The following is a 51481-nucleotide window of genomic DNA, read 5'->3' on the forward strand; positions in this document are numbered from 1 at the left end:
TTGCTGGGTACACGCCAGACCGGTGAAATTGAGCTGCGTATTGCCAGTCTGCAGCGTGATGCAGATTTATTGGAAGGCCTGCGCCCGTTGGCGGAACAGCTCTTGTTTCAAGAGCCGGATAAAGCCCGTCGCCTGCTGCAGCGCTGGCGTGGTGAAAGTGTACGTTTTGCACAGGTTTGATGCGGGTTTGCTGTGAGCGTCAGATCGGTGTTTTTTAGGCTGTCAGGGTCGACTTTTCAAGTGTCAGCGCTTACCCTATAAAGCATATATCTACACGATTTAACCAGAAATTTCTTTCTTCAGGCAGCATGGCCGATTGCATCGTTAGTCTTGAAAACAGCACTTGTTCAGGTCGGCTGTTTTCAGTCTAGAGAGTAGTCAGTTTAGGAGCAGCCAATGAGCCAGGGCGCAATGCTGAAAAAACCTCTTTATTCCCTCACTGACCTGCAGAGTGATGCACTCTTGCAGCGACGTGTGCCCCGTTCCATGGCTACTCCGGGACAGCTACTGCGTAGCACCCTGTTGCAGGCGGTGGATGGTTTTAATCTGCAGGCTGTTTATCCTGCTCATTGTTTGCTGGATCTGCAAAAGCTTAATGCCGGTGGTACGGACTGGCGTGCCCGTTCACCCGATTACCGCGAAAATCTGCTGCGAGACCTGAAAATCAAATCCCTCCCGGCATTACCGGGCATGTTACCGATGCCGCTGTGTGTTGACCTGCGTTATCTGGAAGGAGATTGGGTTTTTGTAGAATCCAGCGACCCGGAAAAACTGCTGCGTTTCACCCGTGATGAATACGTCCAGCTGATTGCAGCCAGTCAGGCGGAAGAAGACGAGTTTTCAGTACCGTTAACTGAAGCACGGCCTAACCTGGATCATCCACACCGGGATGAAAAGGAAATTCGTTTTGCGGTGGAAGCCATCACGCAGCAACGAGTGCGCGCCCGCCTGAGTGAATCGATTGAGATTGCTCCCCTGCCACTGAGCTCACAGCGTTTGTTGGCACTCAAATCCAAGGAGGATGTCAGTGGCACTGAGCTGGCGCAGGTGATTGAAATGGATCCTAGCCTGGCATCCCAGGTGATCAGTTGGGCCAATTCCCCCTATTATGGCGCGCCGGGCAGTATCCGTTCGATTCAGGATGCAGTGATTCGGGTGCTGGGTTTTGATCTGACCATGAACCTGGCGCTGGGTCTGGCCTTGTCGCGCCAGATCCGTCTGCCCAAGGATGGTGTGCACGGGCATCGTCACTTCTGGCGTGATGCCCTGTTGCGTGCGTTGCTGGTGGAAAAGCTGGTCAAGAAGATGCCGCCATTGTCACGTCCTTACACCGGGCTGGCCTATCTCGGCGGACTGCTGCACAACTTCGGTTATCTGGTGCTGGCCGAGGTTTTTCCGCCCTATTTTTCGCTTTATTGCCGCAATCAGGAAGCCAATCCTCACGTGCCACCCATGTATCTGGAACGCTTCCTGTTTGGTATCACCCGGGAGCAGATTGCCAGTTACCTGTTCACCACCTGGGGTTTGCCGGATGAAATGTGCATAGCGGTACGCCAACAGCATAACCCGCACTACACGGGTCCACATTTCAAGTATGCCAACCTGCTGTATCTGGCGGATCAGTACTTGCAGCCTCAGTGGGAGCAAGGTTTAAGCCGCATTCCATCAGCAGTGTATGATCGCCTGCAGATTGCCCCGGAAGATGCGCTGAGTGTGCGCAAAGAACTGGAAGATCTGCCGGGCGAGCAGATGGAGGAGCTGGTGCGGTTGCTGGAGCACAGCGGCAAACGCTGATCAGAGCTGAGGCATGTTGCAGTCGGTCTGGAAGTTTTCCACTGCCTGCTCTGCCTCTTCGATGGCTTCAAAACGGGCCACATGAAACAGCGCCTCACCCTGATTGGCCAGTGGCAGGTTGCTCATGCCGATCACTATGCCATCACTGGTTGCCCGCACTTCCTGCTCAACCCTGCCAAAAGGATCAGCCACCCAGCCCAGGGTTTGTCCCTTCACCACTCTGGCACCCAGGTGCACCTTGGGGCGGTGAATGCCATCAATGGAAGCCCTGGCCCAACTGGAACCATGTGCCACCTCCGCTGCCGGAGTCTTGCGCCCTTTTTTCTGGCTGACCAGCATGCCCAAATGGCGCATCACACGCAGCACACCCCGTACTCCAGCAGCAATGGCCCACTCATCAAATCTCAGTGCCTCACCGGCTTCGTAGGTGATAACCGGTATGTGGCGACTCTGTGCATAAGCCCGCAGGCTGCCTTCGCGTAACTCAGCATTCAGAATCACCGGTGCACCAAAGGCTTCAGCCATGGCATCGGTCTGAGGGTTTTTATGCAGTTCAGCACGAATCTGTGGCAGGTTGGTGCGATGGATGGCACCGGTGTGCAGGTCAATGATGTGGGTGGCCTGATCCACCAGGCTGGTACGGAACAGGGCGGCAATACGAGAGCCGAGGGAGCCGTTTTCATTACCGGGAAAACAGCGGTTGAGGTCGCGTCGATCGGGCAGGTAACGGCTTTGCTGCACAAAACCAAACACATTCACGATGGGTACTGCCAGCAGGGTGCCCCGCAGGTGTTTTAAGGTGGGAGAGCGCAGCAGGCGGCGAACAATTTCCACCGCATTGATTTCATCACCGTGAATGGCACCACAGACCAGCAATACCGGCCCGGCCTGACGGCCATGCAGCACTTCAACCGGAATATGCAAGGGCGCGTGGGTGTAGAGTTTGGCAACCGGCAAATCGATCTGAATGCGCTGACCGGGTTGAACAGCCTGACCAGCCAGTAAAAAAGGGGCACGCGCCATAAGGGGTTCCTGCAACAGTGGGGCTGTGGGCTAGTATGCCAGATGCTTTCTGTTTTACCATGAGGTTGAATCCCTTCATAAGGCTTTTCTTGTCATGCCCGTGATCTCCCCCTCGCGATTATTAAAGCTGCTGGTTGTCGGCATGTTGGGTGGAGTATTACTGATGACATTGGGGTTGCTGACTTATGAAACCCTGCAAACCCATCAGCGAGTGCTGGTGCAACAAACCCAGACACAACAAGAGCAGCTGGATGACCTGCGTCAGCAACTGGATCAGGAAGTCACTGGTCTGCATGATTACCTGCGTTACCACCAATCCCAGGCTGAATCCCTACTGCGTGATATGGCAAGGGAGCAGGTGGATGTGGCCTGGGAAACTGCCATGGGGATTTATCGCACTGCCAAAGGCCGTTTGCCTGATGCCCGAATACAAGAGTTGATTGTAGAAAGCTTGCGTGAGGTGCGCTTTTTTCAGGGGCGAGGCTATCTGTTCATCGACACCCTGGACGGTGACTGCATCCTGCTGCCAACGGCTCCCCACCTGGAAGGCAGCTCACTGTGGGATAACCGGGATGACACAGGTTTTTATATCATGCGTGGTCTGGTGGATGCCGTCAGCAATCCACAGGGGCGAGGGTTCATCCGTTATCGTTGGTATCGCCCCGATCAGCCGCAGGTGATGGCAGACAAGCTGGCTTTTGCCCGGCTTTTTGAGCCTTATGACTGGCTGATCGGCACGGGTGATTACCTCTATCAGATTGAAACGGACCTGAAGCAGACGGCACTGGAGCGCATTGAAGGCTTGCGGCTGCCAGCGGAAGGTTACATTGCCGTGCTGGATGAAGCTGGACGCCTGTTGACCAGTACCTCCTCACCACAGGATGTTGGTCGCTTGCCGGAGGAGCTGGACGATCTGGATCAACAGCAACTGGTGTTGTCTTTTATTGATAAAGCCCGGAACGGGGGCGGTTTTATCGAATACAACTGGTATCGACCAGATCATGAGGGGCGTCATGCCAAACTGGCCAGAGTACAGTGGGTTCCGGAAACCGGCTGGATTTTAGTGGCAGGTGCTTATCTGGATGCACTGGAGCCCGTCAGCACCTCTCCTGTTGGCTGGTGGCAGGCGCTGCGCCAGGAGCTTCCACGCCTGATGTTACCCCTGGTGGTGGTGGGGTTGATCACGCTACTGGTGGCACTCCTGTATGCCCGTTGGTTGGGGCGCTTGTTGGCTGGTTATCAGCAGCATATTCAGCAGCAACAATCACGACTTCAGCAACTGGCGGAACTGGATAACCTGACCCACCTGGCCAATCGCTGGTTATTGGGGCAGAAACTGATGGCCGCCATGGATCGGGCGATGGCCAATGAAATGCGTCTGGGCTTGCTGGTGATTGATGTTGATCGCTTCAAAAACATCAACGACTCACTGGGCCATACTCTGGGTGATCGTGTTTTGCAGATTCTGGCGTTGCGCCTGAACAGCTTGCTGGAAGAAAACCAGCTGTTGGCACGCATGGGTGGTGATGAGTTTGTGCTGCTGGTTGAGGGTGTGCAGGACAACGCGCAATTACTGGAGCTGGCTCAGCGGGTGCTGGAAACCATCCATCAGCCCGTACAGATCGAATACCACCAACTGGTTGTCACCGCCAGCATCGGTATTGCCCTGTATCCTGATCATGGTTTGAATCAGGAAACCCTGTTTCGCCATGCCGATACCGCCATGTATCAGGCCAAGTCAGAGGGTCGTAATCGTTTTTGCCTCTATGTGCGTAGCCTGGGGCAGCGCGTGGTGGATCGCCTGCAACTGGAAAACGACCTGCGTCAGGCATTAAGGCTGGAGCAGCAGTTGTTTCTGGTTTACCAGCCGCAATGGGATCTGCATTCCGGCCAACTGATTGGCTGCGAAGTGTTGCTGCGCTGGCAGCATCCACGCCGTGGCCTGATTTCTCCTGCAGAGTTTATTCCCCTGGCTGAGGAAACAGGACTGATTCTGCCGCTGGGCAGTTGGGTATTGCGTACCGCACTGGCGCAGGCCAGGGCGTGGCGGGAACAGGGTTTGCCGAGTTTTACACTGGCCGTCAACCTGTCCACTGCCCAGTTAACCGCAGATTTGCCACGCCAGATCAGCGCACTGCTGCGCGGTTATGAATTGCCTGCCAGCCTGCTGGAGCTGGAGGTGACGGAAACCTTGCTGATGACTGCACCGGAGGAGGCCACGCAATTATTGGGTGAACTGAAAAAAACCGGTGTACGCATTGCGCTGGATGACTTCGGCACGGGTTACTCCAGTCTGGCCTACCTCAGTCGGCTGCCGCTGGATGTATTAAAAATCGACAAGTCCTTTGTGGATGGCCTGCCAGACCGCCAGGATGATGTGGTGATCACTCGCCTGATCATTCGTATGGCTGCTCAGTTGGGAATCACCACTTTGGCTGAAGGTGTCGAAACCGAAGCCCAACAGCAATTCCTGAAAGCTGCCGGATGTCATCTGATGCAGGGTTATCTGAAAGCTAAACCTTTACAGCAACAAGAAATGGCCGCCTTGTTGTTGGCACTGAAATCTGACCTGTCGTGAGAGATCGACACTGGGGGAATCCTTGCCTTTTGCTCAAACTAATAAGCTCCCTGAGAAACCTCTGAAGCAAATGGGCAGGATAAGATATTGATGTACATGATTTCAAAGACTTCCAAATGCTTGCCAGTGATCGGGTTGTTGATTGCGCAGTCCTTGTCAGCCGATGAACAGCTGCACTGGCGTGCTGAAGCTCAGTTGGGAATTCTGGACAGCAAGGGTGAAAAGCACGACCGCACCATGAATGGCCGTTTGCGCCTGCAGTCGGAAAATGATCTCTGGCGTAATGATACCCGCGCCCAGTTTCTGCAAACGCGTACCGATGGTGAGCTGACCAAGGAAAACTATAGCCTGAGCCATCAGGTGGACTACCGCTGGACCGAGCGTTTTTATTCACTGGCCTTTGCACGCTATGAACGCAACCCCTTTGCAACCTTCGGTAAGGAATATGACCTGCTGGGTGGTGTTGGTTATCGGGTGATCAAGGAAGCAGCCACTGAGTGGGATCTGGAAGCCGGTTTGGGTACCAAGATCACCGAACGCTCGGCTCCTCCTCAGGAAAAAGAAAACAGCCTGTTAAGGCGTGCAGCCAGCAAAGTGTCGCATGACCTGACAGAAAATCTGAGGCTGCGTCAGGAAATCATTTATGACGAAACCCGTGATGCCAATGAGTGGCGCCTGTTGCACAGTTTTGCGGTACGGGCCAATGAGTTCTTTTCGCTGAGTATCAGCCATGAGTGGAAGCGAGTGGATGATACTGTAACCAATGTGCAGGAAGTTGACAGAATCACCACGCTCAACCTGGTGTTCGACTGGGATGGTAGGCGATAAATGGTCTTTTCCAACAGACTTGTGCCATTGGACAACTGGCACAGGAGCTGGATAATCTGATCAGGCGTTTTAAATACTGATCAGAACAGGATGACTTGCATATGTTGGGACCGGGATTACTGTTGAAGCAACGTTTTGGTCCCTTTTTCATGACCCAGGCACTGGGCGCGTTCAACGACAACGTGTTCCGTTTTGCGCTGATGTTCACCCTCACCTTCACGGCAGCGGATCGCCTGACACTGGATATCAATATCCTGATGAATCTGGCGGCAGGGCTGTTTATTCTGCCGTTTTTCCTGTTTTCCGGCATTGCCGGGCAACTGGCCGACAAGTACGAAAAATCCCTGATCATTCGCCGCATTAAACTGCTGGAACTGCTGATCATGCTGGTGGCGCTGGCGGCTTTTACCTTGCAGGTCTGGTGGTTGTTGCTGGCGCTGGTATTTCTGATGGGCGCGCAGTCGGCATTGTTCGGTCCGGTCAAATATGCCCTGTTGCCCCAGCATCTGGCTGAAGATGAGCTGGTCAGCGGTAATGCACTGGTCAGCATGGGCACCTTTGTGGCCATTCTGCTGGGCACCCTGTTGGGTGGGCTGCTGGCCGGCTGGGCTGGTGAAGCCACCTGGATCATCGGTGTTGCAGTGCTGGTGTTTGCTCTGCTGGGGGTGCTGACCAGTCTGGGCGTGCCCAGGGCACCGGCCGGTGATCCGGAGCTGGTGCTGAACTGGAACATCTACAGCCAGACCCGCCGGGTTTTGCTTTATGCTCGTTCCAGCCGCAGTGTTTATCTGGCCATTCTGGCGATCAGCTGGTTCTGGTTCATGGGTTCCGGTTACCTGACCCAGTTTCCCAATTTCACTCGCAGTGTGCTGCATGCCGATGAAAGTGTGGCCACCCTGTTGCTGACGTTGTTTTCACTGGGTGTGGGTGGTGGTGCCCTGTTGTGTGGTTTCTGGTCACGTGGTCGCATCGAGCTGGGTATGGTGCCGCTGGGTGCGCTGGGTATGGCGGTATTCTCCTGGGATCTGTATCGTCAGGCCATGGCTTTCCCCTTGCCGGAAAGTGGCGAAGTGTTGCGTGATCTGTCGACCTTTCTGCAGGTCGGTGGTGTCCGGCTGGCGATGGACCTGATGCTGGCAGGGGTGAGCGGTGGTCTGTTCATCGTGCCCCTGTACAGCCTGATTCAGAAAAAAACGCCGGTGCAATACCGCGCCCAGGTGATTGCTGCGTTGAATGTGCTGAATTCACTGGCCATGGTGCTGAGTGCCGTGATCGGTATTCTGTTGCTGGGTGTGGTGGGCATCAGCTTGCCGCTGTTTTTTGCCTGTTATGGCCTGACGGCCTTGATGGTGGCGCTGCTGGGCATGAGGCTGGCGCGTGATCCGTTGCTGCGCTTTCTGATTTATCTGTTGTCACACAGCTTTTACCGTGTGCGTCATCGCGGGCTGGAGCACATTCCGGAAAGTGGCGGTGCACTGGTGGTGGCCAATCACGTCAGTTATGTTGATGCCCTGTTACTGGCCGGTGCCTGCCACCGACCGCTGCGTTTTGTGATCGACAAGGACATTCATGATCTGCCGGTGCTGAAGCGCTTTTTGCAGCTGGCGGGTACCGTGCCGATCAGTTCCGAGCGTATTGATCGACAAAACCTGCAGCAGGCTTTTGCAGCCATTGGTGATGCCTTGCAGCGGGGTGAACTGGTATTCATTTTTCCGGAAGGTCGCCTGACCACTGATGGTGAAATGCATGATTTTAAAAAAGGGGTGGAACGGATTCTGGCACAGTATCCGGTGCCGGTGATTCCGATGGCCTTGCGGGGGTTGTGGGGTTCCTGGTTCTCCAGAGCCAATGGTCGCGCCTTTCGTAAATGGCCCAGACGCTTCTGGTCACGGGTTGAGGTGGTGGCTGGTCCGGCCCTGCCCGCCGAACAGGCCACGGCTGAACGCCTGCAACAGGTGGTGGCTGAATTACGTGGCGACTGGCGATAACTGATTGAAGCGCCGATAATGACGCTTCAGCTAGGAGATTTGTAATGAACAAAGAACATCTGGTGATTTTTGATACCACCCTGCGTGACGGCGAGCAGAGCCCTGGTGCGTCCATGACCCGGGAAGAAAAGGTGCGCATTGCGCTGATGCTGGAAAAGATGCGGGTGGATGTCATCGAGGCGGGTTTTGCCATTGCCAGTGAAGGTGATTTTGAAGCGGTGAAAGCCGTGGCAGCAGCCGTGAAAGACTCCACCGTCTGCTCCTTGTCCCGTGCCATGGAAGCCGATATCCGTCGGGCGGCAGAAGCCCTGCAACCGGCCGCTTCCGGTCGGATTCATACGTTTATTGCCACCAGCCCGATCCACATGAAGTACAAGCTGCAGATGCAGCCGGATCAGGTGGTGGAGCAGGCGGTCAAGGCGGTCAGGCTGGCGCGCAACCTGATGGATGACGTGGAGTTTTCCTGTGAAGATGCTGGTCGCTCCGAGATCGACTTCCTGTGTCGGATAGTGGAGGCCGCCATTGCTGCCGGTGCCCGTACCATCAACATCCCCGATACCGTGGGTTATGCCATTCCCGAGCTGTATGCCGAGCAGATTCGTCAGCTGATTGAGCGAGTCCCCAACAGTGATCAGGCCATCTTTTCAGTGCATTGCCACAATGATTTAGGTCTGGCGGTGGCCAACTCGCTGGCGGCGGTGCAAGCCGGTGCACGTCAGGTGGAATGCACCATCAATGGCCTGGGTGAGCGCGCCGGTAATGCGGCGCTGGAAGAAATTGTGATGGCGGTGCGCACCCGCCCGGATGTGTTCAGTGTGGAAACCCGCATTGAACCGGTACACATCGTGCCAACCTCCCGACTGGTCTCCACCGTGACGGGTTTCCCGGTGCAGCCGAACAAGGCGATTGTCGGCAAAAATGCCTTTGCCCATGAGTCCGGCATCCACCAGGACGGTGTACTGAAACACCGTGAAACCTATGAAATCATGAAAGCTCAGGATGTCGGCTGGCACACCAACGCCATTGTGCTGGGCAAACACTCCGGCCGGAATGCCTTCCGTACCCGGTTGCAGGAACTGGGCATCAGTTTTGCCACCGAGCAGGAGCTGAACAACGCTTTTATCCTGTTCAAGCAACTGGCTGATAAAAAACACGAAATTTATGATGAAGACCTGCAGGCGCTGGTGACCGACACCCGTGCGGCGGCGGCTGCCGAGCATGTACAGCTGGTGGCGATGGAAGTGCAGTCCAAAACCGGTGAAACACCCCTGGCCCAGGTGGTGCTGAATGTGGAAGGTCAGGAACAGAATGCCCAGGCAGAAGGTTCCGGACCGGTGGATGCGGTCTACAAGGCGATTGAAAGTGTCATCAGCAGTGGTGCCTCACTGGAGCTTTATTCGGTCAATGCCATCACCTCCGGCACCGACTCTCAGGGCGAGGTGACCGTACGCCTGGCACGTGGTGGCCGTATTGTTAACGGACTGGGTGCCGATACCGACATCGTGATCGCTTCTGCCAAGGCCTACATCAACGCCTTGAATGCCCTGCAGACCAGTGTTGAGCGGACTCATCCACAGGGTACCGGAATCTGAATGTCCACTCTCAGCGCTCAGCAGCGTTATGCCACCCTGCAGGTGATGGGCACCCGTTTATGGGTGCCGCGCGTTCGCCTGCCAGGTGCTGCAGTCAGTGTGGCCTGTGACTGGCCGACACCTGCTCCGGTGCTCAGCGGTCGTGAGCGTCTGCAACAGCAGATGGTCGATTTGCGCCTGGACACTGCGCCCCATACTGAAAACACGGTGGCACCGTTATCGCCACCGCCATCCCCACCGGTATCTCCCATCTTGTCAACTGCAGATCAGCCCCAGGCAGAGGCGGCGGTGGTAGAGCAGGTTGCAGCCCTTGCCCGGCAGGCAAGCCGCCAGGTGGTTCAACCTGTGCAACCCCTGCAGGTGGATATCTGGCTGCTGGCCAATGGCTGGCAACTGGTACTGGAGGCAGCTCAGCCCGCAACCGGTTTGAATGAGGCGGAATTACGCCTGTTGCAGCAGTTGTTGCTGGCTTTTTATCCCGGTGGTCTGGGCATTGCTTCACAAGAAAGATTTGTCTGGCCGTTGCCTGGCGTGCCTGTGCTGCCATCCGATGAGGGTGAGCTGAGCATGGCTTTGCAGGCTTTTCTGGGCGGTGCACGTTATCGTTCTGTACAACTGGGCGGTGTGTTGTGTTTTGGTGAGCGTAGTGCTGCACAGTTGCAAGCCGGTTCACAGCGTCACAGGCTGTTAAAGCGGGATGTCTATCAGGCACCAGCCTTGCATCAGCTGTTGCAGCAACCGGTTTTAAAGCAGTCTTTCTGGCAGGAGGCTGGTGAGTCGGGTCTGCGTGCGGCATTTGCTGCTTCCAGTGTGGTGGTGTAATGGCCGCTGCCAGTTTGTATGAACTGGAGTTGCTGGATGCAGCAGCATTGGATGAGGTTTGTCATCTTGCCGCCCGCTCTGATCCTCATGCCTGGCGGCAGGAGTCCTGGCGTAGCAGTTTGATGCATGACTGGGTGCTGGGTGCGCGACTGGATGGCGTGTTGCTGGCGGTGCTGGTGCTGCGCATGGGCTATCTGGAAACGGAGCTGTTATACCTGTTGGTGGCACCGGAAAAGCGTCGCCAGGGGTTGGCAGCCATGTTGCTGGACCAGGCAGTGATCAAAAGCCGGGAATTGCATAGTGAGCGCATGTTGCTGGAAGTGCGGGCATCCAATGAGTCTGCAATAGCACTCTATCAGTCGCGAGGGTTTGTGGAGGATGGGCGGCGCAGGGGCTATTACCCGGTGCTGGATGCGGATGACAGCTTTGAAGACGCCCTGCTGATGAGTCTGCAACTGGATCATCAGCAGGGTTAAAACGGGTCTGCAGGGCTAAAGCGGGAGCTTACCAGTTGGCAGTGCTGGTAGCAGGCTGCTCTGGGCTGGTGGTGCTGTCATCAGCAAGATTTTCCAGTTCGGAGAACTTGTCCAACAACTGCCCCAGTTTATTTTCCCAGGCCTGTTTTTCTTCCTTCAGCGCAGCGTTTTCCTGCTTCAGCTCATCCATTTCCAGACGCAGCATCTCCAGCGATTCCAGAGTGGTCTGAACTTTGTTCTCAAGCTGGTTCAGCAGTTCCAGGCTCATAAATTACTCCCGTTGATCAATGAAAAGGCTCAGGTGCAGGGCTTCCTGGTATGTAGCCTTGTGTAACCGGGATATTTAACGGCATTCCCACGCCTTTTGGCAACTGTAATCTTTCCCTGACGCCAGCAATCCAGCCACTGTTTACAACATATCGTCAAAGGGATTTTTCAGCTTCAGATTAACCGGTTGTGGGTAACCTGGAATGCTCAGGCTGTCAGAACTGATGCTCAGTTCTTCACCCTCCAGCACCTTCTCACCGAACTGGTAGTTGAGCTCAAACTGACCGGCACTGAATGCCTGTTCATGTGCCTGGCTGCTGACCCGTGTCTGCTCCAGTTTGCGGCGGTAGTCCGCCATGCTTTGTTGCCCATAACGGCGGGTTAACATCTGTTCAGTGATGTGTGGTGCCAGCAGCAGTGCACTGGCATTGTTGCCACCAAAACCCTTGGCATTCAGCAGCGCCATGTCCATACCTTGCTGGCCCACTTCCCGGTGTTGATTGCTCAGCAACAGGTTGGAAGCATGGATGTCCGAGGCAAAGTTTTCCACGGTGGTGATGCCCGGCAGCCAGCCTTCGGACCAAGTGCCCAGTGCGCTCATGAACTGGTCGCCACCTGCAGTGCCTTGTGAGTGACCAACAAAGGCTTTGATGGCAGCCACTGGCCAGGACTCAATGCCCATGGCCTTGGCAACTTCGTTGATGACATGGGATTCAGTGACACGGTTTTTGGGTGTGCTGGTGCCATGGGCATGGATAAAACTGCGTTCACGCAGGGCTTTTTCACCCAGCAGACTGCGGCCCAGTGCAGCGGCCTTGGCCAGCGTCAGATAGTTGCCGATGCCCGGTGCCGAAATGGAGCGTTTAAAACCATCAGCATTGGCAAATACCTCGGGTACTGAGCCGAGGATCTGTGCGCCGGTTTCAATCGCCAGGTCGTCGGCAACCAGCAGGGTGAACTGGGCGGATTCAGCAATGGTGAAGCCGCAGTTATCTGCAAAGGGGCGGCAGGCACGACGGTAATGGCTGTCTTCCAGCTGTTCAACACCATCCAGCGTGCGCAGGCTGATGTTGTCTGCCAGTGCACCCATGGCACGGAAACCTTCAATGATTTCCGGTGTGACCGGTGCATCGGAGGTGCCTACTAAAGCGATTTTCAGACGGCCGGAACGTATGGCGTTGGTGGCTGCCTGCAGGTTGTACAGGAAGGTGGCGCAGGCACCCAGCAGGCCGCTGGATTGACCGATGTTGCCCAGCATGTAGGCATTGATGAAGTCGGCGGTCATCTGGGCATAACCCAGCGGCATCTGTTTGGAAGTGGTGCGTTTGCCGGTTACGGGACTCTGCAGCAGTCCGCCCCAGCCTTCCTGATCCAGTTGACCAATTGAATTGCTGGCAAAGACCCCGATCTGATCCGGGCGTACCCGGCTGCTCAGTACTTGCCATTCAATGCCCGTCTGACCCAGCAGGTCAGACGCACCAAACACCGCCATCTGCAAGGCGCGGGGGTGGTTGGCGCTGCGGTAGTGGGCACCCGGATCAAAACCGGTCGGCAGCAGGCCAGCGGCCTGTACCAGGGCTTCCCGCGGGTCATCGATCAGCATGTCCTGGGCGGCAGTTACCAATACTTCCACTTCCGTGGCGGACACATCGCGCAATTGCCAGTGGACCGGGATGCGCTCTGGCAATTGACGACGACGCAGGCGGAAGCAGATGGGATCTTCACCCGGTTGCAGCGTGATGGCACGGCTGCCGGGATGGGCATGCACATCAAACCAGTCTGGATGAATGCGGCGGATCAGGGTGTTGTCCAGCAACTGCTGGCGATAAAGGGCCGTGACAGCGGCGCTGTTCAGTTGTTGGCCATCATGGGTCAACCACTGGTCAGCTGCTGACTGCTTTCGAGCCAGTCCTGTCAGACTGATCAGAGACAGCAGGCTGGCCTGTTGTTCCTGTGCGGGTAGTTGATCAAGCAGCATGCGCCGAAAGGCGTGGTGACCGGATGTGCGTCCTGCAGGGCTGACGCCGCCCATACCGATGATGACAGGAAGATGTGACAAAAGACGACCCTCGAAATCAGTGACTGGCGCTATCTTAACATTGCTGTTTAAAACGGGCTATGAAGATGAGCCGGTCATAACAGTCGCAGTTCACGGGCTCTTGAAACAGCCTGAGTGCGGGAGCGTACATCCAGCTTGTGCAGGATATGGCGCAAGTGGGTTTTGACCGTGTGCAGGGAAATGAATAAACGCTCGGCTATCTCTTTGTTCTGCAGGCCTTCCGCAACCAGCAACAGCACTTTTTCTTCGCGGCTGGATAAGGCTTCCACGGGGCGAGTGGGGTCGGCAGGTGTGCTGCGGCGCTGGTGAATCTGATCCAGCAGGCGCTGAGCAAAGGCTTGCAGGTCAGAACCGGTGGTGAGCTGTTCTCGCAACTGCTGCAACAATTCCTGCAGGCTGGCATCGGCCCCCATGAATGGCATGCAAAAGTCTTCTTGCATGGCCAGTTGCAAGGCTTCTCGCAGGCAGCTGAGTGCTTCACTGGTCTGGCGGTTGTGTTTCAGTGCCTGGGCCTTGTGGGTCAGGATAAACAGCCCGGCAGCAGGATACTCCGTGGCTTGCTGCTGCAGTGTTGTCAGTTGCTCCAGTGCCTGAGGGTAACGGCGATGAGCCAGCAAGGCACGGGCATGCAGCAGTTGCAGCAGCTGTTGTTGCAAGGGCAGCTGCAGCAGTGGCTGGGGTTGCGGCTGGTTGACCAGCTGTTGCAGCCAGGTTAAAGCCAGCTCACTTTTACCCTGATCCAGCCACAGGCTGGCCTTGAGTGCCGTGATCATGGGCTGCCAGGCGGATGATGCCGGATGCTGCAAGTGAAGCGTGCGTTCTGCTTCATTGATCCAGTCAAACGCAGCTTCATGCAGGCCCTGGGCGCGGGCATTCAGTGACAGCACCAGCTGGCAACTGATCAGGTGCAAGTCATTGGCGGGTTGCAGCAGCGACAGGCTTTGTTGCAGATGGGTTGCAGCAAGGTCGCACTTGCCTTGCAGCCAGTAGACATAACCTTGCAGTAACAGCAGATAACCCTGTGGTATGGGTTGCTGGCAAGGTTGGCGGCGTGCTTGTTGTAACAGGTGGTCAGCCAGTTGCAGATGGCCCTTGCTGATTTCAATGCAGGCATGGTCAGCAACCAGTAAATACTCCAGCTCCGGGCTTCTGGCGCGATGAGCCAGCATCATGGCTTCACGATTGAAACCGCGTGCAGCTTTTAGCTGGCCTTTAATAAGCTTCAGGCGAGTGATCAGATGCAGTGCCTGTACACGAATTTCCGGCAGGCTTTGCTGCAGCTGCGGATACAAGGCCAGCAGATGGTTTTGTGTCTGATTCAATGCGTCGGTGGTTTGTCCGGGCAGTGCTTGTTGCCAGCAGTGCAGCAGGTTGCGTTCGGTGCTCAGCCTGTCCGGCAGGGTGTTTAGTAGCGACTCCAGCCCTTCAAACTGTCCATTCAATAGTTGAGCCCAGCAGCAAGCGAGGGTCAACTGGGGCGATTGCTGTAACTGCTCGGGGCCAAGCAGGGTTTTCCACTGCAGGTATTCATGGGCTGAACGGCCTTGCAGCAGCCAGCAGGCCAGCTGTTCCATCAGCTTGGCAAGCAGTTGCGGTTCCCCGGCCAGAAATGCCTGCTGGGTGGCGGCATAAAACCAGCCGTGGCGCTCCAGCGCATGGGCAGCCCGTTGATGAAACTGACTGTTGATACTCTGGTGTGGCAGGTACTGCACAAGGGAACGGCATTTCAGCAGCAAGGGATGCAGGGTATAACGAGGTGCCTGATCGGCATCCTGCAAACAAAGCAGCAAACCACTGTGATGCAGGTTTTCCAGTTGATCGGGCTGAGCGTCTGTCACCAACTCTTTCAGTAAATCGGCGGAAACCGGTGGTAATACTGATAACCAGGCCAGTAAATGCTGTTGTTCAGGTGGCAAGTGCAGGAGCACCTCTTGCTGTAACCAGTGATCCAGCAGTGAGAAATCCCCGGTTTGGGACACTAGGCGAATGGCGGCTGGCCAGCCCCGGGTTTGTTGATACAGGTCGTTGATATCGGGTAACTGCAACCGCTTGTTGAGCTGGCTGAATAACTGGTTGATTTCATCAGCGCTGAAAGCCAGTTGCTGGTGGCTGATGCAGCAGACCTGCTCTTGCAACTGATGGTGATGGATCGAAAACGGCAGGGGTTGCCGACTGGCCAGCACCAGACTGATACCGGATGGCAAGCCTTCAATCAGCAGCTGCAGCAGGGGTGTACTGGATGCATCAAGCTGCTCGACACCATCCAGAATCAGATGGCAGGACTCAGGTAACCAGGGGGTCAGTTCGGGCAATAGCTGGCTGAGCAGGGTTTCAGCAGAAAAAGACGCTGCTGACTGCACAGGCATCAACTGGATTTGATCCAGCAAGGCTTGCCCTAAGCGTTCGGGAGCATCTGGCAATTGCCGCAAACCCAGTACCAATCCCGTCAGTAGCTGTTCAGGCCTTACCGGTGCCGGTTGCAGGCTGAACCAGCAGCAGGGTACGCGCTTGCTGTGCATCCACTGGCTCAGCAGCAGTGTTTTGCCACCGCCGGCAGGTGCCAATAACAGGATCAGGCGTTTGTTGGCTTGTTGCTCCAGCAGCGAAAGCAGGTGCTCACGCACCAGGGTATGAGCTGGCATCAGCGGCGGTTCAAATCGGAAAGGAAGCAGGGCAAGGGATGCAGGATCCTTGCCCTGAGCGTCAGTCACTGATGACATGCAGGCCCTTTGTTCTGTCAGCGGCTGCCACTAACGGCTGCCGCCGGGAGTTCCGTGATGGATTGCCTATACCCTAAGCGACCCGCATCACGGAAACAAGGGCCAGCTGATCAGCGTCCGCCGGCGCGGCTTAATGCCGCCGGAGTGAAGTTGCTGCGTTGTGCGTTGTAATCCCAGTTGTAGCCACGGGTATCGTTGATCAGGCCGGAGACGATGTAGCGTCCGTTGACCAGATCATAGATGGTTTCAGCGGCATACCAGGGCACCTGAACGTCCCAGAACTGCACCATGTGGCCTTCAGCAACACGCCAGAGGTTGCCACGACCGTCGTAGTGGTCAACATGGGCCAGCTGATAGGTGTCCTCATCAAAAAACATGGTGCGTTTGGCGTAGATATGGCGCTGACCATCACGCAGAGTCCCTTCCACTACCCACACCCGGTGCAGCTCATAACGGGTATGGTCGGGGTTGATGTGACCGGCACGGATGATGTCATTCACGCTCAGGTTGGTATCCAGCAGTTTGTAGGAGTTGTAGGGGATGTACATTTCCTTTTTGCCAACCAGACGCCACTCATAACGATCCGGTGCGCCGTTAAAGACATCCAGACCATCGGAGGTACGCTGACCATCCGCTGCAGTGCCGGGTCCGTCATAAGCCACCTGTGGAGCACGACGTACACGACGCTGACCGGCGTTGTAGATCCAGGCGCGGCGAGGCTCTTTCACCTGGTTCATGGTTTCCTGCACCAGCAGTACGGTACCGGACAAGCGTGCCGGAGCCGTGACCGACTGCAGGAAGTAGAACAGGCTGTTTTCTTCCGGGTCAGCGATGAACATGAACTCTTCGTTCAGGGTCACCGGGGTGAAGTTGCCGTTGGTCTGTGGTGTCACCAGCGTTACTTCACGTTCAGCACCGGGGCCGCGGTAACGGGTTGAGTGGTTCCAGACCAGCTCTACACCGGTTTTCGGAATCGGAAAGGGAGTGACCTGGCTGAAGCCCTCTACACCATTGCCATCATCCACCAGTCGAGCGCTGCCGGCATTCTGTTTGACCTGATCATAAACCGCCTGGGGGTAACCGGCGGTGCGGTGTGTCGGGTAAACCGGAATGCGGAAGGTATCGGGATACTTTTTCAGCATTTCGATCTGGCCGGGAGCCAGGCGAGCTTGGTGCTGTTGCCAGTTCTGGGCAGTGATCACATACAGGGGTTGTTCACCGGCAAAGGGATTGCCATAACCCTGACGCCAGTTGCCCGGGCCTTCTTTCAGGCCGCCGTTCCAGGCGGGGATACGGCCGTTGGCACCAGCGGTGCGCTCGGCACCCATGGGTGTCAGCTGGTTGCCGCCGAGGCGCTCGGCAGCCTGCAGACTGCTTGTAGCGGTAGTAGCCAGCAGTCCAGCGGTGAGGAGGGCTGCTGCCAGCCCACTCAGATTCAGATTGCGTGTTTTTGTTTTCATGATGCTGTCCTTCAATTCTGTGCGTGGAATCAGTAGTTCATGCCAACACTGAGGCTGATGAAATTGCGGTCATCCAGATCCCAGTAATCGGTGTCGAAATAGTGGGTGTAGCTCAGGCTGCCGAAGTAGGTGTTCATGTACTCGGCGCTCAGGGCTGTGCCCAGAATCTTGCGGCCTTCGTAGAACTGGCTGCCCGGCTCCGGACCATAACCACTCACGTCATGACTCCAGGTGACTGTTGGTTTCAGCGTCAGACCACCCACAAGAGCATTGGTGTATTCCAGCTGAGCGGCAATGCGGTAGCCCCAGGAGAACTCAGTGACATAGCCGTTGTCGGCAAATACCACGTCAGGATCCAAGCTGTCAGCAGAATCCTCCTTGCCCCAGGAACCATAAACGGAAGAGCGCCCAAAGCGGATTTCATCGGTGCTGGGCAGATCGTTGACATAGGTGAAACCCACTTCACCGATCAGGCGCAGGTTGTCTGCAGCCAGTACCCGGTTGAAGTCATGCAGGAAGGTGGTCTGGAACTGGAAAACATCAAACTCACGGTAACCCTTCTGTTCACCGGCTTCCAGCTCACGGATTTCGGAAGGAAGGCGCTGTAGTAAGGATCCGTAGATGGGAGTGGTATTGCTATTGTGTACTGCAGGGTCGTAGCCGAGGTTGCCCAGTAAGCCACGAACCAGCACGTCATTGGCATTGATCTGAATTGGGGCATCAGGACGGTAGGTGAACTCACCGGACCAAGCTGTACCTGAAGGCAGCAGGGTGGCAAATGAAATACCGAAAACCTTCTGGTCTTCCGGGAACTCGATGAAGTAGCGTGTTGGATCATCGCCGCCCGTGGCCCCGAGTGCACCACCAGTTGCTGCATTAGCGGCGACTGCACCATCAGAGCCGGAGCTTACAATGCCGCCAGCATAGGGTAGGCGGCTATGAATATTCTGGAAATAAAAGCCGAACTCTGTGCCGTTAAGTTGTTCAGCATACCATTTCAGTGCAATACCGAATTGGCCAGAGTTGCTTGCTTCACGATCTGATGCCCGCTCAGCAATGGTTGCGTCGCGACTGTCGCCACCTGTTCCTGTGTAGGCTGCTGCAAGACCGGAAAAAGGAGTACCTGCAAGGCTTCCATCCAGATTGTTCTGCTCGGAAATGCCCGACTGGTAATACACCGGCCCACAGCCTTCTGATGCAAAGTCATTGTTGGAGAAGAAGGTGCCGCAGGCATCGGCACGAGTGCGCTGCCATTCCAGCTGGTAATAACCCTGCAGGGTAAAGGCGCCGTTGTCATCCAGGGTGATGGAGCCGGACAGCATGGTCACCGGCAGCAGTGCGTCACGCAGTTCGGCACCGGGGCGACGCAGGGCCTGCACGTCAATCGGGTTGGCAACGTTCTGACCGCCCTGGATAAAGGTGCTTTCACCCCAGTTGAGTACATGGCGACCAAAAATCAGCTGTGCCGGGCGACCCATCACATCAAAATCACCCCACACATAAGCATCCATCAGCTCAATGCCGCTTTTGGCATCATCAAAGGCTGTGGTGCCCTTCCAGTCGTCAACCATGTCAGCACTGGATGGAGAACCACTCAGGTCGCTCAGGGCACGGTCATACCAATAGCGGAAGCTCAGGTTGGCGCCATAGTTGCGGTACTGGGCATGAGAAAAACTCAGGGAGTGATTACCGGTGATGGTCTGGGAGAAGGCATCGCCCTTGTCAAAGTTCATATTGCCATCATCGGTGTTACTGGAGCTGTGGCCCTGATAAGAGGCATTGCTGCTGGGGTTTTTGCCCATGGCCTCAAGGGTGCCGCGAGCAATGTAATCATTGTTGCGATTCTGGGTGCGCCAGCTGGAGCCAACGGCAATCTGGGAGTCGACTCGGACACTGACATCACCCAATTCAAACTGGGCAGCCTGGGCTTGTGATAACCCGGCAACCGCCAGGGCGATCAGGCTGAGACGGGGCAGGCCGGATTTCAGCATTCCGGTTCTGCGGTGAATTTTTTGACTCATGATGCTCACCTCTTGTTGTTATCTGGTGTTGTTGTCTGGTGTGGCTATTCACTGCCTGTTTCAGCCAGGAGCGTGCTATGCATGCATAATATTGGTATGTAAACAGGCGTTTGAATGATGTACGCCTAAGTCTGGTCCTCGACCTGGTATGCAGCTATCACTCTTAAGGATGATTTTTCAAACGCTGAAAGGGTGTTGTTAAAGTGGCTCTGCATCCGGGTGTGGTTTTTGGTAACACTTGCCGCTGAGGGTGTCCTTCATGTGGCAGTGCGGCATGGAAGGGTGCTAAGATTTTCTTCCATGACAGCTTCATCCAATCGGATCAGAGGGAAGAGACATGCGCAGAGTTGTGTTCAACCAGAAGGGCGGGGTCGGTAAATCCAGTATCACCTGTAATCTGGCTGCCATCAGTGCTGCCCAGGGGCATCCGACCCTGGTGGTGGACCTGGACCCGCAGGGCAACTCCAGTCATTACCTCACCGGTCAGCCGGCGCATGAAATGGATGGCAGCATGTTTGACTTTTTTGAACAGGCGCTGACCCTGGGGGGTGGCCGTAAAACCCTGGGTGACCTGGTGCATGCCACACCCTATGAGAACCTCTATGTACTGGTGGCTCATCCCGAGCTGGAAAGTCTGGAAGCCAAACTCGAATCCCGCTACAAGATCTACAAGCTGAAGGAAGCCTTGCAGGCGCTGAATGAGGTTTATCCCTTCATCTGGATTGATACACCACCGGCACTGAACTTCTTTTCGCGCTCGGCACTGATTGCCGCCCAGTCCTGCCTGATTCCTTTTGATTGTGATGCCTTCTCACGTCAGGCCCTGTATTCCCTGAAAGCCTCCATTGATGAGCTGAAGCAGGATCACAATGGTGATCTGGACATTGAAGGGATTGTGGTGAATCAGTTCAATGCTCAGGCGCGTTTGCCGCGTCAGTTGATTGATGAGCTGATGGCAGAGGGGCATCCGGTATTGCCAGTGCATCTGACCAGCTCCGTAAAGATGCGTGAGTCGCATCAGGTGTCTCGTCCTTTGACTCACTATGCTCCCAATCACAAGTTAACCAGGCAGTTCCAGGAGCTGTTCGAGCTGCTGCATGCCTGAAGACAATAACTCGCGCCCGGTCATCAGCAATCAGACCGGGCTGCATGATCAGCTTGAAACCGTGGTGCGGCGACATTGCACCAGCCCCTTTCAGAAACCTCTGGCCGATTTTAATGTGGCTGCCTTTGTCGAAGCCGATCAACGCCTGCAGCAGCATGGCGGGCCACTGATCCTTGATTCCTGTTGTGGTGTGGGTGCCAGCACACGGCTGCTGGCGCGACGTTTTCCACAGCATCTGGTGATCGGTGTGGATCGCTCGGAACATCGCCTGCAACGCCAGTGGGGTGAGTTGCCGGACAACGCCTTGCTGGTGCGTGCTGATCTGGTGGATTTCTGGCGCTTGGCGAGACAGGCAGGCTGGCGACCGGACTATCACTTTCTGCTGTATCCCAACCCCTACCCCAAAAAGAAGGATCTCAAGCTGCGTTGGCATGGTCATCCGGTGTTTCCGGATCTGCTGGCGCTGGGTGGTGTGCTGGAGTGTCGTAGCAACTGGAAACTTTATGTTGGAGAAATGCAACAGGCGCTGAAGTTTCTGGGGGTGGCTGCCGATTTAAACCCGGTTGAGATGGGGGATGAGCCCCTGACACCCTTTGAGCTTAAATATGCACGCAGCGGCCACCAACTCTGGCAGTTAAAGGCTCAGCTGCAGCACTGACCCAGACAAGGAATCCGCAACATGACCAAGGCCCTGAAGCAGTTCAACCAGATGTTCCCACTCTGGGCACTGCTGTTTGCCACACTCGCTTACTTTCAACCCCAGATTTTTCTTGGTCTCGGTGATCTGCCGTTGATTACGCTGCAGGACCTGCTGTTTTACCTGCTGGCCCTGATCATGTTTTTCATGGGGCTGACACTGACCCCGGCTGATTTTGTACGGGTGTTCACCCAGCCCCACAAGGTGCTGCTGGGAACCAGTATTCAGTTTTTATTGATGCCGCTGGTGGCCTGGATTCTGGCCAAGGCATTGTTGCTGTCACCGGAACTGACCGCTGGCATGGTGCTGGTTGGTGCCACGGCGGGCGGTACGGCATCCAATGTGATGACCTATCTGGCCGGTGGGCGGGTGGCCTTGTCGATCACCATGACGCTGGTGTCCACGCTGGTTGCCATTGTGGCCACGCCGCTGCTGACCCGTTTGTATGTAGGGCAGGCGCTGGAGGTGCCAGTGATCGACATGATGAAGGACATTGCCATGATTGTAGTGTTGCCAGTGGTGTTTGGGGTGATCTGCAACCGGGTATTTAATAGTCTGCTGCGCAAGTCCGACACCCTTTTTGCCACTGGTTCAATGCTGTGCATTCTGCTGGTGATTGCACTGGTGGTCAGTCTGAATGCCGGTCGCATTGCTGCACTGGCTCCGGTGCTGGCACTGGCGGTGATGTTGCACAATCTGGCCGGCCTGGCGGCAGGTTATTACGGCGCAAAATTCCTCAAGTGTGATGAGCGGGAATGCCGTACAATTGCCATTGAAGTGGGCATGCAGAATTCCGGACTGGCTGCAGCCCTGGCCGCCAAGTATTTCGGCGCCGCGGCAGCCCTGCCCGGTGCCCTGTTCAGTGTCTGGCACAATATTTCCGGTGCCTTGCTGGCCGGGCACTGGAGTCGCATCAAGGTAAAAGATGACCGCTGACGTTCCTGTTCCACCCCCTTCTGCCTTTGAGCAGGAGGTGCGCCGCATCGCTGATTCTCCCCGTGATTTCCCGCGTCGCCCCTTCCGGGCGCGCGGCAGTTTTGTGCGCCGTTGTGACGGCTGTCGCATGCCGAAGGATTATTGCATCTGCCGTTTCCGCACCGAGGTGCTGGCCAGTGCTCAGTTCTGGGTGTTGATGCACACCGAGGAAGTGAACAAGCCCACCAATACCGCGCGCCTGATCGGTGATACCCTGGCTGATACCCGGGTGTTTGCCTGGGATCGCATGCAGCCTCCGGCAGAACTGCTGGCTTTATTGCAGGACCCGGCCTACCAGCCCTTTATCATCTTCCCGGACGACCAGCCGGATTATCAGCACCGCGTGGTGGACTTCACTTCGGCTCGACAAGGGCAGGAGCAACGTCGCCCGGTATTCCTGTTGCTGGATGGCACCTGGCGGCAGGCGCGGCGCATGTTCCGCAAAAGCCCCTGGATGGATCATTTGCCGGTATTGCCGCTGCGCACCGAGCAGAAAACGGATTATCGCCTGCGCAAACCGGCTTCAGAGCAGCACCTGTGTACTGCAGAGGTGGGTATTGAGCTGTTGAAGCTGTCGGGTGATCTGCAGGCAGCAGAAGTGCTGCAGCAGTATTTTACGGTGTTTAATCAGGGTTATGGTGCTGCACGGCATCAGCGCCCGTCCGGGCTGACTGAAGCCATGCAGTGGTTGCTGGATTATCAGGCCAGTGCATCCAGGTAACGCTCTGCATCCAGTGCTGCCATGCAGCCGGTTCCAGCCGAGGTGATGGCCTGGCGATAAATGTGATCGCTGACATCGCCGGCGGCAAACACACCTTCCACACTGGTGGCGGTGGCATTGCCGTTCAGGCCGGACTGCACCTTGATGTAACCGTTGTTCATGGCCAGTTGCCCGGCAAACATATCGGTATTGGGTTTGTGGCCGATGGCAATGAATACGCCCATCACCGGAATTTCACGGTTGCTGCCATCTTCAGTGGATTTCAGCTTCAGCCCGGTGACGCCGGAAGCATCCCCCAGCACTTCTTCCAGCTGATGGTTCCAGAGGATTTCGATATTGCCGCTGCGGGCCTTCTCAAACAGCTGGTCCTGCAGGATCTTCTCTGATTTCAGGCTGTCACGCCGGTGAATCAATGTCACCTTGCGGGCAATGTTGGACAGGTACAGGGCTTCTTCCACGGCAGTGTTGCCGCCGCCTACCACCGCCACATCCTGGTTTTTGTAAAAGAAGCCGTCGCAGGTGGCGCAGGCGGACACACCGCGCCCCATAAAGGCCTCTTCGCTGGGCAAGCCGATGTACTGGGCGCTGGCGCCAGTGGCAATGATCAGGGCATCGCAGGTGTAACTGCCCTGGTCGCCCTGCAGGGTGAAGGGGCGCTGCTGCAGGTTAACGCTGTGAATGTGATCAAACAGCACTTCGGTTTCAAAACGCTCGGCATGGCGGCGCATGCGTTCCATCAATTCCGGTCCTTGCACGCCCTGGTCGTCGCCCGGCCAGTTGTCAACTTCAGTGGTGGTGGTTAACTGGCCGCCCATCTGCATGCCGGTGATCAGCAGGGGTTTCAGGTTGGCGCGAGCGGCATAGACTGCGGCGGTGTAACCGGCGGGCCCGGAGCCGAGAATGATCAGTTTGCTGTGACGATTGCTGCTCATGAAAACTCCTGCAGGCAAAAACGAATGGAGCGGGCTGGCCGCATTGCAAAAGAATATGAGGGCGACAAGGCGTTAACACAAGCCCTGCTCAATCGTTTTCCCGTCGCAGATAAACGCTGCTTACTTCACCGCTGTGATCAATGCTGACTTCAACATTGATGGGTGCGCAGCAGGTGTCACAATCCTCTACGCATTCATGGCTGCCTGCCGAAGTATCTATGGCCAACTGCAAGGGGCTACCGCAATAAGGGCAGTGGTCGTGATGGGTCCAGAGCATTTCTTCATTCATGACTGGTCTCCTGAAACGGCAGGAATGCCGGTTTAGATTTCAGTCTAGCAGCTGCTTCAAGGAAGCGTGACACAAGCGTTATGCATGCGCGCAGAGATTGTTGCAGGATCTGGAGTGACTGGTTGCGGTCAAGCTGCGCGGAATATGGAGGTTGGTGCAGAGCGGCTGCTTTGAAGCGATGATGCTTTTGGTGCCGGCACCAGGAATCGAACCCGGGACCTACTGATTACAAGTCAGTTGCTCTACCAGCTGAGCTATACCGGCTTCAGGGTATTACAGGGGAGAAAAAGAGAGATCAGGATGGCTGGGGTAGGAAGATTCGAACTCCCGAATGCCTGGACCAAAACCAGGTGCCTTACCACTTGGCGATACCCCAACACTGATCCTGAATTTGTTGGTGGCCAGAGGCGGAATCGAACCGCCGACACAGGGATTTTCAATCCCTTGCTCTACCGACTGAGCTATCTGGCCTCAACGGGTGCACATTAAATAGATTTTGCTTTCGTCCGTCAAGCGCTTTTATGAAAAAAAATCCTTTTTTTGTTCAGATGCTTAGCTGGCGCGGCTCTGGTGAAGTTCATCACTGGTCAGACGGGGGTACATAACCCTCGGCCTGATCAATTTCTTCGTTGTTAAAAAAGCCTTCCATCTGTTCTTGAAGGTATTGACGGGTTGCCGGTTCAAAAACTTTCAGGCGTTTTTCATTGATCAGGCGCGTCTGGTGAGCCATCCATTCCTGCCAGGCTTTTGCTGAAACTGTGTTCAGGATTTCCTGGCCGCGTGGGCCAGGCAGGGGTGGGGTTTCCAGTGCGGGCAGGTCTTGCTGGTATTTGCGACAGAAAACGGTGCGAGTCATGGGGTCTCCCAAAAAGCCATAAAATTAGAGATCAAGGCTGTCAGTGGCTCAAGAGGTCTTTGATCGGGCTTGCAGTAAACGACTGACCGGTGCGGCCAGGCCAATGCTGGATCTTGTGTCTGGATCATACCAGTTCAGTGGTCGGCTGTGATAACCCGGTTCAGCCCTGGGTTCACCCGGGTTGGCAGCGTCTGTGTTGAGCTGGTGTGAGTGAATCATCAACTGCAATCGATAGTGACTGAAGGTGTGCAGTTGCTGATGAACATCACCAGTCAGGCTGCTGCCTGGGTATTGTTGCTCCAGCCATTGTTGCAACTGTGACGCCTCGTCAAACTCCGGCAAGCTCCATAAGCCGCCCCAGATACCGTTTGCAGGGCGTTGCTCCAGTAACAGGTGTTGAGCCGGGTTGGTTAACAGCAGTGCGTGGCGGGTGTGTTCCGGCAGTTTTTTACCCGGTTTTGCGGTGGGTAGCTGGTCGGTGCGTCCCTGCAGGTGTGCCTGGCAATGCTCCTGCACCGGGCAGCTGCCACATTGCGGGTTGCGTGGTGTGCAGCAGGTGGCTCCCAGGTCCATGATGGCCTGGGTGTATTCAGCCAGACGGGTGTCTGGGGTCAACTGATCGGCTTTCTGCCATAACAGTCGGGTGATGGCCGACTGTCCTGGCCAGCCTTCAATGGCAAAATAACGCGCAACAACGCGTTTCACGTTACCGTCCAGAATCACGGCACGTGCACCGGTGCTGAAAGCGCGAATGGCTGCAGCGGTGGAGGGGCCAATGCCAGGCAGGGCTTCCATCAGTTGCTGGTCATGAACCGGAAACGCCCCCTGGTGTTCAGCAACCACCTGTTGGGCGCAGCGATGCAGATTGCGTGCGCGGCTGTAATAACCCAGCCCGGCCCAGTGGTGCAGCACTTCATCCAGGCTGGCTGCAGCCAGGGATGCCAGATCGGGAAAGCGAGTCATGAAGCGCTGGTAATAACCCAGTACGGTGGTGACCTGGGTTTGTTGCAGCATGATTTCTGACACCCAGATGCGGTAAGGGTCTTGTGTCTGTTGCCAGGGCAGGTGCTTGCGCCCCTGATGTTGATACCAGTCGAGCAGTGAGTCTGAAAAACAGGTTACTTTCATGTGAATGAATATTCTGGAAAAAGTGTGATTTGGTTCCGATATTGGTTAAAAAAGGGTTTACATTTAAATGGCAGGCTACTTAAGATGGCTGAATTTTATCCAACATAACAATAATGGCCGGGGTGATGGTTTGATACTAACACCTTGTCCCGGCGTTCAGGAACAGAGTAATGGATTCTCCGTTTGTGCAGGACAAGTCGCAGTTGGTGGCACAGCAGTTACGTCTGAGACGCTCGCTGATGGCCAGCGGTGCCGGTTTTGCTGCCAGCCTGGTGATGCTGCTGGCCTGGCAGTTGGGTTATGTGGGGTGGGAGATACCACAGCTTGCTGCATTTCTGCTGCTGACCAGCCTTGGTTATTTGTTGTTTCCCTGGTTAATCCACTCTTCTCGCAATCTGACTTTCACTGATCCAAGTTTGACGGCCCATCAGCTGGGTTGGCATTTGTTGGTGAATACTTATGCCATGTATGCCGCTGCTGAAATCCGCAGCTTGTTAATTGTTAATTTTATTCTGTTGATGTTGTTTGCGGTGTTTCGTTTTCATCCGCGCAAGTTACCTCTGCTGGCGGTGTTGTTATTGGCCAGTTATTGCCTGGCAGTATTGGCGCAGGTGTTATGGAGTCCGCTGGATGTGCACTGGTCTCATGAGACCCTGATCGCACTGGTTTTTCTGCTGGCGTTGATCGGTTTAAGCCTGCTGGGTGCCGAGATAGCCAGTTTGCGGCTGGCATTAAAGCGGCGTAATGCGCACCTGGCGGCTGCCAAGGCGCGCATTGAAGAGTTGGCGGTGACTGACGAGTTGACCGGGCTTTACAACCGCCGCCATCTGATGCGGATTATTCGACGTCAGAAGGGTCTGGCGGATCGTGGGAATTATGCCTTTTCGCTGGCCTTTGTTGATCTGGATTATTTCAAGCGCATTAATGATGCTTATGGCCACGGTGTGGGCGATCAGGTGTTGATTGCCGTGGCGCAGGAGATTCGCCGCACCCTCCGTGATGTGGACTATGTGGCCCGCATCGGCGGTGAAGAGTTTGTACTGGTGCTGGCTCAGACCGGGTATCAGGAAGCCCTGCGTATTGCTGAGCGGCTGCGCTCGGATATGGAGCGACTGATTGTTGAAGTGGCTGAGGATCATCCGAATCTGAAGTTGACAGCATCCATTGGCATTGCAACCTATCATTCGCCGGAAACTGTGGCGCAGCTGATGAAGCGCGCGGATATGGCACTTTATGCGGCCAAGGGTTGTGGTCGTAACTGCATTGTCGGTGAACAGGAGTTGCCGCCAGATACTGGCATGACTGAGTCGATGGCTGATGAATCACTGGTGGCGCCTGGGCATGAGTCAACGGAAGCCGAGCAGCAGGATGACGCCAGAGGCAATCCTGAGTGGCAGGTCTGAAGTTGCTGCAGTGGGCCGGCTGAGAGTGCTCAGCGGCGATCCACAAAAAAGGCTTCCAGTTGTTGTTTGCAGGCTCCTTTCAAAAGGCCGCCCTGCACTTGTAAGCGGTGATTGAACCAGGGTTGGGCTGGCAGATTGCACACTGACTCCACACAGCCGCTACGTGGCTCTTTGGCACCATAATAGAGTGCACGGATGCGGGCATGCATGATGGCCCCCATGCACATGGTGCAAGGCTCCAGTGTCACGTAGAGGTCGCAATCGGTCAGGCGGTAGTTACCCAGATGGCTGCAGGCTTCACGAATGGCCAGCATTTCGGCATGGGCAGTAGCGTCAGCCAGGCTGATGCAGCGATTGAACCCCCGACCGATGATTTCACCCTGAGCATTCACCACCAGGGCACCCACTGGCACCTCACCCAGGCTGGCCGCCTCAGCAGCCAGTTCCAGTGCGCGGTGCATGTAGAACTCGGGCTTGCGAAGGCTTGAGGGGTTAGCTTCTGTTTGCATCAGTCAGTGCCAGAGCCGCTTCCAGTACACGCTGGTGCTGCCCTTCTTCACAGGCATTCAGCAGCCTTAATCCCATGTATTGATTGGCAGGCAGGCTGTCTGGTGGTGAAAAGCTGGCATTTTCAGCCAGGGCCACCAGGCGCATAAAAATGCCGAAGGTTTCAATCCGGTTCAGCCGCACCTGCTGTTGAGCTTCGCCCAGCGGACAGACGGAGTGCTCCATCGCCTGCAGCAGATTTTTGGCCACCACCCGGAAGCTCTGTTGCAGCTCCTTGCCCTCAAAAAAGGACTCTTGCTCTGAGGTCAGCATCAGCCGTGACTGGATCATCACCATGCGGTGCTCCAGCGGATTGAAACCGCTGCCGGTGCTGGCGCTGGCAGGAACAGCCAGGGCTGCCAGACCAATCAGGCCCAGCAGCCACAGGCTTAAACGTTGCAGAAGGATCAGGTTCATTCCCATTCAATGGTCGCCGGGGGTTTGGAGGACACGTCGTAAGTGACCCTGGAAACACCGGCAAGTTCATTGATGATGCGGTTGGAGACTTTTTCCAGCAGCTCGTAGGGCAGGTGAGCCCAGCGGGCAGTCATGAAGTCGATGGTTTCCACGGCGCGCAGGGCAATGACCCATTCATAACGGCGGCCATCACCGACCACACCGACGGATTTGACCGGCAGGAATACAGCAAAGGCCTGGCTGGTCTTGTCGTACCAACCGGCTGCACGCAGTTCTTCGATGAAGATGGCGTCAGCATCACGCAGGATGTCGGCGTATTCCTTTTTCACTTCACCCAGGATGCGCACGCCCAGACCCGGACCAGGGAAGGGGTGGCGATACACCATGTCGTAGGGCAGGCCCAGTTCCAGGCCAATCTTGCGCACTTCATCCTTGAACAGTTCACGCAGGGGTTCAACCAGTTCCATGCGCATGGTTTCCGGCAGGCCACCCACGTTGTGGTGAGATTTGATCACGTGCGCCTTGCCGGTTTTGGCGGCGGCGGATTCGATCACGTCCGGGTAGATGGTGCCCTGCGCCAGAAAGTCGACATCTTTCAGTTTGTTGGCTTCCTCATCAAACACATCAATGAAGGTGTTGCCGATCACCTTGCGTTTGGCTTCCGGGTCGCTGACCCCTTTCAGGCGGCCAAGGAAGAGTGCTTCTGCATCGGCACGGATGACGCGAACACCCATGTTGCGGGCGAACATCTCCATCACCTGATCGCCTTCACTCTTGCGCAGCAGGCCGTTGTCAACAAACACACAGGTGAGCTGGTCGCCAATGGCCTTGTGCAGTAGGGCGGCCACCACGGAAGAATCCACGCCACCGGACAGACCCAGCAGCACCTTGCGGTCACCCACCTGTTCGCGCACCCGCTGGATCAGGTCTTCAATGATCTGGGCCGGAGTCCACAGGGCATCACAGGCGCAGATTTCACGCAGGAAGTGCTCCAGCATGCGTTTGCCCTGCAGGGTGTGGGTCACTTCCGGGTGGAACTGCACGCCGTAAAAGCGTCTGGCTTCGCAGCTCATGGCAGCAATGGCACAGCTGGGGGTGGAGGCGGTGATGACAAATTCAGATGGCAGTTCCACCACCTTGTCACCATGGCTCATCCACACATCCAGCAGGCCCTTGCCATCGGCAGTCAGGTGGTCGCGGATGTCATGAAAGAGTGCTGACTCTGCTTCCAGTTGCACCTGTGCATAACCGAATTCACGCACATTGGAGCCTTGCACCTTGCCACCCAGTTGCTCGGCCATGGTCTGCATGCCGTAGCAGATGCCCAGTACCGGCACACCCAGGGTGAAAACACACTCGGGGGCGCGGGGGGAACCGACTTCGGTGACGGACTCGGGACCACCAGCCAGAATGATGCCTTTCGGAGCAAAAGCGCGAATGTCGGCTTCACTCATGTCAAAGGCAAAAATCTCACAGTAAACGCCCAGTTCCCGCACGCGGCGGGCAATCAGCTGGGTGTACTGGGAGCCAAAGTCCAGAATCAGGATCTTGTGGGCGTGAATGTCTTGTACAGGTGACTGCATGGATATCAAATCTCTCAGCTGACGCGATAGTTGGGGGCTTCTTTGGTGATCTGCACGTCATGGACGTGAGATTCCCGCATGCCGGCACCGGTGATCTTCACAAAGCGTGGTTTGTTGCGCATGGTTTCAATGTCGGCGCAGCCGGTGTAACCCATGGAGGCACGCAGGCCACCCATCAGCTGATGCACAATGGCACTCATGGCGCCCTTGTAGGGTACGCGGCCTTCAATGCCTTCCGGTACCAGTTTTTCCACACCGGCATCCTTGTCCTGGAAGTAGCGGTCAGAAGAACCCTGCGACTGACCCATGGCACCCAGTGAACCCATGCCACGGTAGGCCTTGTAAGTCCGGCCCTGATACAGCTCCACTTCACCCGGTGCTTCTTCGGTACCGGCCAGCAGGCCACCAACCATGATCACGCTGGCACCGGCAACGATGGCCTTGGCCAGGTCGCCGGAGAAACGCACACCGCCATCAGCAATCAGCGGGATGCCATAGGGTTTGAGGGCGTCAGCCACATTGGAGACAGCGGAAATCTGTGGCACACCGACACCGGCGACAATGCGTGTGGTGCAGATGGAGCCGGGGCCGATGCCCACTTTCACTGCGTCAGCACCGGCTTCGGCCAGTGCCACGGCGGCTTCGGCGGTGGCAATGTTGCCACCGATCACATCCACCTGCGGGAAGTTTTCCTTCACCCAGCGCACCCGGTCAATCACGCCCTTGGAGTGACCATGGGCGGTGTCGACCACAATCACGTCCACTCCGGCTTCAACCAGGGCAGTGACGCGCTCGGGGGTTTCCGGGCCGGTGCCGACTGCGGCACCGACACGCAGGCTGCCGTTGGCATCCTTGGCGGCCAGTGGGTAGGTCTTGGCTTTTTCCACATCACGGAAGGTCACCAGGCCGCGCAGGTGGAAGTCCTTGTCGACCAGCAGCATTTTTTCAATGCGGTGTTCGTACAGGCGTGCCTTGATCTGCTCCAGCGGGGTGTTTTCCAGGGCGGTGACCAGCTTGTCTTTTGGGGTCATGATGGCCGCAACGGTGTCACCGGCATGGGGCTTCACACGCAGGTCACGACCGGTGACGATGCCCACCAGCTTGTCGCCTTCCACCACTGGGAAGCCGGAGAAGCCGTAATCTGCGGCCATTTCCATCAGTTCGTGGATCTTGGTGGTGGGTGCCACGCTGACGGGGTCTTTCACCACCACGCTTTCGTGTTTCTTGACCTTGCGCACTTCAGCAGCCTGCTGGGCAATGGTCATGTTCTTGTGAATGATGCCGATGCCACCTTCCTGGGCAATGGCAATCGCCAGACGCGCTTCGGTGACAGTATCCATGGCCGCGGAAACCAGTGGAATGTTCAGCTCCACGTTGCGCGTGATGCGGGTTTTCAGGCTGACGTCTTTCGGCAGGATTTCGGAATAACCGGGTACCAGCAAAACATCATCGAAGGTGAGGGCTTCTTCAACGATCCGTAACATAGATGACCTGCGATTCTGGGGGTGTGGGGGTGACAGGTGGTGGAAGACCTGCCGATGAAAAAGTTAATCGCCTATTTTAGCTGACGCGGGTTGCAGCGACAACGTTATGTGGTGTTGCGTTCTTCAACCAGTTGTTCAAGTTGTTGCTCTATGCGAGCCAGTGCCTGTAATCCTTCATCAGTGAACAGAAAATCTCTTTTGTGGTGATGAATGCGTCGGTGGCTGACATGGTATTGCTGCGCCACCTGTAACAGTGCCCGTCGCAGCGCTTCGGCTTCAGGGTCATGGTGCAGCGGGTGGGCCAGACCGAAGTCCCAGGCACTTTCTTCCAACTGCCCGGAACGGGCCAGTCGGGTCAGTTCCAGCAGCCGTTCCGGGCGCTGGCGCAGGTTGCGCTGCCCAAAACGCAGCAGCAGCCAGAACAGCAGCAACATCAGCGGCATGACCAGCAGCAGGGTCACCAGAAACACCATTGCAGACTCCTTTACCAGGCAGTGATGTGTTAGATTAGCAGGCCGCCATTTGGTTTACTGCTGTAAGGAAGATGCGCCCAAGATGACTGCCGCAGCCGGAGATGTTTTTCCACCCACCGATTCGGTCGGGCTGGTTCAGCCCCAGACGTTCACCTTTGATCAGCCTTTACCACTGGCCAGTGGCAATCGCCTCGAAAACTGGCAATTGATGGTGGAGACCTATGGTGAGCTGAATGCGGACGCCAGTAATGCGGTGCTGATCTGCCATGCCCTGTCCGGCAATCATCATGCCGCTGGTTATCACGATCCTGAAGATCGCAAACCCGGCTGGTGGGACAGTTACATCGGTCCCGGTAAACCCATTGATACCCGGCACTTTTTTGTGGTGGCCCTGAACAATCTGGGTGGCTGCCATGGCTCCACCGGCCCTTCTTCCATCAATCCTGCCACCGGCCAGCCTTACGGCCCGGATTTTCCGGTGATGACGGTGGAGGACTGGGTGGATTCTCAGGCGCTGCTGGCGGATCGACTCGGCATTCAGCAGTGGGCGGCCGTGGTGGGTGGCAGTCTGGGCGGCATGCAGGTGCTGGAGTGGTCCCTGCGTCATCCGCAGCGCCTGCGTCATGCGGTGGTGATTGCCAGTACGCCGCGTCTTTCAGCCCAGAACATTGCCTTTAATGAAGTGGCGCGCCAGGCCATCATGTCCGACCCGGATTTTCGGGAAGGACGTTACCAGCAAGCCGGGGTGATTCCACGTCATGGTCTGGGACTGGCCCGCATGATTGGTCACATCACCTACCTGTCGGAGCATTCGATGGGTGAAAAATTCGGTCGTGACCTGCGCAGCGACAAACTGAATTACGGTTTTGATGTGGAGTTTCAGGTGGAGTCCTACCTGCGTTATCAGGGTGAAACCTTTTCCGAAAGTTTTGATGCCAACACCTACCTGCTGATGACCAAGGCACTGGATTATTTTGATCCGGCGGCCCGTTACGGAGGAGATCTGCCGCGTGCAGTGAGTGAAGCTCAGTGCAGTTTTCTGGTGGTCAGCTTCACCACCGACTGGCGTTTTTCACCGCGTCGTTCGGAAGAACTGGTGAATGCGCTGACAGCGGCTCGCAAGCGGGTCAGTTATGCCCGCATCAAGTCACCGCATGGGCATGATGCCTTCCTGATTCCGGATCAGCGTTATGAAGCGGTGTTTACTGCCTACATGCAGCGAGTGGCAGCAGAAAGCCATGCTGAAGGAGCTGTATCATGAGACAGGATCTTGCCATTATTGCTGACTGGGTGCGCCCCGGTAGTCGCGTGCTGGACCTGGCCTGTGGTGACGGTGAACTGATGCACCATCTGCAGCAACACAAGCAGGTCACCGGTTACGGGCTGGAAATTGACGCCGACAAGATCACCGATTGCATTCGCCGCGGTGTGGATGTCATTGAGCAGGATCTGAACCGTGGACTGGGCAACTTTGCTGACAACAGTTATGACACGGTGATCATGACCCAGGCCCTGCAAGTGCTGCGCCGTCAGGATCTGGCGCTGGACGAGATGCTGCGGGTCGGGCAGGAAGCGATTGTCACCTTCCCCAACTTCGCCCATTGGCGTTGCCGCTTTTACCTGACCTTCAAGGGGCGTTTGCCGGTATCCAAAACCCTGCCCTATCAGTGGTATGACACACCCAACATCCACCTGATCACCTTCAAGGATTTTGAAGTTCTGCTGCGTGAAAAGGGGCTGAAGGTGCTGGATCGGGCTGTGGGCGATCTGGCTTACGAAGGTCACTGGAAGGCGCGGGTATGGCCGAACCTTTTCGGAGAAGTGGCCATTTATCGCATTGGTCGTTAATCCTTCAGGCATAACCAGGGTTTTCAGGAGTCACAGATGCCAAGATTGATCACTCATACCACCGGGCTGTTTACTGCACTGTTGATGTTGCTGCTGGTGTCTGCGCCAGTGGTGGCCCAGCAAAGCGGCATTGACCGGGTCGGTGCTTACGAAATCCATTATGACGTGTTGCCCACGGCCTTTCTGAATCCTCAGGTGGCGCAGGGTTACAATCTGGTGCGCAGCCGCGGGCAGGGTATGGTGCGGGTCACCGTATTGAAACGTCTCGATGATGGTTCAGTGGAACCGGTACGGGCCACGGTATCCGGGCAGGTGGGTAATCTGGCCGGACAGGTCAACGGTCTGGGTTTTCGCATGGTGGAAGTGGGGCGGCGAGAAGGTTATTCGCATATTGCCACCTTCCGTTTCAGCCATGATGATCCACTGCGCTTTAACCTGCGGGTGATTTATGCACCCGGTGAGCCACCCCATGAACTGCATTTCATTCGTCGCCTGTATCTGGACTAACCCCGATGAATACACAAAAACTGATACTGGCCAGTGGAAATGCCGGCAAACTGAAAGAGTTTTCCGGGCTGCTGGCACCCCTGGGTTGGCAGGTGGAAGCCCAGCAGCTTCATGGGGTGCCGGAAGCGGAAGAAACCGGTCTGACCTTTGTGGAAAATGCCCTGATCAAGGCGCGTAATGCGGCCCTGCATACCGGTTGTGCGGCACTGGCTGACGACTCCGGGGTAGAAGTGGATGCCCTGCAGGGCGCACCGGGCATTTATTCGGCCCGTTTTGCCGGGCCCGGTTGCGGCGATGCTGAGAACAATGCGCTGCTGCTGGAGTGTTTACAGGGAGTGCCGGAAGCTGAACGCACTGCACGCTACTGGTGTGTGCTGGCTTTCCTGTGTTTTGCTGATGATCCGACACCGGTGATCGTGCAGGCCAGCTGGGAAGGACGCATTCTGACTGCCCCACGGGGTGAGGGTGGTTTTGGTTATGACCCACTATTCTGGTTGCCGGAACTGGGCAAGACCGCTGCCGAGTTGAGCAAGGAAGACAAGAACCGCATTTCTCATCGGGGGCGGGCCAGTCAGCTGCTGCTTGAGCAGTTGCTGCAGCGTTTTGGTCATTGATGGCCATGGTTGAGATGCCTGGTGTAACAGGCGCTGTGCTGCCGTTATCCCTTTATGTGCACCTGCCCTGGTGTGTGCGCAAATGCCCCTATTGTGACTTTAATTCCCATGCCTTAACCGGTGCACAGGCCGGTTTGCCGACCCTGGATGAAGCCACCGAGCAACACTATGTGCAGGCCTTGCTGGCGGATCTGGATCATGAGTTGCGTGCCTGGCCGGAACTGGCCGGTCGACCGCTGGAATCGATCTTTTTTGGGGGCGGTACCCCCAGCCTGATGTCCCCGGCCGGTTACCGCCGGTTTTTTGCGGAACTGCGTCAGCGGCTGATGTTGCCGGATGCCTGTGAAATCACCCTGGAAGCCAATCCCGGCACGGTCGAGCAGTCACGTTTTGCCGGTTACCGGGATGCCGGCATCAATCGCCTGTCGATGGGCGTGCAGTCTTTCGGTGCTGAGCAGTTGCGGGCACTGGGGCGCATTCACTCCGCTGATGAAGCCCGTCTGGCGGCACTGGCGGCACGCCGTGCCGGCTTTGACAACTTCAATCTGGACCTGATGCATGGTTTGCCACAGCAGACCGAAGCCCTGGCGCTGGCTGATCTGCAGCAGGCACTGGAACTGGAACCCACTCACCTGTCCTGGTATCAGTTGACGCTGGAACCCAATACCGAGTTTTTCCGTCGCCCACCAGCGCTGCCGGAAGAAGACCTGCTGGTGGCGATCCAGGATGCCGGGCAGGCTGTGTTGCAGCAGGCTGGTTTTCAGCACTATGAGGTGTCGGCTTATTGCCGACCCGGCCACCAGGCACGTCACAACCTCAACTACTGGACCTTTGGTGATTATCTGGGGCTGGGAGCCGGTGCCCATGGCAAATTAACCCGCGTTGATGCAGCGGCACCCGGTGGTCTTTTTATTGAACGCCGCTGGAAAACCCGTCAGCCTCAGGCCTATCTGTCACGCTTGCTGGAAGGTCGGGATTTTCTGGCGGGAAGTGAAGTGCTGGATGCCGCAGCGCGACCGGTTGAATTCATGATGAATGCCCTGCGTCTGGCCGATGGGGTGGATGCTGCCCTTTATCCTCAGCGTACTGGTTTGTCGCTGGCAGGCATTGAGCCGTTGCTGGCCAATTTGCGCCAACGTGAACTCTGGACGGATGACCCATCGCGGTTGGCCTGTTCAGCACTGGGCTGGCGCTGGTTAAACACAGTACTTGAACAGTTTATGTCAGAATGATCCACTAACTTATCCACAGGGAATGCTGCATGAAATCCAGTTTTTTATTCTGCCGTCGTGGAGTTTTACTGCTGTTATTACTGAGCCTGGTGTTGTTCCTGCTCGGTTGCTCCGCTGGTAAAGATCCGATTCCTGCCTTGCCACAGGTACAGACAGATCCTGAGCGCCTGTATCTGGCCGGTTTGTCTTCCGGTGCCACCATGGCGCATCAGTTACACCTGGCCTGGCCCGAGGAAATCCGCGGTGTGGCACTGTTTTCAGCCAGTCCTTATGCCTGTGCACGTCAGGGCGTAAGTGCTGCGCTGCACCGCTGCATGGGTGTCAGTCGTGGTGTGCCGAGTGTGGAAACCACCCTGCTGGCGATTCAGGAGTCGGCGGCTGAAGGCCAGATCGGTGATCCTGAACACCTGGCATCCAGCCGGGTTTATCTTTATCGGGGTGGCGTGGACCCAGTGGTGAACTGGCGGGTCAGTGAAGTGGTGGAAAAAAGTTATGCACAACTGGTTGATGAGGGGCTATTGAGTTATACCCAGCCGTTTGCCGGGCATGGTTTACCCACGGAGCGTGACGGAGTGGCCTGTGCATTGACTGCGGCTCCTTTTATGAATGCCTGTGGTTTTTCCGGCGCTGCAGCCGGTCTTGAACACCTGGATGGTGCCGTGCGCCATGAGGTGACCACTCAGACCAGAGGGCAGTTATTACCTTTTGATCAGCGGGTATTGCGTGGTGCCAGCAAGGGACTGGCCGATCAGGGTTTTGTTTATCTGCCGGATGGGTGTGCCGAACCTGGGCGCTGTGGTTTGTTGATGGTGTTGCACGGTTGTGAGCAAGCCAGCGAAGTGCTGGGTGAAACCTTCATCAGACAAAGCGGTTATCTGCAGCAGGCGGATGCCCGTGAGCTGGTGGTGGTATTCCCGCAGATCAGCAAAAGCCTGCCGAATCCAAAAGGTTGCTGGGATTGGTGGGGGTATGAATCCTCTGCCTTTGATACCCGTGAAGGCCCGCAGATGCAGGCGCTTCACAGCATCTGGCGACACTTCACTGAATCACCGTGAAGTCAAAATAACTGCCCCAGGTGGGTTGCAGGTTGATGCCTTGTTGATTGACCAGAATGCTGGCACGCCAGACCATCACGCTGTCGGTACACAGGCTGAGTAGTGGTGTGGCAGTGAATACACCTCCGCCCTGATGCATCATGGTGGTGCGGTTGTATCCCATGTACATGTCTCGTCCTTGCAGATCCACTTCCAGTTTCAGCTGCTCCAGCTCGGCCGCACTGAATCCTTCCAGCTGGACCGTGATGGGTAACAGCTCCAGTGGCCTGGGGTCTTCGCTGTGGAGTGTAAAACGCAGGCTGCGGGCGTGAGGCAAGCTAACCTGACAACTGGGGCCGGGTAATTCACACTGTTCAGACAAATGCCAGTTGACCCGATCCTGTTGGTGGTCGCGCAGGTAGTCTGATACATACCAGATGACCAGCAGGATGCTGAGCAGGGTGACCAGAATGAAAAAATTCAGCGGATAGGGTTTTCTGGAACGGGTCCGGGTCATGTCTGGTTCTCGGATCAACAGGGTTCAGCCTGGTGGTGTAAACAGGATCAATCAGCTTAGCAAAGGCGTATTGCCCCTGCCTGCGGTCGGGTGACGCATAAAACGGAGAAAATCAGAGATATGCTGACACTGGTGCATGCGCTGGGTCCGGTTTTTGTTGTGATACTGCTGGGTGTTCTGCTGAAGCGGTTGAATTTTCCATCCGGGGATTTCTGGCCACAACTGGAACGCCTGGTGTATTTTTTCCTGTTTCCGGCAATGCTCACCACACGCCTGGCACTGGCCGATTTTTCCGGGCTGGCAGTGGGTCGGGTGTTGCTTGCAGTGCTGTTGTTGTTGCTGGTGATGAGCCTGCTGGTGGTTGCCTTGCGGCGCCTGATCAGCCGCCATGGTGCTGAGTTTACATCGGTTTATCAAGGTGCGCTGCGCTTTAATACCTATGTGGCACTGGCGGTGTCGGCTGAGCTGTTCGGCAGTCTGGGGCTGGCGTTGGCGGCAGTGATCATGGCGTTGATGATTCCCTTGTTGAATCTGTTGTGTGTGCTGGTGTTTGCCGTTTATGCCGGGGAACAACGGGCCAGCCTGCAGACCACGCTGCTGGCAGTGGTGAAGAACCCGCTGATTCTGGCCTGTCTGGCCGGCATTCTGCTGAATGTCACCGGCATTGGCCTGCCAGGCTGGAGTCAGCCAGTGATGGAAATTCTGTCACGGGCAGCCTTGCCGTTGGGACTGCTGGCAGTGGGTGTGGCACTGAATCTGGACGCCTTGCGCGGAGCCGGTGGGCCACTGGTGTATTCCAGCCTGCTGAAGCTGCTGTCGATGCCGCTGCTGGCGGTGGGCATCAGCCTGCTGCTGGGGTTAAGCCATCAGGAGCAGGCGGTACTTGTGCTGTTTGCTTCCATGCCAACGGCAACCAGTGCTTATATTCTGGCTCGGCAGTTGGGCGGGGATGCTCCCCTGATGGCTGCTGTCATCACCGCCCAGACACTGGCGGCGATGCTGAGCATGCCGCTGGTGCTGTGGCTGAATCAGCTCTGGTTCAACTGAGCATGCTCAATCTTGGTGCACTTGTCTTCCACATAAGCCAGACCATGCTTTTCAGCCAGAGCGCGGCAGGCGGGGTTACTGATGCCCAGTTGCAGCCACAAGGCTTTGGCACCGACTCTGACGGCTTCTTCGGCCACCGGCAGGCAGTCCTCTGCCTTGCGAAATACATCCACCAGATCCACTGACTCGGGCAGTTCAGTCAGATTGGCGTAACAGGTCATACCGAGCACTTCCTGATACTGGGGATTCACCGGGAATACCTTGTAACCGGCCTCTTTCAGATAAGCGGCAACCCGGTAGCTGGCGCGCTCGGGTTTGTTGGAGATGCCAACAATGGCTATGCTGCGGATGGTGCGCAGTAGTTCCTGAGGGTTGGTGTCCATGCTATTTTCCTTATGGAAGATAAAGAAAAAACAAAAGTTTAAGGGGAGCATAACATGACCGAACAACAAAAAAACGCCATCACTCTGGAGATGGCTGGTGAGAGTGTTGGGCGTCTGACCCTGAACCAGCCGGAGACTCGCAACAGCCTGTCACTGGCCATGTTGGAACTGCTGGATCAACGGCTGCAAGCGGTGAGTGCTGATGCGTCCATCCGGGTGTTGATCATCGCGGCGGCAGGTCCGGTATTCTGTGCCGGGCATAACCTGCGGGAGGTGCAGGGGCAATTGGGGGATAGCGCAGCACAGCTGGCTTTGTTTCGCCGTTGCAGTGAGGTGATGCAAAGGCTGGTGGCCTTGCCCAAACCGGTGATTGCACAAGTGCAGGGGGTGGCCACTGCAGCGGGTTGTCAGTTGGTGGCTTCCTGTGATCTGGCCGTGGCTGGTGTGAACACACGCTTTGCCACACCCGGAGTGAATATTGGTTTGTTCTGCTCCACACCCATGGTGGCGCTGACACGTAATGTCCACCCGAAACATGCCATGGAAATGCTGCTGACCGGGGAAATGATCACCGCACATCGTGCTGAACAGATCGGTCTGGTCAATCGGGTGGTGGATGATGAACTGCTGGCAGAAGAAACCCTGAAGCTGGCGCTTTTGATTGCTTCAAAATCATCCAGGACCCTGGCGATAGGCAAAGAAGCCTTTTATCGCCAGGGAGAAATGTCTCTGGCTGACGCCTATGACTGGACTTCGGAAGTGATGGCAAAAAACCTGGAAACCCAGGATGCCCGTGAAGGGATCTGTGCCTTTGTGGAAAAGCGGCCGCCCCAGTGGCGGGGTGAATGATGCCGATGCTGCTGAGTGGTGGCCTTCAGAGCAGCAGCACCAACAGTCCGACCAGCAGCAAACCACTGATCAGTAACAGTAACCGGTTACGAAACCGGCACCGATCTATTTTTGTCCCTGCCACTGTGCTGCTCTTGACTGCAGTGGCAGGGCGAATCGGCTCAGGCTCCGGGTCTTTGTTGCCACTGGGGCCATCTTCCCCTTCTGCATTGTAGGGCAGGGTAGCCTGAGGCTCTGTCAGATCACTGTCCTGTGCTGATTCGATCAATTCCGCTCGAGCCCGGCGGTATTCCGTTTTGGTCAGAATGCCATTGGCGTACTGGCGTGACAGGGTTTTCAGGTTGGTTTGCATTGCTTGTATTCTCTGTGCTCAGCTGTAATCAGGGGTTAGTGGATGCTTGCAGCAGGGGCGCCTGCACTTCTTCCAGTAATAGCCGGAAACCGGTCACTGCATCGGCAGCACCGGAGTGGTTGCGAACAAAGTCCAGCCCGCATTCGGCATGGGGGTCCTGGTAGGAGCCGCCAACAGCCAGCAAGCGGTCACCCTGCTGCACCAGCTCCTGGGCGTTACCAATAAAGTTCTGTAATCCCCAACCGTTCTGGTGACCGGTGGATACCCGGTTGATCTGGTCACCTTTTAATATCTGGCCACCCAGGCGAACCCGGCAATTGTAATCTCTGGGTGGCTGTTGCCCTTGTGCCCAGGCCGCGTGGTGCCATTCATCACGTGTTGGCAGGCGGTAGGTATGACCGGTGCGTGCCGATAACCACTCAGTATATTCACGAATTTGCTGGATATTCAGACCGGTACGGGGCAGGTCTTTATCCAGGTTGTCATTGACCGGGCATTGGCCACTGAAAAAGCAGTATTTGTTGTAATCTTCATTGGAGACTTCATATTTGCTGATGGCAAAACCGGTTTGCTGGTCATTGCCGGGAATCACAACCATCAAGGGGCCACGCACCCGGTCATGCAGCATGTCAAAACAGATGGCTCGTGCCCGGCGCCCAAAACCGGCGAGATCTTCGGTGCAAGGACGCATGCTTTCCACGGGTATCCATTCCTGAGCGGAGACATCAGCACCTGTCAGCTCGGCATTGGCCCGCAGCGTGCGGATGTCCACATCTCGCTGCAGAATACGCCCTTGCCAGCGCTGCTGTGCCATGCGTTCACTGAGGGTGGCAATGGCGCCGCGGTAGGTGGGGTTGTCCGACCAAAGCTGGCGGGCTTCGCCCAGTCGGGTTCTGGCAAGATCAAACTCCTGTGCATCCAGGCTGGCAGAAAAAGCCGCAAAGGTTTGTTCTGCCTGTCGAATGCGGGCATTCAGATCCTTTTCAAAATCCAGTACCTCGGGATGATCGGGCAGGCGATTCCGAGATGATTCAAGAATGTTGCGTGCTTCTGACAGGCGTCCGGTGGTCAAAGCTGCCCGTGCGGTACGACCTTCAATCCAGGGTGGCGGAGCCAGTTCAGCACGCAGCTGGGCCAGACGGGTGCTGCCGGGGAACAGGATGGCAGCTCGGGTGGCCAGACTTTCACCCTGGCGTCGATCCGTTTCGGCCAGTTGCAGGATGCGCTCAGTCAGTATCAGCGTGTACTGGCGCTCCAGGTCCGGATAACGTGCTGGAGCAAAGGTACGAATTTCATCCACCATCCGCTGAGCGGCCGGTGTATCGAAATGCTCCGAATCACGGAACAACTGGTTCAGTTCCTCGATATTGCCTTCGACCAGGTAACGCTCACGGGTGGTTTGCAGCAGCAGATCATTGGGTGAGATTTCCAGACCTCGGTCAGCCAGTTGCACTGCCTGGCGGAAATTGCCCTGACGACCGGCGTTTTCCGTCAGCTCCAGATAAGCTTCTGCCATTGCATCAGCTGCGGTGATGGTCAGGAAGGGGTCATTGTCTTCCATAAACAGACGCAGTTCAGACAGGGTGCGTTCTGCTGCTTCCATCTCGCGTGCCCTGGCTTCCACCAGCAGGTTACCCTGCAGGCCATTGATGCGGGCCTGGAGTGCTGCTGCTTCACGCTCCCTCAGGAAAGCGGTGTGATCCTGATCAATACGGACGCGAGCCTCACCAAGGCGGGGTTCATTAAGTCGGAAACTGTTGGCTCGATCCAGTAGTGACAGGGCCAGACTGTAGCGCCTTTCTTCTTCAAGGCTGTTGATTCGGTCCAGGTAAATCTGAGCCAGTCGATCCCGGCCGCTGGTGACCGCAGGGTGGCGGGCTGAGTGATGTGCCTGCAGGTAGAACAGCAGGTTACGAACTTCTGCTTCCCATTCATGGGTCAGTGCCGGTTGGTTTAACAGCTGCTCAAAATGCCGTGCAATGGGCTCCGTGGGTTGTTGCAGTTCAATCAGTGGCTGGTACAGACCTAACGCCAGCAGCAGTTCGCGCTGGCTGTTGGCCAAGGGTTGACCATTGTTTTCATCGCGGGTTGCTTCCACCAGAGGTTGCGCCAGTCCAGCCAGGGTGCTGAGTGCAGTATCGTCAGGAGACAGGCGTGCCAGCTCAATAATCGCTTCCCGGTTGCTGGTGAACAGTGCCAGATTGGGTTCGGTCATTTCCTGCTCACCAAAGGCTTCTCGCAACTGGCTGATACGGCTTTCACGGCGTTGCCGATCCTGTGCCAGCTGCCAGCGATCCTGAGTGTTGATCAGGTCGATGTCACGCGACATGCGTGCCAGCCCTATATCCAGATAGATGCGAGCCTGCTCCAGATCGCCCAGGTTGATGGCTTCCTGAGCAGCGGTGGCGTAAGCATCAGGGATGCGTGGGTCTTCCAGCAGGGCATGCTGGGGAGCAACAGCAATCACCAGCGACAGGATTTCACTGATGCTGCGTTGTTCACGTTCGGTGGATGGCAACAACCACTCGTTATCCAGTGCCTGGTTCAACTGTTGGCTGAGTTGATGGATGTAGCGGTTACGCTGTAGATCCAGATGGTTGCGCTGGGCATTCAGGGCTGCCGAGTCTGGATAAAGCTGTGCCATACGAGCCAGTTCGACTTCAGCCTGATCAAAGTCGTAGCGTCCTTCTTCAAGATTAACCGCACGGTTGATCAGTTGCTGGAACCAGGGTTGCAACACTTCGCGGCCATTTTCAGTCACCCGGTTGCGGGCATTGACATCCAGCTGTGGCAATTGGTTGATGGTGTTTTCAATCAGTTGGGGCTGGCCGCTGAGTACATCAGCAATCAGGCGTTGAATATGGCGTTCATCCAGTTGGTTCATGACCGGGTTGTAGGCAGCTACACCGAGTACCAGGGTGAAGGCAGAAGCCAGTACCCAGGGGTTTTTGTGCCAGTTGGCCTTGCCTTCCAGCTCTTCCAGGAACTGCTCAACGGTAGGGGTTCGCTTTTCCTTTTCAAAGGCCAGGCCGTGGATCAGCCCCTTCATCTGGCGTTTTTTCAGGCCTTTGACGGGGCCGGGCACCAGTTTGGCTTCACGCGCTTTGGCGGCTGATTTTTTGTTGAAGGGGTGATAACCGGTCAGTAGTTCGTAGGCCACACAGGCCAGGGCATAAAGGTCGTCCTGGGTGGACGGATCCTTGCCTTGCAGCATTTCCAGTGAAGCATAGGCCGGAGTCAGGGCACCCAGTGAACCAGCGTCAAATTCATCCTTGCTGCCTTCTGCTTTTGCAGCGGTGTCTTTTTTGTCCTTTTCAGCATCGGAACCACCGGCATTAACGGCTCGCGCGATACCGAAGTCGAGGGTTTTCACCGTGCCGTCATCACACAAAAAGGCGTTACCCGGTTTAAAGTCCGAGTGGACGATACCGCGCTGGTGTGCATAGGACAGGGCGGCTCCCAACTGCTGAATGATCGGGAAGGCTTCTTCAAAAGGCAGCCCACCCTTGGGTCGCACCACTTTGCGGATGTAGGTATCCAGCGGTTTACCGACCAGCAGTTCCATGGTGATGAACACCTGGGTACCAGTCATGCCAATGCGGTCAAAGTCATAAACCGTGGCAATGTTAGGGTGGGCCAGTTTCTGCTGGCGGCTGGCTTCACGCTGCAGGGCAATAAAGGACTGAGGGTGAGCTTTGAAGTCTTCGGTCAGTACCTTCATGGCTACATAGGGGTTGGCGTCGTTGGCTTCGACCTTTAACAGGTCACGTGCCTGAAACACCTTGCCCATGCCACCGGCTCCCAGCACCTTGTCGAGGATAAAACGATCCTTGATGATGGAGCCGGGTCCGAGTTTCTGCAGCTGCGGACTGGTGGCACCGGGTAAATCCCAGGAACGCTGTGAGGTACTGGTGGTGGTGCCTGTGGTGGTTTGATACCCGGTTGTGCTCTGGAAACCGGTGGTGGAATGATGCCCGGAGGTTTGCTGGGTCTGGTTACGAAAATCCGTACTGCTGGTGGGTGAGTAGGTGCTGTTGATGCCAGTAGTATCGGTATTGATGATGGTGGGCGCTTCGTCTTCGTCATCATCAGGATGAAAAGCGGTTTCTCCCTGTGGGTAAGCAATTTGGGTGGGCGCTTCATCCTCATCGTCAGTCATTGCCGCAGATGTTGGCGGGTAGGCAATCAGAGTTGGTGCTTCATCGTCATCAAGGCTGCTGTCAGGTTGACCCTGAGGGTAAGCAATCTGTGTGGGTGCTTCATCCTCCGGGTTTGTTTCGTCTGCTGCGGTGTGTTGTGGCCAGGCCAGTACCGTAACCGCTTCATCATCCGTTTCAATGGTTTCGGGGCGGATATCCGGCTGGGTGTCTGGCAGTTGCTGAGTGATCTTTTCCGCCAGGGCAGGACTGATCCGTCCATCAGTAACAAAAGACTCCAGCGCTGTGCTGAAGGCTTCCAGCGAAAAGGCACCCTGCTGCAACAGGCTTTGCAACATTACCTGAAACTCCGGCAGTGCCAGCTCACTGTCTGCCAGATCATTCAGGATGCGCTTCGGATCAACCATGGTGACTCCTGATCTCAGTCAATTTCAACAACAACAGCGGTGACATTGTCGCGGGCACCCCGGTCCAGTGTCAGATCCAACAGCTTGTTACAGGCTTCTTCAGGCGTACCTTGTGCCAACAGCTCACGGATTTCATCATCTTCAACGTGACGGGTAAGGCCATCACTGCATAACAGGTAACGATCACCATGGCTGAATTCACAAAGATCAGCTTCCAGATACAGCTCTTCCTGGCTACCTACGGCACGAGTGATGATGTGGCGCTCAGGGTGACGCCTGGCTTCTTCACGGGTGATCAAACCCTGGCGGATATAGGTTTCCACCTGGGAGTGATCGGCTGAAAGCTGGACCAGATTGCCTTGGCGCAGTCGATAGATGCGGCTGTCGCCGGCCCACATCACAACACCCATGCGTCGGTCAGTGGCGGCCAGCAGGGCAATGGTGCTGCCAATGATGTGTTTCTGGCCATTGGTTGTGCTGCTTCGCTCCAACAGGTTTTCGTTAACCTGATCCAGCATGTCTTCAATCTGGTTCAGACGTTCGGCCAGTGGGCCAGATAGTTGAACACAGCGCAGGGTTTCCACAATCATGCGACTGGCTACATCACCGGCATCATGGCCACCCATGCCATCAGCGACTACCCACAGGCCATGATCTCCCCGGTCTAAAAAGGCATCTTCGTTAACCTGTCTTACATGGCCTCGATGCGTTAAGCCGGCAGACTTGGCGATGGCTGTTTTTGTTCTATCGGTGCTTTCCAGGGTCATGGCGACGATCCTTTCGCTGGTCAGACTTCAATGGAGAAACGTATCAGTTCCTGTGGATTGTCATTCAGCGCCCTGCCGAGGCTGATGACACCTTCGCCGGTGAGCTGGATTTCTTCGCGTCTGGCAAAAGACTGGCGGCCATCACTGAGTTGGATGTAGGTGCCGTTGGTGCTTTGATCTATGAGGAAAAACTTGTCACGGCGCAGTTCAATGCGTATGTGTTGACGAGAGGCCAGGGATTCATTGACTGGAATATCGCAGGTAGCGCTACGGCCCAGTACCGCAAATTCACGCTCGTGATTCAGTAAAACAAAGGTGTCACGGTATTCCAGGCGTAACTGCACCAGATTGGCGGTGGGTGCTGTTACGTTCGAGAGATCAACAGACATGCAGGTCACGTCGTCTTCCTGCCAGATAAACTCCACAATTTCCATTTCGCCCTTGCCCTTGATGGAGGCGTAGTCCACAAAGCGGGTGTTTTCCTGTAAAGCCGATGGCAACAGTTTTGCAGTTTCTGCCGTGGTGATGATCTGCCGGGCCTTGGCCTGAGCAGCCATGCGTGCGGCAACATTAACGGCATCCCCGTGTACGTCACCGTCTTCCATGATGCAAGGGCCATAGTGGTAACCGACCCGAATGGTTACCGGGACTTCGGTAGCACCTTCCTCGTTGGCGTCATCCAGACTTTCCTGCATGTCACAAGCAGCTTTGGTGGCTATTTCAGCATCATCAAAGGTGCACATGATTTCATCACCAATGGTTTTGATCACTGTGCCCTTGTAACGATGGATCACCTCGGTGAGCAGGTTGAGGGTGGTGGCAACCACCTCTCTGGCCCTGGCATCGCCAAGGGTGTCATAAAGCTTGGTGCTGCCGGAAATGTCGGCAAACATGATGGAAAGCTTTTTGGTTTTGGTAAACATGGGGTTAATCACCTTCTCTTTTTTTCTCTACTCGATGGGTAGAGGTTGGTTCAGGTCTTCGAATCGGCTTAACAGCAGGTGCTCATTCGGAAAGGGCACGGTTGGGCCAATCACAAAATCATCAAAAACAAACTGGTCTGCCCAGTTGCCTTGCAGGTTGTCCCGGTCAATGCGGGTACTGACCTCCAGGAACGCCTGTTGCAGCTCCGTGTATCCGGTTTTTAATGCCTGAAAACGTGCCTGCAGTTCGTGACCCTCATGATCATCGGGCTCTTGTTGTGCCAGCAGGGTTTCCAGTTCTTCCTGCATCCGGTTCATTTCCTCTTCATTTAATGCAGTGACACAATGAGGTTCATCCACACAAGCGGCCAAGGTCAAAATCAGCCCTTCTTGCAGATCCAGCAGCAGTTGCAGGGAATCCTCCAGCTCAGTACTGATAGGCGTTGCCTGATGTGCCTCTGTTTCCATCGGAGCCGGTTCCTGTTGTTCTGTTTCTGCCAGCAGTACCAACTGATTGGCTGATAACAGGCTACTCCAGCATAAAAGGGCCAGGAGCAACCAGCGAAACAGGGTGGACTCAGTTACCATCCAGCATCCTCTCGATCCGTGCTTCAGTACGGGCCGCTGCGCGCAGTGTGCTGTCAATAATCTGTGACAGGCGCTCTTCGCTCAGATCAAGGCCGGTGCGCTCAGCAAACATTTCACGCCTTTCACGGTTAAACTGCAGGCTTTCCAGGAAGCGCACACGGGTATAAATGGTTTCAATCATGGCCACCTCACGCTCCAGGGCTTCCATATCCAGTTCGTTCTGGCCGACGGCACCAAACTCATCTTCAAACTGCTGTTCAAAACCAGTGAAGTCCTGCAGGTCATTGCGGTAGGCCAGGAACTCGTTTTGCTGGCTGCGGTAATCCTCCAGCAGTTGTTGCAACACCTGGCGGCGTGCCGGATCACTGGTGTTTTCCAGTTCGTTTTCCAGTTGATTAATGCGCAATTGCAATTCATCAATGGATGCAGTCAGCTCTTCAACCGTGACATCCGGTGTACAGCCTTCCACCTCTTCACACTGAGCAAAAGCCAGTGCCACACCCTCACCCACACGACCAAAGAGCGTCAGATCTTCCTCAAACAGGGCGATGTCGATAACCTCAATGGCTCGAACACCCAGCACGGATGCAGCCGGGTTGGCAAAGCTGACAGTGATACCCACCAGATCAAGACCAAGTACATTCTGGATAAACGAGCGTGTTGAAGCGGCCAGCTCTATACCCCGAACATTCGAGTTGGGGTTGGGTTGTGAGGTTTCCTGGAAGGCTGAGTTGACAGCCAATTCCAGGTTGCCGCCGTTAAAGTCCAGGGTTAGCCGGTTGGCATTAACTATGCCCCCGGCAGCAATGATCTGACCGCTGCTGGAGCGGATGGTGGTGTTCTGATTCAGGGTGATATCGCCGCTTCCTGTTGCATTGCTGCCATAACTCGTGAAGTTACCGGTCGCCAGAAGGTGAATACTGCCGCCTGTCTGGATGGAAGCGCTGTTCAGTTGTAAGTTGGCGGCCATCAATACAAGGCTGCCACCGGTCAGAATTGGGGTATTGACGGTCAGGGTACTGGTATTGATGGTGGGTTGATTACTCCCATTCAGAGGAAGCCCACCATTACTGAGACTGCCACCGATGATCAGGGTGCCGGTGTGACCACTCAGGTTAGGCAACAACAAACCGCCGGCACCAATGGTGATGTTGGTATTACCGGCTGCAGGTGCAATGGTCAGCGTGCCGGAACCAATGACCTGGCCAGTGGTGAGCTGCCTGTTTGCTACATAATCCCAGCTGTTGCGATTGCCGCTCAGTTGAAGGGTGCCTGCATAACTGGTGCCAGTGGATGCGATGAAGGTATTGGCTCCGCCACTGCCGCTATACAGATGGCTGAAGTCAGAGAAGGTGATGCCGTTCAGCGTGCCGGAAGATGCACCATCGAGTATCCAGGTGCTGGTGCCGGTGGCATTGCCACGCAGCACATCACCACTACCGCCGACCAGGGTCTGGATATTGCTGAAATGCTGGTTCAGCGCCAGTGTCACACCACTGGTGGTGCCGTTTGAATCCAGGGTGTTGGCACCTGTCCCGCCATTGATCATGCCATTCACAAAACCGTTGCCGGTCAGGATGAACTGATCATCACCATTGCCGCCGTGGAGGCTGCCGGTGTGACTGGCGCTGATGGTGAAGGTGTCGCCGCCATCACCGCCCTGCAGGTGAGCAAAATCACTGAAGGTGGCTGTTTGTGCCGGTCCTGAAGTGGTGGAGAAGGCTGCATTTTCAATGCTGCCACTGCGGTTTCCGGTGATAAACCAGGTGTTTACGCTGGCATCATAACCTTGCAGCTTGTCATTACCATTGCCTTGAAGCAGCACGGAGTCAGCAACCAGAGTCAGACGATTCAGATCGAGTGTCTGGCTGCTGGTATTTCCCCGTTGGCTCACTGCCAGCTTCAGTTCACCCAGCGTACTCAGCGTTATTGCGGTACCACTACTGAAGTTCAGCTCTGTCGCGAGGCTCAATCGATCAATGGTGTGAATATCACCGTTCAGCGTAATGGTTTCAGCAATTACATCAAGGCCGGTGATGCGATCGGCTAAGCTGCCAATGGTGCCAAGCTGAGCATTCTTAGCTGCATCGACTGATAGATGGTTGATGTCACTGACAGGGCCATCAAGGATGATGTCTCCAGCTTTGGAAACCAGATTAAGATCGAAGAGGTTGGTGCTGCCATTGTTTGCTGCAAGGCCTCTTTCAAATATCAGGTTGCCACTGGAGCTTTCAACGGTTAGCCCTTCTGCCGCCATTCTGAAATCAGATTTCACCAGCAGATCACCGCCAACACTGATATTGCCGCTGTTGAAGTTGGGATGCACAGGGCCTGATGGTTCGGCATCGGGGTTTATGCTGCTGATGACAATACCTGTGTTCCCGGCATCCAGAGTCAGTTTGCCTGTGCTGCTATAGCCTCCAAGTAGGTTAATGGTCTGGCCATTGCTGGTTACTACATTCAGATCAAAAGTTGGGCCGTGTAGCTGGTTCAGCGTGATATCAGCATTGTGACTGCTGCTGCCAATCTGCACCTCACTGGCGTTGATCGTGATGTGTGGAGTCAAGGTATAAACAGCACTGCCAGTCGTATTCAGCCCTGTGAAATCAAAGCCGACATAAATGTGTTTGGTGTCGGTCTGTGCGGTCAAGGAAGCAGTCCCAGCATTAACATCTAGTGTTCCGGCAGCGGTAAAGGTGTCGGTGGCCAGAGCAATGTCTACATCAGCATTCAGAGCTGTGCCGGTAGCAAAAGCCAATGCTGCAGCAGTCAGACTGATGTTGCTGGCCGTTATCTGACTGTTCTGGTGGAAACTGGCAGTACCACCGGCAGACAGAGCCAAATCACCGCTGCCGAGTTCAATAAAAGCATTGCTTCCCAGATTGAACGATCCACCAGTGCCGGTGATCAGTGTGAGGTTGTAAGTTCCACTGGTATTAACACTGGCCAGGTTCAGGTTGGCATTGTTACCCACAGTCAGGGTGGTGTCAGTCTGCTGCAGGGTCAGGGTGCCGCCATAGGTCTGGTTGCCAGCGGTAGTGACCGAGTTGGTGTTCAGGGCGGTGGCGCCAGTAACCTGCAGGTGTGTCAGGTCGGTGATGCTGTCGTTGAAGGTGGCATTACCGTTAACAGTCAGACTTTCATTGCCTGCTGCTGTGACACTGCCCAGTGCAACACTGCCATTGCCGCCGTTGGCCGTCAGGGTACGAGTTATGGCACTGCCCCCGGTCAGGGTGACGGCGCCGTTATAAGTCTGGTTGCCGGTGGTGGTGACATTACCGCCGAGCCGGGTGTTGCCGGTTACAGTGAGGTTATTTAACGCGTTAATTTCACCTGAAAGCTCAGTGAAATTGGTATTGTCAGTTGTGGAAGTCAGGTTAAATCCAGCTCCACTCAGGCCATTCAGGAGAATATTGCCGCTGCTGCTGACCAGAGAGGTGTTGCTGGTTAGGGTTAGGTTGTTCCAGCTTTGGGTGCCTGTGGTAGTCAGACTCCCACCCACTGAAGCCCTGCCATTAACTGTCAGGGTATCCAAACCTGTAATTCCGCCTGCCAGCAAGGTGGATGCAAAACCGCTGGTATTGCTGGTTAAATCAAAACCACCCCCATCAACACCATTTAATGAGATATTGCCGTTGATGCTGGTCAGGGAGGTATCACCTGTGAGCGTTACAGCACCATTCCAGTTCTGGTGGCTATTGCTGCTGATGGCATCTTGAACCTGTGCAGTGCCATTAACGGTCAGGGTGCCCAGGCCAGCGGTTGTACCGGTAAACAGGCTGTTAAAGCCAGCCGCTGTAGTGGTGGTAAGGTTGTATCCGCCACCACTGATACTGTTCAGGCTGATATTGCCTGCAGTGCTGTTGAGGTTGGTGGTATCAGTTAATGACAGATTGCCAGAGTAGGTCTGGTTTCCGGTGGTGGTGATGCTGCCACCCAGCTGAATTGAACCCCCATTGGAGTTCAGGTTCAGGAAGCCACCGCTGCCCTCTACGGTGCCAGCCACTCGAATGTAGCCT

Annotated in this window: 44 protein-coding genes and 3 tRNA genes (1 of these 47 running past the window's edge); 21 read left to right on the top strand and 26 right to left on the bottom strand. The window is 55.9% G+C overall.

The annotated features are described in order from the left end of the window. Together recG and BT114_RS12795 are read left to right on the top strand one after the other, a co-directional pair. On the top strand, window positions 1-180 hold the 3' end of the coding sequence (gene recG / locus BT114_RS12790) for an ATP-dependent DNA helicase RecG (RefSeq protein WP_143142841.1). The gene continues 1914 nt to the left of window position 1, outside the view; the window shows 180 of its 2094 coding nt (coding positions 1915-2094); its start codon lies off the left edge, out of view; its stop codon occupies window positions 178-180. Window positions 181-396: 216 nt separating this feature from the next. Beyond that, window positions 397-1794: an HDOD domain-containing protein gene (locus tag BT114_RS12795; protein ID WP_084662249.1), complete on the top strand. Its 1398-nt coding sequence runs from the start codon at window positions 397-399 to the stop codon at window positions 1792-1794. On the opposite strand, the gene BT114_RS12800 is transcribed toward BT114_RS12795, so the two are convergent. Continuing rightward, entirely contained in the window at window positions 1795-2817 is a 1023-nt protein-coding gene (locus BT114_RS12800) for a succinylglutamate desuccinylase/aspartoacylase family protein (RefSeq protein ID WP_072326896.1), read from the bottom strand. A 94-nt stretch (window positions 2818-2911) separates the two neighbouring features. On the opposite strand from BT114_RS12800, the gene BT114_RS12805 reads away from it, so the two are divergent. The 6 genes from BT114_RS12805 (at window position 2912) to BT114_RS12830 (ending at window position 11101) form a co-directional block, all read left to right on the top strand. Beyond that, on the top strand, window positions 2912-5395 hold the full coding sequence (locus BT114_RS12805) for an EAL domain-containing protein (RefSeq protein WP_084662251.1): 2484 nt from the start codon (window positions 2912-2914) through the stop codon (window positions 5393-5395). A 90-nt stretch (window positions 5396-5485) separates the two neighbouring features. Continuing rightward, the gene (locus BT114_RS12810) at window positions 5486-6223 is read left to right on the top strand and encodes a DUF481 domain-containing protein (protein ID WP_072326898.1); all 738 of its coding nucleotides are present in this window, start codon (window positions 5486-5488) and stop codon (window positions 6221-6223) included. Between the two features lie 122 nt (window positions 6224-6345). Then, on the top strand, window positions 6346-8211 hold the full coding sequence (locus BT114_RS12815; RefSeq protein WP_245770447.1) for an MFS transporter: 1866 nt from the start codon (window positions 6346-6348) through the stop codon (window positions 8209-8211). Window positions 8212-8255: 44 nt separating this feature from the next. Continuing rightward, a complete protein-coding gene (locus tag BT114_RS12820; RefSeq protein WP_072326900.1) occupies window positions 8256-9803 on the top strand; it encodes a 2-isopropylmalate synthase in 1548 nt (515 codons plus the stop codon). Next, entirely contained in the window at window positions 9804-10625 is an 822-nt protein-coding gene (locus BT114_RS12825) for a hypothetical protein (RefSeq protein WP_072326901.1), read from the top strand. Continuing rightward, window positions 10625-11101 (top strand): GNAT family N-acetyltransferase, encoded by a 477-nt coding sequence (locus BT114_RS12830; RefSeq protein WP_072326902.1) that lies wholly within the window; start codon window positions 10625-10627, stop codon window positions 11099-11101. The genes BT114_RS12825 and BT114_RS12830 overlap by 1 nt, the downstream gene beginning before the upstream one ends. Before the next feature lie 28 nt (window positions 11102-11129). Here the strand turns inward: BT114_RS12830 and BT114_RS12835 are convergent, their stop codons facing one another. The 5 genes from BT114_RS12835 to BT114_RS12855 form a co-directional block, all read right to left on the bottom strand. Beyond that, on the bottom strand, window positions 11130-11369 hold the full coding sequence (locus tag BT114_RS12835; RefSeq protein WP_072326903.1) for a cell division protein ZapB: 240 nt from the start codon (window positions 11367-11369) through the stop codon (window positions 11130-11132). Between the two features lie 141 nt (window positions 11370-11510). Next, complete coding sequence (locus BT114_RS12840; protein ID WP_072326904.1) at window positions 11511-13427, bottom strand: beta-ketoacyl synthase; 1917 nt, start codon at window positions 13425-13427, stop codon at window positions 11511-11513. A 74-nt stretch (window positions 13428-13501) separates the two neighbouring features. After that, a complete protein-coding gene (locus BT114_RS15295; RefSeq protein WP_072326905.1) occupies window positions 13502-16147 on the bottom strand; it encodes a LuxR C-terminal-related transcriptional regulator in 2646 nt (881 codons plus the stop codon). 110 nt (window positions 16148-16257) lie between these two features. Beyond that, on the bottom strand, window positions 16258-17607 hold the full coding sequence (locus tag BT114_RS12850; RefSeq protein WP_072326906.1) for a DUF1329 domain-containing protein: 1350 nt from the start codon (window positions 17605-17607) through the stop codon (window positions 16258-16260). A gap of 29 nt (window positions 17608-17636) precedes the next feature. Then, entirely contained in the window at window positions 17637-19628 is a 1992-nt protein-coding gene (locus BT114_RS12855) for a DUF1302 domain-containing protein (protein ID WP_084662253.1), read from the bottom strand. A 337-nt stretch (window positions 19629-19965) separates the two neighbouring features. Between BT114_RS12855 and BT114_RS12860 the strand changes: the two genes are divergently transcribed. From BT114_RS12860 to BT114_RS12875, 4 genes are read left to right on the top strand one after another with little or no spacing between them, the layout of a single operon-like run. Next, the gene (locus BT114_RS12860) at window positions 19966-20733 is read left to right on the top strand and encodes a ParA family protein (protein WP_072326908.1); all 768 of its coding nucleotides are present in this window, start codon (window positions 19966-19968) and stop codon (window positions 20731-20733) included. Next, on the top strand, window positions 20726-21391 hold the full coding sequence (gene trmB, locus BT114_RS12865; protein WP_072326909.1) for a tRNA (guanine(46)-N(7))-methyltransferase TrmB: 666 nt from the start codon (window positions 20726-20728) through the stop codon (window positions 21389-21391). Before BT114_RS12860 ends, trmB begins: the two co-directional genes overlap by 8 nt. 21 nt (window positions 21392-21412) lie before the next feature. Beyond that, window positions 21413-22366: a bile acid:sodium symporter family protein gene (locus BT114_RS12870; protein ID WP_072326910.1), complete on the top strand. Its 954-nt coding sequence runs from the start codon at window positions 21413-21415 to the stop codon at window positions 22364-22366. Continuing rightward, the gene (locus tag BT114_RS12875; RefSeq protein ID WP_084662255.1) at window positions 22356-23126 is read left to right on the top strand and encodes a tRNA-uridine aminocarboxypropyltransferase; all 771 of its coding nucleotides are present in this window, start codon (window positions 22356-22358) and stop codon (window positions 23124-23126) included. The genes BT114_RS12870 and BT114_RS12875 overlap by 11 nt, the downstream gene beginning before the upstream one ends. Here the strand turns inward: BT114_RS12875 and trxB are convergent. The 7 genes from trxB to mutY form a co-directional block, all read right to left on the bottom strand. Further along, window positions 23105-24058: a thioredoxin-disulfide reductase gene (trxB, locus tag BT114_RS12880; RefSeq protein ID WP_072326911.1), complete on the bottom strand. Its 954-nt coding sequence runs from the start codon at window positions 24056-24058 to the stop codon at window positions 23105-23107. The two genes, BT114_RS12875 and trxB, sit on opposite strands and share 22 nt — an antisense overlap. A gap of 88 nt (window positions 24059-24146) precedes the next feature. Further along, window positions 24147-24347: a zinc ribbon domain-containing protein gene (locus tag BT114_RS12885; RefSeq protein WP_072326912.1), complete on the bottom strand. Its 201-nt coding sequence runs from the start codon at window positions 24345-24347 to the stop codon at window positions 24147-24149. A gap of 188 nt (window positions 24348-24535) precedes the next feature. Next, window positions 24536-24611, bottom strand: a tRNA-Thr gene (locus tag BT114_RS12890). Between the two features lie 37 nt (window positions 24612-24648). After that, window positions 24649-24723: transfer RNA gene (locus BT114_RS12895), tRNA-Gln, on the bottom strand. 19 nt (window positions 24724-24742) lie between these two features. Beyond that, window positions 24743-24818 (bottom strand) — tRNA-Phe (locus BT114_RS12900). A gap of 109 nt (window positions 24819-24927) precedes the next feature. Further along, window positions 24928-25203 carry an oxidative damage protection protein gene (locus tag BT114_RS12905; RefSeq protein WP_072326913.1) on the bottom strand — a complete coding sequence of 92 codons (276 nt, stop codon included), beginning with the start codon at window positions 25201-25203 and terminating at the stop codon, window positions 24928-24930. A gap of 48 nt (window positions 25204-25251) precedes the next feature. Continuing rightward, complete coding sequence (gene mutY / locus BT114_RS12910; RefSeq protein WP_072326914.1) at window positions 25252-26331, bottom strand: A/G-specific adenine glycosylase; 1080 nt, start codon at window positions 26329-26331, stop codon at window positions 25252-25254. A gap of 170 nt (window positions 26332-26501) precedes the next feature. Here mutY and BT114_RS12915 point away from each other — a divergent pair, with 170 nt between their 5' ends. Continuing rightward, the gene (locus tag BT114_RS12915) at window positions 26502-27734 is read left to right on the top strand and encodes a GGDEF domain-containing protein (protein ID WP_072326915.1); all 1233 of its coding nucleotides are present in this window, start codon (window positions 26502-26504) and stop codon (window positions 27732-27734) included. Between the two features lie 29 nt (window positions 27735-27763). On the opposite strand, the gene tadA is transcribed toward BT114_RS12915, so the two are convergent. From tadA to BT114_RS12940, 5 genes are all read right to left on the bottom strand, one after another. Next, window positions 27764-28243: a tRNA adenosine(34) deaminase TadA gene (tadA, locus tag BT114_RS12920; RefSeq protein WP_245770448.1), complete on the bottom strand. Its 480-nt coding sequence runs from the start codon at window positions 28241-28243 to the stop codon at window positions 27764-27766. Then, a complete protein-coding gene (locus BT114_RS12925) occupies window positions 28227-28697 on the bottom strand; it encodes a hypothetical protein (RefSeq protein ID WP_072326917.1) in 471 nt (156 codons plus the stop codon). Before BT114_RS12925 ends, tadA begins: the two co-directional genes overlap by 17 nt. Continuing rightward, window positions 28694-30280, bottom strand: coding sequence for a glutamine-hydrolyzing GMP synthase (gene guaA, locus BT114_RS12930; RefSeq protein WP_072326918.1), 1587 nt, complete (start codon window positions 30278-30280; stop codon window positions 28694-28696). Before guaA ends, BT114_RS12925 begins: the two co-directional genes overlap by 4 nt. A gap of 14 nt (window positions 30281-30294) precedes the next feature. After that, window positions 30295-31764, bottom strand: coding sequence for an IMP dehydrogenase (gene guaB / locus BT114_RS12935; protein WP_072326919.1), 1470 nt, complete (start codon window positions 31762-31764; stop codon window positions 30295-30297). Between the two features lie 104 nt (window positions 31765-31868). Further along, the gene (locus BT114_RS12940) at window positions 31869-32237 is read right to left on the bottom strand and encodes a hypothetical protein (RefSeq protein WP_072326920.1); all 369 of its coding nucleotides are present in this window, start codon (window positions 32235-32237) and stop codon (window positions 31869-31871) included. Window positions 32238-32319: 82 nt separating this feature from the next. Between BT114_RS12940 and metX the strand changes: the two genes are divergently transcribed. Genes metX through BT114_RS12970 form a run of 6 tightly spaced genes read left to right on the top strand, consistent with a single transcriptional unit; the run spans window position 32320 to window position 37493 of the window. Continuing rightward, a complete protein-coding gene (gene metX, locus BT114_RS12945; RefSeq protein ID WP_072326921.1) occupies window positions 32320-33498 on the top strand; it encodes a homoserine O-succinyltransferase MetX in 1179 nt (392 codons plus the stop codon). Continuing rightward, window positions 33495-34085 carry a methionine biosynthesis protein MetW gene (gene metW, locus BT114_RS12950; protein WP_072326922.1) on the top strand — a complete coding sequence of 197 codons (591 nt, stop codon included), beginning with the start codon at window positions 33495-33497 and terminating at the stop codon, window positions 34083-34085. The genes metX and metW overlap by 4 nt, the downstream gene beginning before the upstream one ends. Before the next feature lie 36 nt (window positions 34086-34121). Next, window positions 34122-34592 (top strand): DUF4426 domain-containing protein, encoded by a 471-nt coding sequence (locus BT114_RS12955; RefSeq protein WP_072326923.1) that lies wholly within the window; start codon window positions 34122-34124, stop codon window positions 34590-34592. 5 nt (window positions 34593-34597) lie between these two features. Continuing rightward, the gene (rdgB, locus tag BT114_RS12960; protein ID WP_072326924.1) at window positions 34598-35206 is read left to right on the top strand and encodes an RdgB/HAM1 family non-canonical purine NTP pyrophosphatase; all 609 of its coding nucleotides are present in this window, start codon (window positions 34598-34600) and stop codon (window positions 35204-35206) included. A 14-nt stretch (window positions 35207-35220) separates the two neighbouring features. Then, window positions 35221-36438, top strand: a complete 1218-nt coding sequence (gene hemW, locus BT114_RS12965) for a radical SAM family heme chaperone HemW (protein ID WP_072326942.1) — start codon at window positions 35221-35223, stop codon at window positions 36436-36438. A gap of 29 nt (window positions 36439-36467) precedes the next feature. Continuing rightward, entirely contained in the window at window positions 36468-37493 is a 1026-nt protein-coding gene (locus BT114_RS12970) for an extracellular catalytic domain type 2 short-chain-length polyhydroxyalkanoate depolymerase (RefSeq protein WP_072326925.1), read from the top strand. On the opposite strand, the gene BT114_RS12975 is transcribed toward BT114_RS12970, so the two are convergent. After that, window positions 37477-37989 carry a hypothetical protein gene (locus BT114_RS12975; RefSeq protein WP_072326926.1) on the bottom strand — a complete coding sequence of 171 codons (513 nt, stop codon included), beginning with the start codon at window positions 37987-37989 and terminating at the stop codon, window positions 37477-37479. The genes BT114_RS12970 and BT114_RS12975 overlap by 17 nt on opposite strands. Before the next feature lie 120 nt (window positions 37990-38109). On the opposite strand from BT114_RS12975, the gene BT114_RS12980 reads away from it, so the two are divergent. Beyond that, window positions 38110-39036 carry an AEC family transporter gene (locus BT114_RS12980; protein WP_072326927.1) on the top strand — a complete coding sequence of 309 codons (927 nt, stop codon included), beginning with the start codon at window positions 38110-38112 and terminating at the stop codon, window positions 39034-39036. On the opposite strand, the gene BT114_RS12985 is transcribed toward BT114_RS12980, so the two are convergent. Continuing rightward, entirely contained in the window at window positions 39018-39419 is a 402-nt protein-coding gene (locus BT114_RS12985; RefSeq protein ID WP_072326928.1) for a CoA-binding protein, read from the bottom strand. The two genes, BT114_RS12980 and BT114_RS12985, sit on opposite strands and share 19 nt — an antisense overlap. 54 nt (window positions 39420-39473) lie before the next feature. Here BT114_RS12985 and BT114_RS12990 point away from each other — a divergent pair, with 54 nt between their 5' ends. Beyond that, window positions 39474-40268 carry an enoyl-CoA hydratase gene (locus BT114_RS12990; RefSeq protein ID WP_072326929.1) on the top strand — a complete coding sequence of 265 codons (795 nt, stop codon included), beginning with the start codon at window positions 39474-39476 and terminating at the stop codon, window positions 40266-40268. 25 nt (window positions 40269-40293) lie between these two features. Here BT114_RS12990 and BT114_RS12995 read toward each other — a convergent pair whose 3' ends face one another. The 6 genes from BT114_RS12995 to BT114_RS14980 all read right to left on the bottom strand — a co-directional run. Further along, a complete protein-coding gene (locus tag BT114_RS12995; RefSeq protein WP_072326930.1) occupies window positions 40294-40620 on the bottom strand; it encodes an SHOCT domain-containing protein in 327 nt (108 codons plus the stop codon). 28 nt (window positions 40621-40648) lie between these two features. Further along, window positions 40649-45184: a protein kinase domain-containing protein gene (locus BT114_RS13000; protein ID WP_072326931.1), complete on the bottom strand. Its 4536-nt coding sequence runs from the start codon at window positions 45182-45184 to the stop codon at window positions 40649-40651. A 14-nt stretch (window positions 45185-45198) separates the two neighbouring features. After that, window positions 45199-45951 carry a PP2C family protein-serine/threonine phosphatase gene (locus tag BT114_RS13005; protein WP_072326932.1) on the bottom strand — a complete coding sequence of 251 codons (753 nt, stop codon included), beginning with the start codon at window positions 45949-45951 and terminating at the stop codon, window positions 45199-45201. A 20-nt stretch (window positions 45952-45971) separates the two neighbouring features. After that, a complete protein-coding gene (locus BT114_RS13010) occupies window positions 45972-46874 on the bottom strand; it encodes an adenylate/guanylate cyclase domain-containing protein (RefSeq protein WP_072326933.1) in 903 nt (300 codons plus the stop codon). Between the two features lie 27 nt (window positions 46875-46901). After that, entirely contained in the window at window positions 46902-47462 is a 561-nt protein-coding gene (locus BT114_RS13015) for a hypothetical protein (RefSeq protein ID WP_072326934.1), read from the bottom strand. Further along, window positions 47452-51481, bottom strand: a 4030-nt coding sequence (locus BT114_RS14980; protein ID WP_177247094.1) for a hypothetical protein, incomplete at its 5' end; no start/stop codon positions are given. The genes BT114_RS13015 and BT114_RS14980, both read right to left, overlap by 11 nt.

Source organism: Marinospirillum alkaliphilum DSM 21637, assembly GCF_900119735.1.
In the GTDB taxonomy this organism is placed as follows: Bacteria; Pseudomonadota; Gammaproteobacteria; order Pseudomonadales; family Halomonadaceae; genus Marinospirillum; species Marinospirillum alkaliphilum.

Coding starts and splice junctions, on each gene's coding strand:
- trmB (WP_072326909.1), top strand. CDS start 20,726: ATGCCTGAAGACAATAACTCGCGCCCGGTCATCAGCAATCAGACCGGG.
- BT114_RS12940 (WP_072326920.1), bottom strand. CDS start 32,237: ATGGTGTTTCTGGTGACCCTGCTGCTGGTCATGCCGCTGATGTTGCTG.
- guaB (WP_072326919.1), bottom strand. CDS start 31,764: ATGTTACGGATCGTTGAAGAAGCCCTCACCTTCGATGATGTTTTGCTG.
- BT114_RS12820 (WP_072326900.1), top strand. CDS start 8,256: ATGAACAAAGAACATCTGGTGATTTTTGATACCACCCTGCGTGACGGC.
- BT114_RS12795 (WP_084662249.1), top strand. CDS start 397: ATGAGCCAGGGCGCAATGCTGAAAAAACCTCTTTATTCCCTCACTGAC.
- BT114_RS12800 (WP_072326896.1), bottom strand. CDS start 2,817: ATGGCGCGTGCCCCTTTTTTACTGGCTGGTCAGGCTGTTCAACCCGGT.
- BT114_RS13005 (WP_072326932.1), bottom strand. CDS start 45,951: ATGACCCTGGAAAGCACCGATAGAACAAAAACAGCCATCGCCAAGTCT.
- BT114_RS12985 (WP_072326928.1), bottom strand. CDS start 39,419: ATGGACACCAACCCTCAGGAACTACTGCGCACCATCCGCAGCATAGCC.
- BT114_RS12850 (WP_072326906.1), bottom strand. CDS start 17,607: ATGAAAACAAAAACACGCAATCTGAATCTGAGTGGGCTGGCAGCAGCC.
- BT114_RS12990 (WP_072326929.1), top strand. CDS start 39,474: ATGACCGAACAACAAAAAAACGCCATCACTCTGGAGATGGCTGGTGAG.
- BT114_RS12980 (WP_072326927.1), top strand. CDS start 38,110: ATGCTGACACTGGTGCATGCGCTGGGTCCGGTTTTTGTTGTGATACTG.
- BT114_RS12975 (WP_072326926.1), bottom strand. CDS start 37,989: ATGACCCGGACCCGTTCCAGAAAACCCTATCCGCTGAATTTTTTCATT.
- BT114_RS12925 (WP_072326917.1), bottom strand. CDS start 28,697: ATGAACCTGATCCTTCTGCAACGTTTAAGCCTGTGGCTGCTGGGCCTG.
- BT114_RS12870 (WP_072326910.1), top strand. CDS start 21,413: ATGACCAAGGCCCTGAAGCAGTTCAACCAGATGTTCCCACTCTGGGCA.
- hemW (WP_072326942.1), top strand. CDS start 35,221: ATGCCTGGTGTAACAGGCGCTGTGCTGCCGTTATCCCTTTATGTGCAC.
- BT114_RS15295 (WP_072326905.1), bottom strand. CDS start 16,147: ATGTCATCAGTGACTGACGCTCAGGGCAAGGATCCTGCATCCCTTGCC.
- BT114_RS12875 (WP_084662255.1), top strand. CDS start 22,356: ATGACCGCTGACGTTCCTGTTCCACCCCCTTCTGCCTTTGAGCAGGAG.
- BT114_RS12810 (WP_072326898.1), top strand. CDS start 5,486: ATGTACATGATTTCAAAGACTTCCAAATGCTTGCCAGTGATCGGGTTG.
- trxB (WP_072326911.1), bottom strand. CDS start 24,058: ATGAGCAGCAATCGTCACAGCAAACTGATCATTCTCGGCTCCGGGCCC.
- BT114_RS12995 (WP_072326930.1), bottom strand. CDS start 40,620: ATGCAAACCAACCTGAAAACCCTGTCACGCCAGTACGCCAATGGCATT.
- rdgB (WP_072326924.1), top strand. CDS start 34,598: ATGAATACACAAAAACTGATACTGGCCAGTGGAAATGCCGGCAAACTG.
- BT114_RS12830 (WP_072326902.1), top strand. CDS start 10,625: ATGGCCGCTGCCAGTTTGTATGAACTGGAGTTGCTGGATGCAGCAGCA.
- metX (WP_072326921.1), top strand. CDS start 32,320: ATGACTGCCGCAGCCGGAGATGTTTTTCCACCCACCGATTCGGTCGGG.
- tadA (WP_245770448.1), bottom strand. CDS start 28,243: ATGCAAACAGAAGCTAACCCCTCAAGCCTTCGCAAGCCCGAGTTCTAC.
- BT114_RS12805 (WP_084662251.1), top strand. CDS start 2,912: ATGCCCGTGATCTCCCCCTCGCGATTATTAAAGCTGCTGGTTGTCGGC.
- metW (WP_072326922.1), top strand. CDS start 33,495: ATGAGACAGGATCTTGCCATTATTGCTGACTGGGTGCGCCCCGGTAGT.
- BT114_RS12855 (WP_084662253.1), bottom strand. CDS start 19,628: ATGAGTCAAAAAATTCACCGCAGAACCGGAATGCTGAAATCCGGCCTG.
- mutY (WP_072326914.1), bottom strand. CDS start 26,331: ATGAAAGTAACCTGTTTTTCAGACTCACTGCTCGACTGGTATCAACAT.
- BT114_RS12915 (WP_072326915.1), top strand. CDS start 26,502: ATGGATTCTCCGTTTGTGCAGGACAAGTCGCAGTTGGTGGCACAGCAG.
- BT114_RS12970 (WP_072326925.1), top strand. CDS start 36,468: ATGAAATCCAGTTTTTTATTCTGCCGTCGTGGAGTTTTACTGCTGTTA.
- BT114_RS12905 (WP_072326913.1), bottom strand. CDS start 25,203: ATGACTCGCACCGTTTTCTGTCGCAAATACCAGCAAGACCTGCCCGCA.
- BT114_RS12885 (WP_072326912.1), bottom strand. CDS start 24,347: ATGAATGAAGAAATGCTCTGGACCCATCACGACCACTGCCCTTATTGC.
- BT114_RS12860 (WP_072326908.1), top strand. CDS start 19,966: ATGCGCAGAGTTGTGTTCAACCAGAAGGGCGGGGTCGGTAAATCCAGT.
- BT114_RS13000 (WP_072326931.1), bottom strand. CDS start 45,184: ATGGTTGATCCGAAGCGCATCCTGAATGATCTGGCAGACAGTGAGCTG.
- BT114_RS12825 (WP_072326901.1), top strand. CDS start 9,804: ATGTCCACTCTCAGCGCTCAGCAGCGTTATGCCACCCTGCAGGTGATG.
- BT114_RS12955 (WP_072326923.1), top strand. CDS start 34,122: ATGCCAAGATTGATCACTCATACCACCGGGCTGTTTACTGCACTGTTG.
- BT114_RS12835 (WP_072326903.1), bottom strand. CDS start 11,369: ATGAGCCTGGAACTGCTGAACCAGCTTGAGAACAAAGTTCAGACCACT.
- guaA (WP_072326918.1), bottom strand. CDS start 30,280: ATGCAGTCACCTGTACAAGACATTCACGCCCACAAGATCCTGATTCTG.
- BT114_RS13010 (WP_072326933.1), bottom strand. CDS start 46,874: ATGTTTACCAAAACCAAAAAGCTTTCCATCATGTTTGCCGACATTTCC.
- BT114_RS13015 (WP_072326934.1), bottom strand. CDS start 47,462: ATGGTAACTGAGTCCACCCTGTTTCGCTGGTTGCTCCTGGCCCTTTTA.